Origin of the sequence: Pseudomonas sp. S37, from assembly GCF_016658545.1 — a bacterium.
In the GTDB taxonomy this organism is placed as follows: domain Bacteria; phylum Pseudomonadota; class Gammaproteobacteria; order Pseudomonadales; family Pseudomonadaceae; genus Aquipseudomonas.
Genome location: NZ_JACVZC010000007.1, coordinates 55,259 through 111,530, shown reverse-complemented (window position 1 = coordinate 111,530; position 56,272 = coordinate 55,259). Strand labels below are relative to the sequence as shown.

Below are 56,272 nucleotides of genomic sequence, written 5' to 3'. Positions count from 1 at the left end.
CAAGCGCATCGCCAAGATCGCCTTCACCGGCTCCACCCCGGTGGGCTCGCACATCATGAAATGCGCAGCCGAAAACATCATCCCGTCCACCGTCGAACTGGGCGGCAAGTCGCCGAACGTGTACTTCGAAGACATCATGCAGGCCGAGCCGAGCTTCATCGAGAAGGCCGCCGAAGGCATGGTGCTGGCGTTCTTCAACCAGGGCGAAGTGTGCACCTGCCCGTCGCGGGCGCTGGTACAGGAGTCGATCTACCCGCAGTTCATGGAAGTGGTGATGAAGAAGGTGCTGCAGATCAAGCGCGGCGACCCGCTGGACACCGACACCATGGTCGGCGCCCAGGCTTCGCAGCAGCAGTTCGAGAAGATCCTGTCGTACCTCGACATCGCCCAGAAGGAAGGCGCCGAACTGCTGACCGGCGGCAAGGTGGAGAAACTGGAAGGTTCGCTGGCCACCGGTTACTACATCCAGCCGACCCTGCTCAAGGGCAACAACCGCATGCGCGTGTTCCAGGAAGAAATCTTTGGCCCGGTGGTGAGCGTGACCACCTTCAAGGATGAAGCCGAAGCGCTGGCGATTGCCAACGACACCGAGTTCGGCCTGGGTGCCGGCGTGTGGACCCGCGACATCAACCGGGCTTACCGCATGGGCCGCGGGATCAAGGCTGGCCGCGTGTGGACCAACTGCTACCACCTGTACCCGGCGCATGCCGCGTTCGGTGGCTACAAGAAGTCTGGGGTTGGGCGTGAGACGCACAAGATGATGCTCGACCACTATCAGCAGACCAAGAACCTGCTGGTGAGCTACGACATCAATCCGTTGGGCTTCTTCTAAAACCTGGGAGGGCCTCGGGGCTGCTTTGCAGCCCATCGCGACACAAGGCCGCTCCTACAGGGACCGCACATCCTTTGTAGGAGCGGGTTCACCCGCGAAGAGGCCAGACCTGCAAACACAAATTCCAGGGCGGCAATCGTGCACCAGCCGCTCTGGCTCGCTTCCTGCAGTACCCATCACCATCGGCCCGAAACCCTTCCGGCCACCAAGAAAAACAACAGGTGAAACTATGCCAAGCGATCATTCCGCCGGCTCGCCGGCAGGCTCTTCCGTCGACTTCGAAAAGGTCGGCTCAGACTATTTCCAGCAACGTGAACTGAAAAAAGGCGCCGCCGGCTGGGTACTGCTGGTCGGCCTGGGTGTGGCCTATGTCATCTCCGGCGATTACGCCGGCTGGAACTTCGGCCTGGCACAGGGCGGCTGGGGCGGCATGTTCCTTGCCACCTTGCTGATGGCAACCATGTACCTGTGCATGTGCTTCTCGCTAGCCGAGCTATCGTCGATGATCCCTACCGCGGGCGGCGGCTACGGCTTTGCCCGCAGCGCCTTCGGCCCGTGGGGCGGTTTTCTGACCGGCACGGCAATCCTCATCGAATACGCCATCGCCCCCGCCGCCATCGCCACTTTCATCGGCGCGTATTGCCAGTCGTTGTTCGGCATCGGTGGCTGGATGATCTACCTGGCGTTCTACGTGGTGTTCATCGGCATCCACATTTTCGGCGTGGGCGAAGCACTGAAGCTGATGTTCATCATCACCGCCATCGCCGCCATTGCCCTGGGCGTGTTCCTGGTGGCGATGGTGCCCCATTTTGATGCAGCCAACCTGTTCGACATCGCCAAAACGGACGCCGCAGGCGCCAGCAGCTTCCTGCCATTCGGCTATGTCGGCGTATGGGCGGCCATCCCCTATGCCATCTGGTTCTTCCTGGCCGTCGAAGGCGTTCCGCTGGCCGCCGAAGAAACCAAGAACCCCAAACGTGACCTGCCACGCGGCCTGATCGGCGCCATGCTGGTGCTGGTGGCATTCGCCCTGCTGATCCTGGTGGTCGGCCCCGGCGGCGCCGGTTCGGAAGCGCTGAAAGCCTCCGGCAACCCGCTGGTCGAAGCGCTGGCCAAGGCCTACGGTGGCTCCACCTGGATGGGCAGCTTCGTCAACCTGGTCGGCCTGGCCGGGCTGATCGCCAGCTTCTTCTCGATCATCTACGCCTATTCCCGGCAGATCTTCGCCCTGTCCCGCGCCGGCTACCTGCCACGCAAGCTGTCGGAAACCAACAAGAGCAAGGCCCCGGTGCTGGCCCTGGTCATCCCCGGCATCATCGGTTTTGCCCTGTCGCTGACCGGCCAGGGCGACCTGCTGATTCTGGTAGCAGTGTTCGGTGCCACCCTGTCGTACGTGCTGATGATGGCCGCGCACATCACCCTGCGCATCCGCCGGCCGAAGATGGAGCGCCCGTATCGCACCCCTGGCGGCATCTTCACGTCCGGCCTGGCCCTGGTGCTGGCCTGCATCGCCGTGGTCGCCGGTTTCCTGGTCGACCCGCGCGTGGTGATTGGCGCCGCAGTGATCTATGCGGTATTAATTGCCTACTTTGCTTTCTACAGCCGCCACCACCTGGTCGCGGGCACACCGGAAGAGGAATTCGCCGCGATCCAGAAGGCCGAAGAGGCCCTGCACTGATCGCCGCCACCCGCCGCGGGGCAACCCGCGGCTCTGGAGATTCTGTATGGCAAGTTTCGTACACACGGTCGGCCACCTGGTCTACCGCTTCGACAGCCTCAAGGACGTGATGGCCAAGGCCAGCCCGGCGCGCTCCGGTGACTACCTGGCAGGCGTTGCGGCCAGCAACGACGGCGAACGGGTCGCCGCGCAAATGGCGTTGGCCAATATCCCGCTGACGCATTTTCTCAGTGAAGCCCTGATCCCCTACGAAGCCGATGAAGTGACCCGGCTGATCATCGACAGCCACGATGCCCTGGCCTTCGCCCCGGTCAGCCACCTGACCGTCGGCGGCCTGCGCGACTGGCTGCTCAGCGAAGAAGCCAACGAAGACAGCCTGCGCGCCTTGGCGCCCGGGCTGACGCCGGAAATGGCGGCGGCGGTATCGAAGATCATGCGCGTGCAGGACCTGGTGCTGGTGGCGCAGAAAATCCGCGTGGTCACGCGCTTTCGCGGCACCATGGGCCTGCGCGGGCGCCTGTCGACCCGGCTGCAGCCCAACCACCCGACCGATGAACCGGCCGGCATTGCCGCCAGCATTCTCGACGGCCTGTTGTATGGCAACGGCGACGCGATGATCGGCATCAACCCGGCCACCGACAGCATCGCTTCGATCTGCGCCCTGCTGGAAATGCTCGACGCGATCATCCAGCGCTACGACATCCCCACCCAGTCCTGCGTGCTGACCCACGTCACCACCTCGATCGAGGCGATCAACCGAGGCGTGCCGCTGGACCTGGTGTTCCAATCCATCGCCGGCACCGAGGCGGCCAACGCCGGCTTCGGCATCAACCTGAACGTACTGCAGGAAGGCTACGAAGCCGGCCTGTCGCTCAAGCGCGGCACCCTTGGGCAAAACCTGATGTACTTCGAGACCGGGCAGGGCAGCGCCCTGTCGGCCAACGCCCACCATGGTGTCGACCAGCAGACCTGCGAAACCCGCGCCTATGCCGTGGCCCGCCATTTCAAACCGTTTCTGGTCAACACCGTGGTCGGTTTCATTGGCCCGGAGTACCTGTACAACGGCAAGCAGATCATCCGCGCAGGCCTCGAGGACCACTTCTGCGGCAAGCTGCTGGGCGTGCCGATGGGCTGCGACATCTGCTACACCAACCACGCCGAAGCCGACCAGGACGACATGGACACCCTGCTGACCCTGCTGGGGGTGGCCGGGATCAACTTCATCATGGGCATCCCCGGCTCCGACGACATCATGCTCAATTACCAGACCACCTCGTTCCATGACGCGCTGTACGCGCGCCAGACCCTGGGCCTGAAGCCCGGGCCGGAATTCGAGGCATGGCTGGCCCGCACCGGCATCTTCACCCAGGCCGATGGCCGGGTGCGCTTCGGTGACAACCTGCCGCCGGCCTTCCGCCAGGCCTTGGCACAGCTTGCATAGGGATGACCATGGACCATCGCACGCCTACCCCCGACAACCCCTGGCTGGCCCTGCGCAACCTCACCCCGGCGCGCATCGCCCTGGGCCGCACCGGCACCAGCCTGCCGACCGGGGCGCAACTGGACTTCCAGTTCGCCCATGCCCAGGCCCGTGATGCCGTGCACCTGGCCTTCGACCACGCAGGCCTGGCTACCCAACTGGGTGACCGCGGGCGCGAAAGCCTGGTGCTGCACAGCGCCGCCAGCGACCGCCACCAGTACCTGCAACGGCCAGACCTGGGGCGGCGCCTGAACGAAGACTCGATCACCACCCTGCGCCAGCACGCCCAGGCCAACCCCGGCGGCGTCGACCTGGCCATCGTCGTCGCCGACGGCCTGTCGGCGCTGGCCGTACACCGCCATACCCTGCCATTCCTGAGCCGTTTCGAGGAACAGGCGGCCGCCGACGGCTGGACCAGCGCGCCGGTCGTGCTGGTGCAGCAAGGCCGTGTGGCAGTGGCCGACGAAGTTGGCGAACTGTTGGGCGCCCGCATGACCGTGATGCTGATCGGCGAACGCCCCGGGCTCAGCTCGCCAGACAGCCTGGGCCTGTATTTCACCTATGCGCCCAAGGTCGGCCTGACCGATGCCTACCGAAACTGTATTTCCAACATCCGCCTGGAGGGCTTGAGCTATGGCATGGCGGCGCACCGGCTGCTGTACTTGATGCGCGAAGCCTGCAGGCGCCAGCTGTCCGGGGTGAATCTGAAGGACGAAGCCGAGGTCCATAGCCTGGAGAGTGAAGGCAGTGCCGGCCAGAAAGGTAACTTTCTGCTCGGCAAAGGTTAAAGAACATGTCACGGAAGGCGGATTGCACTTGCCCTGCGCATTGGGGCAGCATGCCCTTGAAAGCTGCTGGCATTCCGCTGTTTCCCCAAATGGACTCTGAGGGCCGCACATGCGCATCATCAAGGCAACCCTGGAACACCTCGACCTGCTCACGCCGTTGTTCGTCAAATACCGTGAGTTTTATGGGCAGCTGCCCTACCCCGACAGTTCGCGCAGCTTTCTGGAAAAGCGCCTGAAGCGGGATGAATCGGTGATCTACCTGGCGCTGCCGGATGATGACGATTCCAAGTTGATGGGCTTCTGCCAGCTGTACCCGAGCTATTCGTCGCTGTCGCTGAAGCGGGTATGGATTCTCAACGATATCTACGTGGCCGAAGACTCGCGGCGCATGCTGGTGGCCGACCACCTGATGCGCGAAGCGAAGAAGATGGCCAAGGAAACCAACGCCGTGCGTATGCGGGTTTCGACCAGTGCCGGTAATGACGTGGCTCGCAAAACTTATGAGTCCATTGGCTTTCACAAGGATACCGAGTTCGAGAACTACATCCTGCCCATCAGCCAGGATTGACCTGTACTGGCCTCTTCGCGGCGGTTCGACGCCTCGATGAACCCGCTCCCACAGGGTCACCACATGCCTGGAGGTCATGGTTTCCTGTGGGAGCGGTTTACCCGCGAAGAGGCCAGCACAGGAATACACCCGCATCGTAACCCCCCGCTACAAACTCCCCGGGCATGTTCTTCACTTAGCCGTATAATGCCCCTCCTGTCATGTGTGAAAATTTACCCATCCCCCGGTAACCGAGCCTACGCCCCAGAACACAGGTGCTGTACATGGATTTCAACCCGCTGGACCTTATCCTGCATCTCGATGCCTATCTCGATCTGCTGGTCACCAATTACGGTCCCTGGATCTACGCCATCCTGTTCACCGTGATTTTCTGTGAAACCGGGCTGGTGGTGATGCCGTTCCTGCCGGGCGATTCGCTGCTGTTCATCGCCGGTGCCGTGGCCGCTGGCGGCGGCATGGACCCGGTATTGCTGGCCGGCCTGCTGATGGCCGCCGCCATCCTCGGCGACAGCACCAATTACGTGATCGGGCGAACGGCCGGCGAGCGCCTGTTCAACAACCCCAATTCAAAAATCTTCCGCCGCGACTACTTGCAGCGCACCCACGAGTTCTATGAACGCCACGGCGGCAAGACCGTGACCCTGGCCCGTTTCCTGCCCATCCTGCGTACCTTCGCGCCGTTCGTCGCCGGTATCGCGCATATGCATTACCCGCGTTTCCTCGGCTTCAGCGTCGCCGGTTCGCTGCTGTGGGTCGGTGGCCTGGTCACCCTCGGCTACTTCTTCGGCAACGTGCCCTTCATCAAGCAGCACCTGTCGCTGATGGTGGTGGGTATCATCGTGCTGTCGCTGGTACCGATGATCCTCGGCCTGCTGCGTGGCCGCCTGGGCCGTGCGGCCAAGGCTCACTGAACGCCCCCATGTGGTCGTTCAGCGCCTGGCGGCGCAAGCGCACCCTGGCGCGTTACCCGATCACGCCACAGCAATGGCAGGCCGTACGCGAGCGCCTGCCAATGCTGGACGGCATCACTGACGAAGAAGACCACTGGCTGCGCGAAGCCTGCATCCTGTTCCTGCTCGACAAGCACCTCACCTGCCTGCCCGGCGTCGAGCCGGACGACGAGCAGCGGCTGTTGCTCGCTGCCCAGGCGCAGCTACCCCTGCTGCATTTGGGTGAGCTGAACTGGTACCAGGGCTTCCACGAAATCATCCTGTACCCCGACGACTTCAAGAGCCCGCAGCGCCACCGCGATGCCAGTGGCGTGGAGCATGTGTGGGACGGCGAACACAGCGGTGAAGCCTGGCAGCAAGGGCCGATCATCCTGGCCTGGAACGGCGTGCTGGCCAGTGGCGGCTGGGAAGCCTACAACCTGGTCATCCATGAGCTGGCACACAAGCTCGACATGCTCAATGGCGATGCCAACGGCCTGCCGCCGCTGCACAGCGGCATGCCGGTGGACGCGTGGGCAACCGCCATGCAGCAGGCCTACGACGACCTCAACCGCCAGCTGGACGCCAACCCCGACGCTGAAACCGCCATCGACCCTTACGCAGCGGAAAACCCGGCGGAGTTCTTTGCCGTTACCAGCGAATACTTCTTTAGTGCCCCCGACCTGCTGCAACAGGCTTATCCGTTGGTCTACCGCCAGTTGTCGCTGTTCTACCGGCAAGACCCGCTGGCGCGCCTGTGCCGGCTGCAGGCCGAACACCCCGAATACCGCGAAAGCCACGCCTGACGGGGCCGCACATCAGGCCAGGCGTGGCATGCCCCGGCAGAATGTGCCTATAATCGCCGCCACTTTTTTGGTCAAACACGGGGGCACTGCCCAATGAGCTACAGCAAGATTCCGGCGGGCAAAGACCTGCCGAACGACATCTACGTCGCCATCGAGATCCCGGCCAACCACGCGCCGATCAAATACGAGATCGACAAGGACAGCGACACCCTGTTCGTCGACCGTTTCATGGCTACCCCAATGTTCTACCCAGCCAACTACGGCTTCATCCCGAACACCCTGGCTGACGACGGTGATCCGCTGGACGTGCTGGTCGTTACCCCTTACCCGGTAGCCCCAGGCTCGGTTATCCGCGCCCGTCCGGTTGGCGTACTGAACATGACCGACGACGGCGGCGGCGACGCCAAGGTCATCGCTGTTCCTCACGACAAGCTGTCGCAGCTGTACGTCGACGTGAAGGAATACACCGACCTGCCAGCCCTGCTGATCCAGCAGATCGAGCACTTCTTTGCCAACTACAAAGATCTCGAGAAGGGCAAGTGGGTCAAGATCGAAGGCTGGGAAGGCGCTGACGCCGCCCGTGCCGCGATCACCAAATCGGTCGCTGCCTACAAAGGCTGATACCGGTTGCAGAAAAACCCCGCTCTGCGGGGTTTTTTTATGCCTGAATAAATGACCTGGCGTGATCCCTATAGGAAATCACCCAGCCCTTTGGGCTGCGCTGTCGCGCAGAAAACTGAGTTCGCAAGCGGTCCGCATACTCTGTGGGAGCAACTGTCTTGCATATTCCTCCTGGCCAGCACTGGCACTTGTAGGAGCGGCCTTGTGTCGCGATGGGCTGCGCAGCCGCCCCAGGATTTCCGCACAGATGCACAAATTGCCGGGGCTGCTGCGCAGCCCATCCGACCGGTCCGGCGCCCCGGCAAGGCCGCTCCTACAGGTACTGTGCCTGCCTTGAAGGCGATGCAGGCTATGTGGGAGCGGCTTTAGCCGCGAAGAATCCAATGCGGTGCATGGCACCGGCTGCGCCGGTGTTCGCGGCTAAAGCCGCTCCCACAGTGTCCCCGCCAATTCAATGAGTTATGCGCAGTTCCATGAGAGCGCGTTGATGTTAATGGCGGTAATTAATCCTACGCATTCCTACACCAGCGCCCTACAAACAGCCTGTTTTCCCACAAACCTCGTCAACACCCGGTTCATATCCTTGCTGGCACCGCGCCGCTACACTCGCCGGCATGAACACTTCCGGTGACCGCCTAAAGGCCCTGCTCCACGAATGTGGCCTGACCCCTTCCGATTTCGCCGCCCAGCGCGGCGTCACAGCGCAGCACGTGAACAATTGGTTCAAACGCGGGGTGCCGCTGGCGCGGCTGGACGAACTGGCCGACCTGTTCTGTGTACACCGCCGCTGGCTGCGCAGCGGTGAGGGGCCCAAGCACCCCAACCCGATCCTGCGCAACGGCCCGCCGCGGCCAACCCCCGCCAACCCGCTTACTCCGCTGTCGGTAGACCACGGTCGGCTCGTGAATGTGCCGTACTACGAACTGAACAGGGGCCTGTTGTCCCCAGTGACCAGCAAGCACCTGCGGCTGCCGGCCAAAGCCCTGAAGCGCTTGGGTGTACAGGCTGCCAATGCGATCAGTGTGGCGATGCCGGACAGCAACATGCTCCCACTGATACCGCTGGAGGCCACCCTGGTCATCGACCTGGGCATGACCCAGGTGGTCGACGGTGAAACCTATGCCTTGCTGCACAACGGCTCACTCAGGGTGAACAACCTCAGCGTTGGCCAGCACGGCACGCTGTACCTGCACAGCCATGATCGACACAACTACGCGGTCGAACGCTACACCCTTGCGCAGCGTCAGGCGCAGGGCCTGGAAATACTGGGCTGGGTGTTCCATTGGTCGCATTTCCGTCAGCAGCGGCCCGGCTGAAACACCCTGTGCCATTTTTTGCTGGGCATCCTGCGCTCGCCCTTGTATGCTACGCGGCACATTCAGCCCCGACCGGCGCAAGCCGCAGTCCAGAGGGCTCGGCGATATCCCACACGGGTATCTGCCATCTCTTTCAGGCCCTTGCTGGCCACACAGTTAAGGCGGTTGCGGCTTACCATAAATTAGTCGGAAGCGTCCCCGAGAAGCCGGCCACAAGCCGGCTTTTTAATGCCCGCAGAAATGTCGGAGCGCTGGTGAAACCTCTACACCAGCGCCCTCCCAGGGGCTTCAGAACCGCGTCACTACCCCCACCCGCAGCGTCCGCCCCGGTGCCGGCATGAAGCTTTGCGCCAACGGGTCCAGGTAGTAGCGATCGGTCAGGTTCTGCAGCGACGCATTCACCTCGGTGTTTTCGAGCAACTTGTACTTGAGGAACAGATCGAACAGCGCAACCGAGCGGTATTCGATCTGCGGCGTCGTGGCGCCAGACTGCCACGGCTTGTCGAGGGTATTGGTAGGCCCGGAGGTGTAGGTCACCCGCCCACCCACGGTCAATGCCTCGTCAAAGAAACGCATGCCGCTGGTCAGGTTGGCTGAAAACCGTGGCGGGTTCTGGGTGTTGGTGTAAGAGCCCATGAAACTGCCCGGCGTACAGTTCGGTGTGTTCTCGGTCTTTTGATACGGGTTGGCCGTGGCGCGCAGTTTGCCGGCAAATTCCGCATCGCAGGTCTCGGTCTTGAGGTAGTAGGTGGCCGACAGGTCGGCGAACACACGGCCGGCGTCGTAGTGCGATTGCAACTCAAGGCCGCGGGTGCTGAAACTGTCAGTGTTGCTGAAGGTCATCAGGCCCCAAAGCCCGGGGCTTGGGTCGTAGTAACGGGTGATGTAGTTCTTGATCACGTTGTCGAAATAGGCAAGCTTGATTGCGGCCGAATCGTGCTCGGTAAACAGGTTGTCGCGCAGCGCACTGACGCCGATCTCCCAGCTTTGCGAGCGTTCGGGCTTCAGGCTTTTGCCGGGGGCGACTTGCTGGGTGCCCTGGCTGGTCTCGAACAAAGACGGCAGGCGCAAGCCTTGGGTGTAGGTGACATAGAAGAACGTGTCGGGCATCAGCTCGACGTTGATGCCGAATGCCGGCGAAAAGCCGCCGCCACTGCTGCTGCCCTGCGGGCTGTGGTCGTAGCCTGTGACCACGCTACTGATGCCTTCTGGGTTGACCTCCACGCTTGTCGCGCCGAAGTCGTTGAAGCGCACGCCATTGAACGGTTCATTGCTATTGCCGAAGACGATGCCGTTGTTGAGCCTGGGGTCGGTGGCGTCGGTGTACTGACCGTTCTGATCGGGGAACCAGGTCATGCTGCCCCAGCCTTTCGGGCCACTCGCCGATATGTACCGCACCTCACGGTCCTCTCGCCGGGCGGTGGCCACCACGGTGTTGTCCTTGGTGCGGAAGTGGCTGTAACGGCCACCGCCCCACAAAGTCAGTTGCTCGACAGGCTGGTACTCGAGCTTGCCGTTGAAGCTGAACTCCTGCCTGGAGGCATCGCGCAGGGTACGGTTGGCATCGATGTCATGCTGGGTGATAAGCACACTTTTCTGCGGTTGCAGGTCTTCGAGCTGAAAGGCACCGCCCAGGTCGAGCTTGAAATCGCCATGGGCGGTCTCGAACCGGGAGACATTGTTCAGGTCGCCACCAATACGGCGGTTGTCCTGGCGGGTCCAGCTGCGGTCAGAGCGAAACAGTTGTGAAGCAGGTGCCGTCCAGGCCGAACTCAACAAGCTGGTCCTGGCATCGGTCATCCACAGGTTGCTGGTCAGGTCGACCCACGGGTTGCCGGCGGGCAGGTAGTGGTAGCGCGCCGTGTAGGTATCGATCTCCACCTCGCCCAGGGGGTACTGGTAGATACCGGCAGTGCCGAAACGGTAGATATCGGAAGGCATGATCTCGGCAGTGCGACCGTCGTAGCGGCGATAGCCCAGCTCCAGGGTATGGTCGTCGGCGATCCGCCAGCTTGCCTTCAGCAGGTACGAGTCGGTTTTCGATGAAGAGTTGAGCACTTCTTCGCCGGCGTTGTAGGTCATCGCCACGCTCGGCTGCTCACGGCCGTATTCGTCATGGATGCGGTAGCGGCCCTGGCCATTCTTGCCGGAAAAGTAGTTGCCCTGGTTGCGGTGTGCATACGCCGCCACCACGTCCAGCCGCTCGGTGGTGAAGGCAAAGGCCGCGCTGCCAGATTCGGCCTCGGAGCCAAACAGGCTGCCGCGGCTGTGGCGTGGTGGCGCAGACAGGCTTTCATCTTTGGAACTGGCGCTGCGGTGAACGGGGGCTACGCCGTTGTTCCAGAAATCGCCTTTGAGGCGTACGCCGACCTGGTTACCGTCCACCAGAATGTCCTGCACACCGATCGTCTGCATCTCCACGCTGCCACCGATTGCCCCGGACTTGGTCGACGGCCCTTTGTTTACGGTCACACTGCTGATCAGGTCGGGATCGATGTAGCTGCGTTGCTGGGTACCGCCATAGCCTCGATAAACATCCAGGGCCTGCTCCGAGCCATCGACCTTGACCGCTACCCGGCTCTGCCCCTGGATGCCGCGGATGTTGACGTCCAGCGCACCGCCATTACGGGTGTCGCCGACCTGCACACCGGGCACACCGTTGAGCAAGTCGCCCGCAGACACCCGGCCGAAGCGGTCGATCTGCTCGCTGTTCAGGTGCACCGACGAACGTGGTGCCCTGTAGGTATCCAGCTGCGGCCCCTGCGCGGCGGCCTCGACCATTGTCGGCGACAGCTCAGCCGCAGCATTGGCAGGAGCGCCCTGCGCCATCAGCACGTAGCTGCCTGTGGCGCTTGGCACCAGCCGCAACCCGGAGTTCGCCAGCAGCCGTTGCATGCCCTCGTTGACCGTATACCGCCCTTTCAAGGCGGGCACCGTTCGCCCGCGGGTCAGCTCAGGCTCGTACGACAGCAGTAGCCCCGACTGGCTGCTGAAGCTGCCGAGGGCCGCGCCCAAGGGGCCTTGGGCAATGTCGTAATCACGCAGCGTGGCATCGTCCAGGCGGGTAGCCGTGAGCGCAGGCGTGGCGGTGTCCTGGGCCAATGCCAGGCTGGTGTTCAGCAGGCCTGCCCCGCAGCAGCTGATCATCGTGCAGCGCAGGGCAAAGGTGATAGGCGACAGGCAAGGCCGAGGGCGCGGAGCAGGTGAAGGACAACGTACTGGGAGCATGTTTTTCTCGTTGGCAGGGTTGGCGCCCACTCCTTACGCGGGCTGTTACCTCCTCTGTCGCACGAGACCGAAAAAAGGATATGAATGAGTGGGCAGCATCCGAATTTACCGAACTGGCCTTGTGACTTGAGCAATTCTAGTGATAATGGTTTGCATTTGCGACAGTCCTTGTATCAGTTCAATCGACGATGAATGCCCCTTTCTCCCCGCCGAACAGTACCGACCCGTGCAGCATCGAAACGCTGTACATCGAGAACCACGCCTGGCTGCGCAACTGGCTTGCTTACAGATTGCGCTCGTGGGGGCGTGGGGTCGCCGACGATCTCGCCCATGACACGTTTCTGCGGGTGCTTGCCAGCCGGCAAGGCGCAAGGGCCGAGCCAATTCTTCAACCGCGGGCGTTCCTGACCCGCATCGCCAATTGCGTGCTGGTAAGTTGGCGGCGCCGCCAGTCGCTGGAGCAGGCCTGGCTTGAAGCATTGCTTTTGCTGCCAGAGCCTGAGCAGCCTTCGCCTGAGCTACACAGCGTGATCCTTGAAACCTTGCACGAAATCGACGAGGTACTCGACAGGCTGCGCCCGCGAGTAAGGCAGGCGTTTCTGCTGGCAACACTGGACGGGATGAAACAGAAGGACATCGCGGTTGCCCTGAACATTGCACTGCCAACGGTCAAGAAATACATCCACGAAGCTTACGTGGCCTGCCTGGCGCAGATGCCTGATGAATAACGGCACTGCAACGCCGGACGGTGCCATCGCGCAGCCTGTGCTTGCCCAGGCAGCATCATGGCTGATGCTGATGCAGGAAGGGCCACTGCTGCCTGCCCAACAGCTGGAACTGGAGCGCTGGCGGCTTGCCAGTGAAGAGCACGAACGTGCCTGGAAAAGGGCGCAGCGCCTGCTTTCACGCCTGGGCAGCCTGCCGCCAACGCTGGCCAGTCAGGCCCTGCAACGCCCCTCGGGCAGGCGTGCGGTTCTGCGCGGCCTGGTTCTGCTGCTGGGTAGCGCCCCGCTTGGGTGGTGGGGCTGGCACTCGCAGGCCGGGCGTTTTGCCGGTGATTACCAAACGGCTGTGGGTGAGCGTAAACACGCACGGCTCGCCGACGGCACGCAGATCACCCTCAATACCGACAGTGCCCTGAACCTGCTTTTCGACAGCGCGCAACGGCTGCTGCACCTGCGCCGTGGCGAGGTATACATCGTGACCGCTGCCGACCCACGGCCGCTGAGGGTGCAGACCTCGCATGGCCAGCTGCTCGCGTTGGGTACGCGGTTCAGCGTGCGCCAGCTGGCCGGGGATACCTTGCTTGAGGTGTATGAAGGCGCCGTGCAGGTACGCCCCGAAGGCACCAAGGTGGCGGCCGGCGAGAACATTATCCGCGCCGGGCAGCAGGTTCGATTCAGCCGGGAGCGTCTGGGGCGTATCGAGGAGGTGCATGACACCGGCCTGGCTTGGCAACGCGGCCTGCTGGTGGCCGATGACATGCCATTGCGCCAGTGGACGCAGGCGTTGATGCGCTACACCGACCAACGCCTGGCGTGCGACCCTGTATTGGGCGAGCTGCGGGTATCAGGCACCTTTCCGGTCGATGACCTGCCGCTGGCGTTGGCCATGCTGGCGCAAACCTACGGGCTGCAGGTTCAGCAAGAGGGTGGTCGGGTGCTTATCAGCCGCTGATCAGGCAGCCCTTCGTCAGTCATGCCCGGCGCGCAGGCTGGCAGAGGGCGTCAAACTCTCCTTCAGGAATGCCGCGCGCACCTGATGCATCTGCAAGTGTGTTTTCCCCGTCGCATACTCCAGCCCGGCGAGCCCCATTTCCAGCGCCAGCTCGGGGTGCCGGGCAACATGACGAATACGCTCCGCCAGGCTGGACGGGTTGCCGGTTTCAAAGGTCAGGGCGTTGTGCTGGCTGGTAATGTCCAGCACCCCGCTGGTGTCGGAGCCTATGACCGGAACGCCCTGGCTGAATGCGTCGAAGATGATCCGCGGCTGTTCCTGCTTCAAGGTCGGAACCAGCAGCCAGTCATGCCGGGCAATGATTGCAAAGAAGTCCCTGCCGTAATCGACTGCGTTGATGAACTTCACCGCGACGGCGCCCTGGTGCTCGGTTGCAAAGCGCAGGCAGTGCGCTTTCAGATCGCCCTCTCCCATGATGGTGAGCGTGATGTCGACGCCTTCAACCGCCAGTTGCTCAATGGCTTCCAGGACGACCAGAACACCTTTATCCATGACCAGGCGTGAGGGGTAAATCAGGTTGAGCGTGCCGTTTTGCTTGCCCTCGAATCTTTTTCTGACGGCTTGCGGGGTGACCATGAATTTTTTATCGAGCCAGCTGGCCGGGTTGATCAATGTGTGCCGGTTATCACCGCCTAGGAAGTAGTCCTTGTAGAAGGATTGAGTGAAGATCCTGGCATTCGCCAACCTCAGGCAGCGCTTCAGTACCCAGGTATGCACATGGTGCTCGAGGACTTTTCTGAGGGTCCGCGCATCCCCCCGCCCGAGCATCCAGAATGAAGACTCAATGACGATAACCCACTGAAAGCGGAACAAGGGCTTTAGGGGCAACAGGTAGAAGGATAACGGGAATGCCCAGCCGGCACCGTCAGAATGAACGATCCTGGCGAGCTTGCAGGCCCGGATGACCGTTATGAAATTCGGCAGGAAATTCTTTAATACAGAAGCAAACCCATGGTCTTTTCTTAATGCATGACACCCTCTGAAGTTCAGATGGCTGATGCTCTGCAGCCCCTCCACATTCTGGCTTTTATCGACAGGGCAGCAGATTGCGAAGTTTTCTATATAGGTCAGGTGGAGCTCGATGTCCTTGACCCACAAAGGGTCGGTGAAGTGTTCACCTTGCTCATTGACCACAATGGGAATGCGGGTAAAGAGGATGTAGGAGTCGTCAATCATGTTCCCCTCGCAGGGATGCCTGGACACTCGCCATTGGATTGTTTACATGGGGCTTACTCCTGAACAACAGCCGTCCATCTCAACAACGTTCCAGCGTCCTTGCAGGCCTGCTGCACATCCAGCAAGCGCTCCGTTGGGCATTTACTGTAGTGCGCGTTCGTCGATCGCACACGCCATGCGGCAAAAAATTGTCACGATTTGAGCCATGAATAATCAGATCATTTACAAGCCTCTGTTTCTACGTGTGTATTTGCTGAAAATCGACGAACCCTGGGCGGGCCCTTTCGCGGGTAAACCCGCTCCTACACAGTACGCGCATGCCGTGTAGGAGCGGGTTTACCCGCGAAAGGGCCCGCCCCGGCACCCCATCAATCAGGGCTTACACAAGGGTAAGTGCCGTCATCAGAGCCAATGCTCAGAAGTCATACCGCGCCCCCACCGTCATGCTGCGCGACGGCCCATAGAAGTTGAACGTCGAAGTCGACCCCACCCGCGACAGGTAGTCCCGGTCGAACAGGTTGTTGACATTGAAGGTGGCGGTCAGCTTCGAGGTCACCGGGTACGACAGCATCGCATCCACGGTTGCATACCCCGGGGATGCGCACGCCGCCGTTCTCGGCGTAGAAGTTGCTCATCGCCGAAATGCCGCCGCCAATGGCCAGGCCGGTCAGCGGGTCTTGGCTGATGGTGTACTTGCTCCACTGCTCACCTTCGCGCGGTTTCAGCACCCGGCCATTGCTGTCGGTGTCGGACTGCGGCTTGAACACCTGCGAGTAACTGGCGTACAGCGCGTACAGGTGTTTCCACCGATTCATTTAAGCCACCCGGCTTCATTTACCTAGAGCGAGTTCTCGCTCGATATCCTCGATACTAGGCAAACTAGTTTGCAGTTCAGGTGGTAACGATTCAATCAATTGGTACTCAGCCACACCCATGGGTCTTCGACTGTCGCGCAACGCATACTCCGCAACAACCTTGTTTTTGCTTTTGCACAGAAGCAGACCTATTGTCGGTCCGTCCTGTTGATGCTTGACCTGAGCGTCAACAGCGGTCAGATAGAAGCTCAACTGCCCTAGATGCTCTGGCTTAAACTTTCCTGCCTTCAACTCAATCACCACGTAGCAACGCAGCTTGAGGTGATAGAAGAGCAGGTCGATGAAGAACTCGTCCCCGCCAACATCCAGCAAGACCTGACGCCCTACAAAGGCAAATCCGGAACCGAGCTCGAGTAGAAAGTCCGTCACATGCTTGACCAGAGCCTGCTCAATTTCTCTCTCTTGAGAATCAGCCGTCAAAGTAAGGAAGTCGAAGCGATATGGATCTTTGAGCGACTCGCGTGCGAGGTCAGACTCGACCTTGGGAAGGCTCTGCTCAAAATTACTCAGGGCCTGCCCTTTACGCTCCATCAGCTGGCTTTCAATCTGAATGACAAGAATATTTCGCGACCAGTTGTGTTCGATCGCCTGGGCCGCGTACCAACGACGTGACTGTGCATTGGACAATTTCTCCAGCAGCGTCAACTGGTGATACCAAGGCAATTGTGCAAGCGTCTCTTGCACAAACTGCGAATCTGGCCAGGCTGCAGCAAATGCCCGCATGTATTTCAGATTGCGTGGTGAGAAGCCCTTCATCTCTGGAAATGCAACACGCAAATCCACGGCTAACCGATCAATCACCTTGGCGCCCCAACCTTGCAGGCTCTGACGAACCAGAATGTCATGGCCGATCTGCCAGTAGAGCAGAACCAGTTCTCGGTTGACCGCCAAAGCTGCGCGCTGCTGTGCGCTTTGAATGCGAACCTTGAGTTCGGACAACCAGTCGCCATAGCCTTCGGGTGGTGCTGTCAGGTTTGTAAACAGGTCGGTCATGGTTTCTCCTCTTCAATTGCCGCCTGCGGGGCATAGCGTTGGCCTGAGTGAATAGGTTACTCCAGAGATGAACGGCGTCCCTTGTTACAAGCTTTTCAGGACATATCCAGCGCTCAATGCCTCATGCCGAGCTCATTGCGGGTTTACCCACGAAAGGCCCGACACAGCCGAAAGATCAACTTGGCCTTGGTGCAAAGCCCGAGGCCTGAGTGAGGTTGTATTCGAGGGAGTGAACGGCGTGGGGTGGATCGGGAACAATATTTAGCATGATGACACTCTCTATAGATTGGCTAGAGCTGCCACCCATGACTTGCAGTGTGATGGGTGGCGGCCACGTACGGGTCTGCAAGACCGGCAGAGAGCAAAACCCGGCAGGTTCGAAAACCTCCCATACGTAGCCACCATCAAGCGCGCGCAATGGCCTGCCATTGGCTATCGATAGTGGACATTTTTTGCTCTCTACGGGCTTGCAGGCCCGGTCGCTGATTTGGCAACGACAGGGCCAGACTAGGCCGCCGAGAACACCACCGCAATGGCGCAAAGGCGATAGGAAGCTAATTTCAGAAACGACCTACACGCAACGGGAAAAAACTGATTTTTAGAAGTCATACCGCGCCCCAACCATCATGCTGCGCGACGGCCCATAGAAGTTGAACGTCGAAGTCGACCCCACCCGCGACAGGTAGTCCCGGTCGAACAGGTTGTTGACGTTGAAGGTGGCGGTCAGCTTCGAGGTCACCGGGTACGACAGCATCGCATCCACGGTGGCATAGCCGGGCGCATCAATGCGCACGCCGCCGTTCTCGGCGTAGAAGTTGCTCATCGCCGAAATGCCGCCGCCAATGGCCAGGCCGGTCAGCGGGCCTTGGCTGATGGTGTACTTGCTCCACAGCGAAGCCTGGTTGCGCGGCATGATGAAGAACGTGGTCTCGGCATCGCCCTTGACGGTCTCGGTCTCCATCCAGGTGTAACCGGCCAGCAACTCCCAGTTCGGCGTCAGCTTGCCGCTCACTTCCACTTCGGCACCCTTCACGCGTGTCTTGCCAGCGGCAACCGAGTCGGTGGTCGCCACACCGTCAGCGTCGTACAGGGTGGTGGCGCGGTTCTTGTCGGTCAGGCGGAACACCGACAAGCGGGTGTTCAGGTCACCGCCGAAGTAGCTGCTCTTCAGGCCGAACTCGTACTGCTCACCTTCGCGCGGTTTCAGCACCCGGCCATTGCTGTCGGTGTCGGACTGCGGTTTGAACACCTGCGAGTAGCTGGCGTACAGCGCGTGGTTGTCGGTCAGGTCGTAGACCACGCCGCCATACGGGGTGAAGTGGCCATCGACGCGTTTGCTGTCGTTGCTGGTGGCGCCGCTGCTGAGGGTGGTGGTGTAGAAGTCGCCGCGGTACCAGCTGAAGCGCCCACCGGCGATCAGCGCCAGGCGCTCGACCGGGCGGAAGGTGACCTTGGAGTACAGGCCGTATTCCTCTTCCTGCATGCCGGTCTCGGTGCTGTAGTTGGGCGACGGCTTGGCGAACTGTTTGGGCGAGTAGGTGTTGACGTTGATGGCGCCCAGGTTGGTGGTGCCATTGAGGTACTCGGTGTCGTAGTTCTTGTAATCGCTGCCGACCACGAACTCGCTGACCTGGCCGAAGGTTTCGAACGGCTGGCTGTAGCTGGCATCCAGCGAATAGGTGTCCTGGGTGAAATCACGCGCGCTGGCGCGCTCGGAGTTGGCGCCAGTAGTAGCGTTGGTTGCGGTGAAGGCGTACAGGTAATTGGTGTCGCGGTGCGAACCCCGCGCCGCAACGCGGCCGTAGCCGCCGTTGTCGAAGCGGTGGGTCAGCTCGGCAACCAGGTCGGTGGTCTTGCCGTCGAAGTAGTTCCAGTCGGCACCCAGGAAGCGCGAATGGCTGAAGTCGGGCACCTCGCCGGACAACGTAGCCGGGTAGCCGTTGTGCGGGGTGATGTTCTTCACTTCATGCATCAGGCCGAACGACAGCGTGGTGGCGTCGTCCAGGTCGATGTCCAGCGCACCGTAGTAGCTGTTGCTGGTATTGGCGTTGTAGTCGACCTCGCCATTGGTGTCGTCACGCGAGGCGATGAAACGCCCGCGCACGCGGCCGGCATCGTCCAGCGGCCCGCTCAGGTCGATTTCTTCGTGGTTGGTGTCCCAGGTGCCGTAGCTGCCTTCGATATGCCCCTGGAACTCGGCGGTCGGGCGCTTGCGCACCATGTTGACGATACCGCCCAGCTCACTGGTGCTACTGAACAGCCCGGCCGGGCCGCGCATGATTTCGACGCGGTCGAACGCAGCCAGCGACGGCACGGTGCCGAAGATGCTGGCCATGGGCGCCGGCAAACCATCGATGTTGAACTCGCTGTACTCATAGCCCCGGGCGTAGATCGACGAACGGCCGCTGTCGTTGGTCAGGGTACGCAGGCCGGCGGTGTACTTGGCCAGGTCGTCCAGGTGCACGAACTGGCGATCCTTGACGTAGTCCTGGGTGTACACGGTGATCGACTGCGGGATGTCCTTGAGCGCTGCCGGTGTCTTGGTGCCTACGGTGGCCGCATCGACGCTGTAGCCACCGGTTTGTTCCGAGGGCAGCATGTCGTACAGCCGGTTGCCTTCGATGGTGAGTGCCGGCAGGTCGAGTGCGCCGTCCTCGGCAGCCGCCTGGGTGGCCACCGTTTCAGCCAGTGCCGACAACGAAAATGGCGCCAGCAACCCGAGTACCAACCAGCCCCGCGCCCGTCGCGAGCGCCCCACACCTTTGAAACCGTTCATGACACACCTTTCGCCCAAGTGATAATAATTCGCAAACGAAACAAGTTGCTTTTTGCGAACGATACCGGAGCGAAAACGGGGGTGCAGCATCATTAACCTTCTTAACACATTGGGGCGTTGCCCTCGCCCCACCGGCAATGGGATGATTCGTAACTGATAGAAATTCTCATTCAAGGCTCACCGTGCCCACTTCACTTCTGCTTGCCGAAGACGACCCACGCCTGCGTCAGGACCTGGAACGCCATTTCCTCAATCGCGGTTTTCAGGTGCAGGCGTGCGCCAGCGGCACCCAGGCTCTGAGCGCCATCCAGCACGCGCGCTTCGAACTGGTATTGCTGGACATCATGTTGCCGGGCATCGACGGCCTCAGCCTGCTCGACGAACTGCGCCGCCAGCAGGCGGTACCGGTCATGCTGATGTCGGCGCTGGGCGCCGAGCAGGACCGCATCAGTGGTTTTACACGTGGCGCCGACGATTACCTGCCCAAGCCGTTCAGCCTGGCCGAACTGGACGCCCGGGTCGATGCCTTGCTGCGGCGCGTGGCGTTCGATCGTCGCCCGGCTGCGCGTGCCGACGTTGGCGAGGTGATGCTGGACCATGACCGCCAGGATGTTATCCACAACGGCCAGGCTGCCGGCCTTACCGCCTCCGAGTTCCGTTTGCTGGCGACCCTGCGTGCTCACCCCGGGGAGGCCTTGAGCAAGCCATTCCTCTACCAGACCGTGCTGCACCGCGCCTACACCCGCCTGGACCGCGGCCTGGATGTGCATGTGTGCAACTTGCGCCGCAAGCTGGCCGACATCGCGGCCCAGCATTTGCAGATCCAGGCGGTGCGCGGCCAGGGTTACATCCTGGTCGACACGGAGCAGCCCTGATGCGACGTCACCCTTTGCTATGGAAACTGGCCATTCTGCAGGTCGGTTTCTGTCTGCTGCTGACCTGGCTGATCTGGACCTGGGGCCTGTCGGTGGAGCGCAGCACCTACTTCCTGTCCCAGGCCGACCAGGACTACCTGGCGCGTTACGCACAACAGGCCGAACACACCTGGAACCAGGGCGGCGCGGAGGGCGTCGAGGCATGGCGCAAGCAGCTGGCGCGCGCTGAAGATACCTGGGTGGCGGTGATCGGCCCGCACCTGCAAAGCCTTGGCACCACACCGCTGAGTGCCGAGGAGGCCAGCCACCTGACCTTCATGCGCAAACTCGACTGGCCGATGAGCCGACGCCTGCAGGACGAGCTGCCTTACGTCAGCATGGCGTTCCCGCAACACCCGGAAAACGGCCGCCTGGTCATGCAGTTGCCCGAACACCTGCTGCCCACCGGCCTGACGCCCTGGACCCATGTGATCACCCACGGCGTCGCCCCCACCTTGCTCGCCCTGCTGCTGGGCCTGGCGCTGTACCGTCATCTTGTCGTGCCGCTGAACCGCCTGCGCGACCGCGCCGACGCCTTGCGTGCCGATGACCTCGACAGCCCCGCCCTGCCCTTGCAGAAACGCCGCGATGAACTGGGTGAACTGGCGCAAGCCTTCGAGCACATGGCCGTGCGCCTGCGCCAGAGCTTGGAGCAACAGCGCCTGCTGCTGCGCACGCTGTCTCACGAACTGCGTACGCCGCTGGCGCGTTTGCGCATCGCCCATGACAGCGACTTGCCGCCGCCGCAGCTGCGCGAGCGCCTGGACCGAGAAGTCGCCGACATGCAAAAGCTGCTGGAAGACACGCTGGACCTGGCCTGGATGGACACTGAGCAGCCTTGCTTGCCGACCGAGCCGGTGATGCTGGTGTCCGTGTGGGAAGCCCTGTGCCAGGACATCTGCTTCGAAAGCGGCTGGGAGCGCACCCGCCTGCCCTGCTCGCTAGGCACCGAGTGCCTGGTGCAGGCCCACCTCGACAGCCTGGCCCAAGCCCTGGAAAACCTGATGCGCAATGCCATTCGCCACTCGCCGGACGAAGGCCGGGTCAGCCTGGATGGCTGGCGTGAGGACGACTGCTGGCACCTGCGCCTGAGCGACCAGGGCCCCGGCGTACCGCACGCCGACCTTGAGCGTATCTTCCAGCCTTACCAGCGCCTGGCCGACAGCGGCGCAGGCTTCGGCCTGGGCCTGGCCATCGCCCGCCGTGCCATCGAACTGCAGGGTGGCCGCCTGTGGGCCAGCAATGCTCACCCGGGCCTGTGCCTGCACATGACCCTGCCACTGGCCCGGGACTGTTTAGAAAGTTAATGGGCTTTACGCTCAATCAGGACTGATTATCATCTGAGCGCTCCAGCCAGGTATTTCTGGCCATGTCCTGATGAGACGCCTGATGAACAAGACAACCCTGGCCCTGACGCTGGCCCTGATCCTGGCGCAGCCCCTTTGGGCCCCTGTCGCGCAGGCACAGCCCGACCATGAACAGAAGATGGACGCGTCGCTGCTGGTCCGTCAGGACCTGGCCTACCGTTTCAGCCAAGTGGACCTGGACTCGGCCGATGGCCGACGTCATTACCGCTTGTGGATCGGCAAGCCGAACCGCCCGGCGCCAGCATCGGGCTACCCGGTGCTGTGGATGCTCGATGGCAATGCCGCGCTGGGCGCACTGGATAGCCAACAGCTGGGCACGCTTGCCGCCGGCCAGGCGCCGTTGCTGGTGGCAGTGGGTTACCAGACCGAACAGCGCATCGAGCGCGCCGGGCGCACTTATGACTACACCCCGGCCTTGCCTGGGCAGGCTGAGCAGCTGGACCCGCTGACCGGGCAACCCAGTGGTGGCGTGGATGCATTTCTCGACCTGCTGACCGGGCGCATGCGCACCCTGGTGGCGGGCGTGGCACCGATCGACCTGCAGCGGCAGACGCTATGGGGGCACTCCTATGGCGGGTTGGCCGTGCTGCATGCGCTGTTCACCCGGCCCGGGGCTTTCAGTGACTATGCAGCAGCCAGCCCGTCGCTGTGGTGGCATGACGGCGCGATCGTGGGTGAGGCGCAGGGGCTCGAGCAGCGCTTGGGAAGCAGCCGGCCGCGGCTGTTGCTGATGCGCGGCAGTGAAGAGCCGGCGAACCCGCGCACGCAGGTGCAAGGCGACGTCGAGCGGCCGGCGCGTGAGCTGGTGGCAGGCCTGGCCAGGGTGCCAGGCTTGCAGGTGCGGTTCGAGCGGTTTGCAGGGTTGGGGCATGGGCCTATGTTGCCGGCTTCGCTGAAGCAGGTGATTGAAGGGATGTCGCGGTAAGACTGTGCCGGCCTCTTCGCGGGTGAACCCGCTCCCACAGGGTTTCCACTGCCCTTGAGGCAGTGTGGTCCTGTGGGAGCGGGTTCACCCGCGAAAAGGCCGGAACAGGCAACACACTTGTCAGCCCTTAACACACGGTGTAGCGGCACGATTGCGCCAAAGGTCGTAGAACCGCGGCTTGCCAGCAGGGTGGCCATGTGCTGTATGCTTGCCTGGTCTTCAGGGCGGGGTGCAAGTCCCCACCGGCGGTAAATCGAAAGATGAGCCCGCGAGCGCCCCGGCCATGCCGGGGGTCAGCAGATCTGGTGCGACTCCAGAGCCGACGGTCATAGTCCGGATGAAAGAAGGCGTCAGGCAGGGGCCATCCGGGCGCCCTTGCGCGCGCATTTTGTTCGCCCCGAGACGTTCATCGATCATTCACGAGGAGCGTTTCATGTCCACCCAGCACCACTCGCAATTCCCCAATGTTTCCGCCGCCATCGCCGCCTTCAAGGCCGGGCGCCCTGTGCTGTTGCTCGACGATGACGACCGCGAGGACGAAGCGGACATCATTGCCGCCGCCGAAAACATTTCGCTGCAGACCATGGCCATGATGATTCGCGATTGCAGCGGCATCGTCTGCCTGTGCCTGGACGAAGCCACCGTCGACGCGCTGCAGCTGGCACCCATGGTGCAGAACAACCAGGCCCGCCATGGCACCGGCTTCACCGTTACCATCGAGGCGGCGGAAGGGATCACTACCGGGGTATCCGCCCAGGACCGCATCACCACCATTGCTGCGGCACTGCGTTCCAGCGCCGAACAACGTCATATCGTCAGCCCGGGGCATGTGTTCCCGCTGCGCGCGCGCAATGGCGGTGTGCTGACCCGTCGTGGCCACACCGAAGGCTCGGTGGACCTGGCGCGCCTGGCCGGCCTGCGCCCGGCGGCGGTACTGTGCGAACTGATGAACCCCGACGGCACCATGGCCCGGGGCGAACAGGTGGCGGTGTATGCGCGGCAGTACAATCTGCCGGTGCTGACCATCGAGGAGCTGGCGCGGTACCGGGAGGCGATGGTGGAGCTGCAAGCCGAGCCTGCCTGACGGGCCACCTCTGGGCAATTCGCGGGTAAACCCGCTCCCACAGGTACTGCACAAGGCTCAAAGTCTGTGAGTTCTCTGTGGGAGCGGGTTTACCCGCGAAAGGGCCCTTGAAACCCACCTCAATGCCCCTGATGTTTGCTCCCCCCGCCCCGCTCTGCTAGTGTCGCGCCGTTCTGAATGCCACCGAGACAGTCGCCATGGCCCGCAAAAAAGCCTCCCTCGATTTCGAGCAATCCCTCGCAGACCTGCAAGCACTGGTCGAGCGCCTGGAGAACGGCGAGTTGTCGCTGGAAGAGTCGCTGGCCGCCTTCGAGCAAGGCATCGCCCTGACCCGTGATTGCCAGGGCGCGTTGGCCCAGGCCGAACAGAAAGTGCAAATCCTGCTGGAGCGCGATGGTGAGCTGGCTGCCCAGCCCTTCGACGCGGAGCCGGAAGCATGATCGGCACCTACCAGGCCAGTTGCCAGGCGCGGGTCGACGCCGCCCTCGAACCGCTGTTCATCGCCCCGACCAAAGAGCTCGAACGCCTTTACGCCGCCATGCGCTACAGCGTGATGAACGGCGGCAAGCGCGTGCGCCCGCTGCTGGCCTATGCGGCCTGTGAAGCCCTGGGTGCCCCGGCCGAACAGGCCAATGGTGCCGCCTGCGCGGTAGAGCTGATCCATGCCTATTCGCTGGTGCATGACGACCTGCCGGCCATGGACGACGACGACCTGCGCCGCGGCCAGCCAACCACCCACAAAGCGTTCGACGAAGCCTGCGCCATCCTCGCAGGCGACGGCTTGCAGAGCCTGGCCTTCGGCGCCCTGCTCGACCCGCGCCTGAGCCCGCAGGCCGACAGCATCCGCCTGGCGATGGTCCAGGCCCTGGCTAAAGCTGCCGGCCCGGCCGGTATGGTTGGCGGCCAGGCGATCGACCTGGGCTCGGTAGGCGTGAAGCTGGACCAGCAGGCGCTGGAGTTCATGCACCGGCACAAGACTGGCGCGTTGATCGAAGCCAGCGTGCGCCTCGGCGCCCTGGCCAGCGCCCGTGCCGAACAGGCGCAGCTGGATGCCCTGCAGACTTATGCACAAGCCATCGGCCTGGCATTTCAGGTGCAGGACGATATCCTCGATGTGGAAAGCGACACCGCCACCCTGGGCAAACGCCAGGGTGCTGACATAGCCCGTGACAAACCGACCTACCCGGCCTTGCTGGGCCTGGAAGCCGCCAAGGCCTATGCGAACGAACTGCGCGACCAGGCGCTGGTCGCACTGGAAGGGTTCGGCGAAAAAGCCGAGCCACTGCGGGCGTTGGCGCGTTACATCGTCGAACGCCGCAACTAAACACTGATACCACGCCCAATGTAGGAGCGGGTTTACCCGCGAATGCGGCGGTGAATGCACCACCGTATTCGCGGGTAAACCCGCTCCTACACTGGCTGTCGCAAACAGTGGTTGAATGGGCACTTTTCCCACAATGGGGTAAACTGCCGCGTCTTCACACACCTATAACGACTCGCCTGATGCCCACGACGTTTCAAGAGATCCCCCGCGAACGCCCGGTCACGCCGTTGCTCGACCGCGCTGACACGCCTGCCGGCCTGCGCCGGCTGGCCGAAGCCGACCTGGAGACCCTGGCCGACGAGCTGCGCCAGGAACTGCTCTATACCGTGGGGCAGACCGGTGGGCATTTTGGTGCCGGCCTGGGCGTGATCGAGCTGACCATCGCCCTGCACTACGTGTTCGACACCCCGGATGACCGGCTGGTGTGGGACGTGGGCCATCAGGCCTACCCGCACAAGATCCTCACCGGGCGCCGCAACCGCATGCTCAGCCTGCGTCAGAAGGACGGCATCGCCGCCTTCCCGCGCCGCAGCGAAAGCGAGTACGACACCTTTGGCGTCGGCCACTCCAGCACCTCGATCAGCGCCGCGCTGGGCATGGCCATTGCCGCCCGCCTGCAAAACAGCGCGCGCAAGTCGATTGCGGTGATCGGTGACGGCGCGCTGACTGCCGGCATGGCTTTCGAGGCGTTGAACCACGCCCAGGAAGTCAACGCCGACATGCTGGTGATCCTCAACGACAACGACATGTCGATTTCGCGCAATGTCGGCGGCCTGTCCAACTACCTGGCCAAGATCCTTTCCAGCCGCACCTACGCGAGCATGCGCGAAGGCAGCAAAAAAGTGCTGTCGCGCCTGCCGGGCGCCTGGGAAATCGCCCGTCGCACCGAGGAGTACGCCAAGGGCATGCTGGTGCCGGGTACGCTGTTCGAGGAGCTGGGCTGGAACTACATCGGCCCGATCGACGGCCACGACCTGCCGACCATGATCGCCACCCTGCGCAACATGCGTGACCTCAAAGGCCCGCAGTTCCTGCACGTGGTGACCAAGAAGGGCAAGGGCTTCGCCCCGGCCGAGATCGACCCGATCGGCTACCACGCCATCACCAAGCTGGAGCCGGCCGACAAGCCTGCCGCGCCGAAGAAAGCCAGCGGCCCGAAATACTCCGCGGTGTTCGGCCAGTGGCTGTGCGACATGGCCGCTGCCGACAACCGCCTGGTGGGCATTACCCCGGCGATGAAGGAAGGCTCCGACCTGGTCGACTTCAGCGAGCGTTACCCGGAGCGCTACTTCGATGTGGCGATTGCCGAGCAGCACGCAGTCACCCTGGCGGCCGGCATGGCCTGCGAGGGCAGCAAGCCGGTGGTGGCGATCTACTCCACCTTCCTGCAGCGTGCCTACGACCAACTGATCCACGACGTGGCGGTGCAGAACCTCGATGTGCTGTTCGCCATCGACCGCGCCGGCCTGGTCGGCGAAGACGGCCCGACCCACGCGGGCAGCTACGACCTGTCTTACCTGCGCTGCATCCCGGGCATGCTGGTGATGACCCCGAGCGACGAGAACGAGCTGCGCAAGATGCTCAGCACCGGCCACCTGTACAACGGCCCGGCTGCGGTGCGCTACCCGCGTGGCACCGGCCCGAATGCCCCGATCAGCGGTGACCTTGAGCCGCTGGAGATCGGCAAGGGTGTGGTCCGCCGCCAGGGCGAAAAAGTCGCCCTGCTGGTGTTCGGTGTGCAACTGGCCGAGGCCCTGCAGGTTGCCGAGCAGATCAACGCCACGGTGGTCGACATGCGCTTCGTCAAGCCGCTGGACGAGGCCCTGGTGCTGGAACTGGCTGGCAACCATGAGTTGCTGGTGACCATCGAAGAAAACGCCATCATGGGTGGCGCCGGTGCTGCGGTGGGTGAGTTCCTGGCCAATGAAGCCGTGCTCAAGCCGCTGCTGCACCTGGGGCTGCCTGATATTTATGTCGAGCATGCCAAGCCGGCGCAGATGCTGGCCGAGTGCGGGCTGGATGCGGCTGGCATCGAGGCTTCTGTCAAAGCCCGCATGGCCAAGCTCGGCCTGTAGGGCCTTTTCGCGGGTAAACCCGCTCCCACAGGGATTGCGCAGTATTCAAGTACTGTTAAAACCCTGTGGGAGCGGGTTTACCCGCGAATGCTTTGGAATTGCTGATGAAGAAATCTGCCTGTGCCGCGCTACTCTGCGCCCCTACATTGCTGATCGCCGCCGAACGCGACGACGCGCTCAAGCTCCCCGACGTGCTGATCAGCGCCAGCCGCCAGGTCGAATCGCGCACCGCCACCAGCGCCGCCAACACGGTCTTCACCCGCGCCGACATCGACCGCCTGCAACCCTCAAGCGTCACCGACCTGCTCACTCGCGTGCCTGGCGTACAGGTGGCACCTACGGGAGGCCGTGGCAGCCTGCCGGGCATCTTCATCCGTGGTACCAAGGCCGCGCAGAGCCTGGTGCTGCTCGATGGCGTGCGTATCGCCAACGCCACCTCCGGCGACAGCGGCCTGCAGTTTCTCGACGTCGACCAGATCGAACGGGTGGAAGTGCTGCGCGGCTCGCGCTCGGCGGTGTATGGCAGCGACGCCATTGGCGGGGTGATCCAGATCTTCACCCGGCGCAACAACGGCCCCGGCCTGCAGCCACGCCTGCGCATGGCGGCCGGCAGCAACCAGACCTTCCAGCGCAGCCTGGGGCTGTCTGGCGGCAATGGTGCGACCCGCTTCAACCTCGGGGCCAGCCTGGATGAAACGGCCGGTATCGATTCCACCGGGCCGTCCTTCGCCAGCGACGGCGACCATGACGCCTACCGCAACAAGTCATTCAACCTGAGCCTGAGCCACACCTTCGGCGAGCGCTTCGAAGCCGGCCTGAACCTGCTCGACAGCCGCGGCCGCAGCGAATACGACAACCCGTTCGGTGGCTTCGACCCGGTCACCTTCGAGAGCTTCGGCCAGCAGCCCTACACCGACTTCAGTGTCAGCAGCCTGGGCAGCTACTTTGACGCCCAACTGACCGATGCCTGGCACTCTCGCCTGGAGCTGGCGCACAGCGAGAACCGCGACGACAAGCGCGACAAGCTCAGTGCCGAGCGCTTCGTGTTCAACACCTACCGCGATCAGGCCACCTGGCAGAACGACCTGTCCTTGGGCGAACACAACAGCGTGCTGATCGGCGGCGACTGGTATGAAGACCGTGTCCACGGCAGTACCGACTTCACCGAGGACAGCCGCTGGAACCGCGCCGTGTTCATGCAGCACCGCTACCAGGGCGAGCAGTTCTCTACCGAACTGGGCGTGCGTCATGACCGCAACCAGCAGTTTGGCGGCCAGACCACCTGGAGCGGCAGCCTGACCGTACCGTTGAACGCGAACAACGATGTACTGCTGTCCTACAGCGAAGGTTTCCGCGCCCCCACCTTCAACGACTTGTATTACCCCCAGTTCAGCAACCCGAACCTGGACCCCGAGCATTCGAAAAGCTATGAGCTGCAATGGCGTAGCCAGCTGTCGGCCGACACCCGTCTGGAAACCTCGCTGTACCGTACCGACCTGCGCGACGCGATCATCTTTGGCCAGGACTCGATCCCCCGCAACGTCGCCTCGGCGCAAATCAACGGCCTGGAAATGGCGCTGACCCAGCAATGGGGCGCTTGGCATAGCCAATTGGGCCTGGCACTGATCGACCCTCGCGACCGCGACACCGGCCACACCCTGGCCCGCCGTGCCCGGCGCACCCTGAGCCTGGACCTGGACCGTGATTTCGGGCGTTTCAGTGCGGGCGCCAGCTGGCAGGCTGTCAGCAGCAGCTATGACGATGAGGCCAACCGCAATCGTATCGGTGGCTATGGCCTGCTCGGGTTGCGCGGAAGCTGGGCGGCTACCGGTGAAGTGAAACTGGAAGCCAGGCTGGATAACCTGCTGGACCGCCGCTACGGCCGCGCCCTTTACAGCTACGAGGGCGCTTACCACCCTTACCGCGAAGAAGGCCGCACGCTGCTGTTCAGCGTCACCTGGACGCCGGCGCTTTAGCCGCCAGCAGCGCACACAGGCGTGCGGTGGCTTCGATCATTTGCCCGCTGGGGCGCTCCAGGCCCTTGTCTGGTACCACCAGCAAGCGATCATCGGCTACCGCTCGCAGCTGCGGCCAGGCCTTCCAGCTGGCCAATTGCGCCTGGTCACCGGCCAGGATGACCTGCGGGTTGCGCAGCAGCACAGACTCCACATTCACCTGTGGCGCCGGCTGACTGAGGTCGGCGAACACGTTGCGCGCACCGCACACTGCCAATGCGTCGCTGACCACCTGGCGGCCACCGAGGGTGTATAACGGCCGATCCCAGACCTGATAGAACACCTGCAAGGGCTCGTTGCGCCGATACTGCTGGCGAAGCTGCTGCAACCGCTCACGCAGGGCGTGAGCGTACTGCCGGCCCTGCTGGGCCCGCCCTACGCGCCCGGCAATGGCTTCGATGTGCTCGATCAGTTGGTCGATGTCATGGGGTTCGGCGCTGAAAGTGGCAATGCCAAGGCGCTTGAGCTGGTCGCGCTGGGCTGCTGGCACGCTGCCCGGCCACAGCAGCAACAGGTCGGGGCGCAGGCTGAGCAGGCGCTCCATGTCCAATTGCCCCTGGCGCCCGACCGAGGGCAAGTCGTGCAGGGCAGCCGGTCGATCACCACCGTCGAGCACGCCCACCAGCAGGTCATCGGCCTGAAGTTCGAGCATGATTTCCGTCATCGACGGGGCCAGGCTGACGACGCGCAGGGGCTCGCCAGCCATTACCGTGCAGGCAAACAGCGCCAGCAGGCCAGGCAGCAGGCGCATCAGCCGAGCTGGCGCGGAATGCGATAGAGGTACAACACCACCACGGTGGACAACGCCAGGAGGATCTGCGGCACCGCCTCGAGGCCGACCAGTACCGACAGCGCGGCGACCCAAGCCGGGAAGCACGCATACAGCATGGCCAAGCGCCTGACCCGCGCCAGTTCGATCCAGGCAGCAGGCTCTTCACCGGTGCCAAGCACCTTGGAAGTCGCAATGAGTGCGCGCTTGTAGCCACCGAAACGCGGCAGGCTGAGGAACATGGTGGCCGCGCCGGCAATGAACAGCGGCATGGCCAGCACCGGGATCAGCGCATCGCCGCCACCAAAAGCCCAGGCCATGACAGGCAGCGGCACCAGGCCTACCGCCAGGTACTGCCACCAGGCCAGGGCCAGGCGCCGCTTGACCTCGGCGCGGGTCACGCCTGGGGCGCCTCGCCCTGGTGTTCGTTACCCAGCATGTGGCCCAGTTTGCCGGCCTTGGTCGCCAGGTAGTAGCGGTTGTGCGGGTTGTGCCCGGTGTGCAGCGGCACACGCTCGGCGACGACAATGTTCATGTCGGTCAGGGCTTTGACCTTGCGCGGGTTGTTGGTCATCAGGCGCAGCGACTTCACCCCCAGGTGCTCGAGCATCGGCAGGCACATGGCGTAGTCACGCTGGTCGGCAGCAAAGCCCAGGCGTTCGTTGGCTTCGACGGTGTCGGCGCCGCCATCCTGCAGCTCGTAGGCGCGGATCTTGTTCAACAGGCCGATGCCGCGGCCTTCCTGACGCAGGTACAGCAGCACGCCGCGGCCTTCGCGGGCGATGGCCTGCAGCGCGGCTTCCAGCTGCGAGCCGCAGTCACAGCGCTGGCTGAACAGGGCATCGCCGGTCAGGCACTCGGAGTGCAGGCGCCCCAATACCGGCTGGCCATCCGCAATATCACCCAGGCTGAGCACCACGTGCTCACGGCCAGTGGCTTCGTCGAGAAAGCCATGCATGGTGAAAGTCGCGAAGGGAGTCGGGAGTTTAGAGGCGGCAACAAAGACGACGGGCACGTTGTGCTCCTGGCATAAGTAGGAAATTTCTCGTGAACCGATTGTATCAGCAGGTTGAGCAGTGTGGGCTGGCTGAATACCGTGGGGTAAGATCGAAAAGTTCGATGCTTAGGTGAGACCGACACCCCGTCACCGGGTTTGCACAATCACTGTGGGAGCGGGTTCACCCGCGAACACGGGCGAAGCCCGTGCCAGGCACCGCGTCGCGTCCTTCGCGGGTGAACCCGCTCCCACAGGGAACAGAGTCCGGTCAGATAATCGCTGTTTCAGTGCGGTTTGCTGTCCGCGCTGAACGGATACGGCTGCCGCCAGTGTTCGAAAATCGGCTTCAGCTCTCCACTACGCACCAACTCGGCCATGCGCTTGTCGAACAGGTCACACAGAGCCTTGGCCTGGTCGTTGCGGGCGAAGGCCAGGTACAGCGGCAGTTCGGCGACATGGGTGCGGCGGAAGCGCTCGGGCTGCGATGACTGGCCCAGGACATAATCGACTTCGGTCTGGGCATCGATGTAGAAGTCCACACGGTCATGCTCGAGCATCGGCAAGATGCCTTCGCGGCGCTGAATCTCCCGAAACTCGTGCACATTCGGCAGGTAGCTACCGTAGTCGTAGCCACGCACCCAGGCCAAGCGGTACTTACCTACATTCTGCGGCGTGGGCACAGGCTTGCTGGCCAGCCCCAGGGCGTAGATGTGGTCCATGTCGAAGTGCCAGCGCGGGTACAGGTTGTCGTCGTTCTCCTCCTTGTACGAGCCCACCCAGGCATCCGCCTCACCACGTTTCACCAGCCCGACCGCGCGGCTGTAGGGCGCACTCTGGGTAACCACCTTGACCCCGGCCGGCTCGAACACCTTGCGCAGTACGTCCCAGGCCACCCCGGTACCGTCGGCGTTGGTGTAGTCGAGCCATTCCTCGCTGACCAGGTGGATCTGCTTCGGCACGCCTTCGGCAGCCGCCACCCACGGCGCAACACTCAGCAGCATTGCCAGCAGCACAGTCCTTATGGCCATTCACGCGCTCCCTGTTTCAGGCAACCGCCCACACCAGAACCTGCATGCCCAGCCAGGCGAACACGCCGGCCAGGATATCATCGAGCATGATGCCGACGCCCCCGTGCACATGGCGGTCGATCCAGCGTATCGGCCACGGCTTGAGGATGTCGAAGAAGCGGAACATCAGGAACCCTGCCAGCAGCCACTGCCAGCCTTCCGGCACCAGCCAGAGGGTGATCCACATGCCGACAATCTCGTCCCAGACAATGCCTTCATGGTCGTGCACGCGCAAGTCATTGGCGACTTTACCGCACAGCCAGAAGCCGAACAGCATGCTCACGCCGAGCAGCAGCCAGTAGCCCCAGTCGGGCAGCATCTGCCACAGCGGAATGAACGGTATGGCCACCAGCGAGCCCCAGGTACCCGGCGCCTTGGGCAAGGTGCCAGAGCCGAAGCCGAACGCGATGAAGTGCCACGGGTTGCGCCAGACCGAAGGCGGAACAAACTCCGCAGGCACCTGGTTGGGGTGATCGGTCACGGTGTCTCCCTAAAGTGTTGATAGCCCCGCTGCACGGGGGTGATGTCCTGGCCTTGTGCGTCGCGCAGCGTCACGCCCTGCCCTTCGCGCACACGACCAATGATATGCACCTCGATAAAACCGAGGTCAGCCAAAGGCGCCACTGCTTCGGGCGGCAAGGTGAAGGCCAATACGTAATCGTCGCCACCCGTGAGTGCTGCCTTCATCGCCGCTTCGCGGCCGAGGAACGCCTCTAGAGCAGGAGACACTGGTACCTGCGCCAGGTTCACCTCCAGCGCCACGCCAGACGCCTTGGCGATATGCCCGCAATCTGCGAGCAGGCCATCGGAGATGTCCAGCGCCGCCGTGGCTTTGCCTCGCAGCAAGGCGCCAAGGGTAAGCTGCGGCATCGGCGACCAGTAATGGGCCAGCAGCGGCTCGGCCTGCTCGGCAGGCGCCTCGCGCTCACCCAACACCAGCGGCAAGGCACCGGCGGCCTTGCCCAGCGAACCGCCGACACACAGCAGGTCGCCCGGCCGTGCGCCGCTGCGGCGTAACGCCTGGCCTGCCGGCACGCGGCCGAACACGGTCACGGTGATGCTCAGCGGACCACGGGTAGTATCCCCGCCAATCAGGCTCATGCGGCAACGGTGGGCCATGCGGCTGAGGCCGTCGGCATAGGCCGCCAGCCAGTCCGGGCCAACGTCAGGCAGGGTAATGGCGAGGGTAAAGCCGATAGCCGTTGCACCCATGGCCGCCAGGTCGCTGGCCGCCACGGCCAACGAACGCTGGCCCAGCAGCAGTGGGTCGCAAACAGCAGGAAAGTGCACCCCGGCGACCAGCGTGTCGGTCGACACGGCCAGTTGCTCACCGGGGGGAAGCTGCAGCAGGGCACAGTCGTCGCCGATACCCAGGGCCACGCCCTCGCCGCCCTGCGCACAGGGCGCGGCGGCGAAGTAATGGTTGATCAGCTCGAACTCACCCATGGCCAGGCAGCGCCAGGATCAGCGCTTGTTCGCCTTGACTTCTGCTTCACGCAGGGCCGGGGCGAGCTTGTCCAGCACGCCGTTGACGAACTTGTGGCCGTCGGTGGCACCGAAGACCTTGGCCAGTTCCACACCTTCGTTGATCACCACGCGGTACGGCACGTCAACGCGCTTGATCAGCTCCCAGGTGGACAGGCGCAGCACGGCCAGCTCGACCGGGTCGAGTTCGTCCAGCGCGATGGTCATGCACGGCACCAGCGCCTTGTCGATTTCGCCCTTGATCGCCGGGACCCCGTGGAGGATCTCGCGGAAATAGGCACCGTCGACATCGGTGAAATCGTTATCGACCCGGAACTGCGCTTCGATCTCGTTCAGCGAATGCTGGGCCATGTGCCACTGGTAGAGGGCCTGGGTCGCGAGCTTGCGGGCTTCGCGGCGCTTGGCGCTCTTCGAGGGCTTGCCGGCATCCGCAGGTTTTGGATCGCGCGGGTTGAAACGATCGCTTTCGTCGCTAATCACTTGGCCTCCAACTGCGCCAGCAGGCTGACCATTTCCAGAGCGGACAGGGCAGCTTCACCGCCTTTGTTGCCAGCCTTGGTGCCGGAACGCTCGATGGCTTGCTCGATGGAGTCGACGGTCAGTACGCCGAAGGCCACCGGAACACCGAACTCCATGGACACCTGGGCCAGGCCCTTGGTGCATTCGCCTGCCACGTATTCAAAGTGCGGGGTACCACCACGGATCACGGCGCCCAGGGCGATGATCGCGTCGTAGGCGCCTTGCCGGGCGACCTTCTGTGCTACCAGCGGGATCTCGAACGCACCCGGGGCACGGATGATGGTGATGTCGCTTTCGCTGACACCGTGGCGAACCAGGGTATCAACGGCACCGCTTACCAGGCTTTCGACAACGAAGCTGTTGAAGCGGCCAACCACCAAAGCATAGCGACCTTTGGGGGCGATGAAGGTACCTTCGATGGTCTTCAGGGTCATTCCGATATTCTCATCTTCAAGAGCGAGGCCGCATACAAGCGGCCTCGACAGGGGTCTGGACTCGAGCAGAGGGCGTCATTGCCGCCTCAAGTCACTCGGAGGGCACGTATTCTACAACTTCCAGATCGAATCCGGATATCGCGTTGAACTTCATCGGCGAACTCATCAGGCGCATCTTGCGCACACCGAGGTCGCGCAGGATCTGCGAACCGGCGCCGACGGTGCTGTAGGTGGTCGGTGCCTTGGTCGGTGCATCGCCCGCGCTTTCGCGGATGTGTGCCAGCAGCACGTCGCCGTCCAGCGGGTGGCCCAGCAGCAACACCACGCCGCTACCGGCCTCGGCCACGGCAGCCATGGCTGCGCGCAGGCTCCAGCGGCCCGGTTGCTTGACCAGCAGCAGGTCGCGCAGCGGGTCCATGTTGTGTACACGCACCAGGGTCGGCTCTTCGGCGCAGATCTTGCCCAGGGTCAGGGCCATGTGCACGTCGCCTTCCACCGCGTCGCGGTAGGTGACCAGGTTGAACTCACCCAGCTCGCTCTCTACCGGTTGCTCGGACACACGCTGCACGGTGCGCTCGTGGATCATGCGGTAGTGGATCAGGTCGGCGATGGTGCCGATCTTCAGGCCGTGTTCGGCGGCGAACACTTCCAGCTCGGCGCGGCGCGACATGGTGCCGTCGTCGTTCATCACTTCGCAGATCACGCCGCTTGGCTCGAAACCGGCCATGCGCGCCAGGTCGCAGGCAGCTTCGGTGTGGCCGGCGCGAGCCAGGGTACCGCCAGGCTGGGCCATCAGCGGGAAGATGTGGCCAGGGCTGACGATGTCTTCGGCCTTGGCATCCTTGGCAGCAGCGGCCTGCACGGTACGGGCGCGGTCGGCGGCGGAGATGCCGGTGGTGACGCCTTCGGCGGCTTCGATCGACACGGTGAACTTGGTGCCGAAGCCAGAGCCGTTGCGCGGCGCCATCAGTGGCAGCTTCAGCGTTTCGCAACGCTCGCGGGTCATCGGCATGCAGATCAGGCCACGGGCGTGCTTGGCCATGAAGTTGATGTGTTCGGGCAGGCAGCATTCGGCTGCCATGATGATGTCGCCTTCGTTCTCGCGGTCTTCGTCATCCATGAGGATGACCATTTTGCCCTGGCGGATGTCTTCGACCAGTTCTTCGATGCTGTTGAGCGCCACGCGGCACCCCCTTCTCAATCAGGATTTCAAGAAGCCGTTGGCGGCCAGGAAGCTTTCGGTAATGCCACTGCCCTTGCTCGGTTCGGCGGCCTTGTCACCCAGCAGCAAACGCTCCAGGTAACGGGCCAGCAGGTCGACCTCAAGGTTTACCCGACGCCCTGCGCGGTAGTCGGCCATGATGGTTTCGGACAGGGTGTGCGGGACAATGGTCAGCTCGAACTCGGCGCCATTGACCTCATTGACCGTCAGGCTGGTGCCGTCGACGGTGATCGAACCCTTGTGGGCGATGTACTTGGCCAGCTCCTTGGGTGCACGCACACGGAACTGGATGGCGCGGGCGTTATCGCTGCGCGAAATGATTTCGCCGACCCCGTCGACATGGCCGCTGACCAGGTGCCCGCCCAGGCGGGTGGTTGGGGTCAGGGCCTTTTCCAGGTTGACCTTGCTGCCGCTCTTGAGGTCGATGAACGCGGTGCGTTTGAGGGTTTCGACGCTGACGTCGGCCCAGAAGCCGTTACCCGGCAGTTCCACGGCGGTCAGGCATACGCCGTTGACGGCGATGCTGTCGCCAAGCTTGACGTCAGCCAGGTCGAGCTTGCCGGTTTCGACGTAGACGCGCACGTCGCCACCCTTGGGGGTCAGGCTGCGGATGGTGCCGATGGATTCGATGATGCCGGTGAACATGGGGTCTTCCTCAAAAACGGTTTGCGCGGGGCAAGCCCGGCATTATACGCCGGGTGCCGGCAGGGGGATGGCCGTGACCCGCCAGTCATCGCCCACTGCACGCATTTCGGTAATTTTCAGCCGCGGTGCTTCGCTCATCTTCTCCAGCGGCCAGTCCAGCAGCGGGCGGGCCTGGGAGCCGAGGAAGGTGCCGGCGACGAACAGCTGGTACTCGTCGACCAGGCCTTGGCGGGCAAAGGCACCGACCAGGCCGGCACCGGCTTCCAGCAGGATTTCGTTGACGCCACGGGCGGCCAGGGCCTGCAGCAGCGCCGCCAGGTCGACCTGGCCATTGTCGCCCGGCAGGCAGAGCAGTTCCTGGCCGGCAGCGGCATAGCGCAGGTCATCTGCGACAGCGGTCACCACCAGTGCCGGGCCGGCCTGGAAGAATGGCGCATCCAGTGGCAGGCGCAGGCGGCCATCGACCAGCACACGCAGCGGAGTACGGCTGAGTGCCAGGGCGGTGGTTTCGGCATCCAGGCCCAGCTCGGTGCCGCGCACGGTCATGCGGGCGTTATCGGCTAGCACGCTAGCGGCGCTGGTGAGCACCACGCTGGAGCGAGCGCGCAGGCGCTGCACTGCCGAGCGGGCAGCCGGCCCGGTGATCCACTGGCTTTCACCACTGGCCATGGCGGTGCGGCCGTCCAGGCTCATGGCCAGCTTGGCGCGGACGAACGGCAGGCCGTGCTCCATGCGCTTGAGGAAGCCCGGGTTGAGGGCACGGGCCTCGGCCTCGAGCACGCCGCTGGCCACTTCGATACCGGCCTCGGCCAGGCGCCGCAGGCCCTGCCCCGCCACTTGCGGGTTCGGGTCCTCCATGGCCGCAACCACCCGCGCCACACCGGCATTGACCAGCGCTTCGGCACATGGCGGCGTGCGGCCATGGTGGCTGCACGGCTCCAGGGTGACGTAGGCACAGGCGCCGCGGGCTCGCTCACCAGCCTGGCGCAGGGCATGCACCTCGGCATGCGGTTCGCCGGCGCGCACGTGCCAGCCTTCGCCGACCACTTCGCCATCGCGCACGATCACACAACCTACGCGCGGGTTCGGGTGGGTGGTGTACAGGCCCTTGCGCGCCAGCTCCAGCGCGCGGGCCATGTAGTGGGCGTCAAGGATGGCGGCTTGGCTGGGCATGTTCACTCTTTAGCCGGCTCACGGGCCAGGCGGTCGATTTCTTCGCGGAACTCGTCGAGGTCCTGGAAGCGCCGGTACACCGAGGCAAAGCGGATATAGGCGACTTCATCCAGCTTGCGCAGCTCGGCCATGACCATTTCACCCACCACCAGCGATTTGACTTCGCGCTCACCGGTGGCACGCAGGCGGCTCTTGATGTGCGCCAGCGCCGCTTCCAGGCGCTCGACGCTGACCGGGCGTTTTTCCAGCGCCCGCTGCATGCCGGCACGCAGCTTGTCTTCGTCGAAGGGCTGGCGCGTGCCGTCCTGCTTGATCAGCCGGGGCAGCACCAGCTCGGCGGTTTCGAAGGTGGTGAAGCGCTCGCCACAGGCCACGCATTCGCGGCGGCGGCGCACCTGCTCGCCCTCGGCGACGAGGCGAGAGTCGATGACCTTGGTGTCGTTGGCACCGCAAAAGGGACAGTGCATGGTGGCAGGCAACAAAAAAAGGGAGGGCCATGGTAGCGCATTGCACTGGCAAGACAAGCCAAAGGGGTTAACATCCATGGGAAATCTGCCCGTGAAGGACTACTCCATGCACTACCGAGCGCTCGTCGTGCTGTGCTGCGCCGCCCTGCTCGCCGCCTGCGGCAGCGACAGGCCGAAGACCGATACACCCCTGGCACCCGCGCCGGCCCGCGCGGCCAAGCCGGCCGAAGTACTCGGCCCGCTGCCGGCCTACCAGCGCGAACTCAGCGGCACCTTGCTGGAGATCCCGGCCGGTGCCGACGTAGAGCTGGCCTTGCTGGTCATCGACGAACGCGACCGCCCGCAACGGCTGTTGGCCAGCAGCAACCTGACGGGTACCGGCCAGGCCCTGCCCTATCACCTGCGCTTCAACCCCGAGGCCTTCCCGGCCGGCGCGCGGGTCGAGCTGCGCGGCCGCGCCAGCAGCTCCGGCCAGCTGATCATGCACCTGCCGCCGGTGCGCATTACCCAGGCCCAGACCCAGGCCACCGGCCCGCTGCGTTTCGAGAAGGCGCCGTAAGTGGTGCCAGGCTCCCTACAAAAGGCCCTCAGCGACCTGATCGGCGAAGCGCGGCTGACCGTCAGCGAGCTGCCCGGCTGCGACCTGAAGCTGTGGCTGATCGACGAGCAGAACATGGACCGCGCCTTCAGCAGCGAAGAGACCCGGCGCATTCTTGAAGAGCCACCCTACTGGAGCTTCTGCTGGGCCAGCGGCCTGGCCATGGCCCGCTACCTGGCCGAGCGCCCGGAATGGGTGGCCGGCAAGCGCGTGCTGGACTTTGGCGCCGGCTCCGGCATCGCCGGCATTGCAGCAGCGCGTGCGGGTGCCCTTGAGGTAGTGGCCTGCGACCTCGACCCATTGGCCCTCGATGCCTGCCGCGCCAATGCCGCGCTCAATGGGGTGGAGCTGAGCTACAGCAGCGATTTCTTCGCCGAAGACGACCGCTTCGACCTGATCCTGGTGGCCGACGTGCTGTACGACCGCGCCAACTTGCCACTACTGGATGCCTTCCTCGGCCGTGGTCGCCAGGCACTGGTGGCCGATTCGCGGGTACGCAACTTCAGCCACCCGCTCTACCAGCAACTGGGCGTGCTCGAAGCGCTGACCCTGCCAGACCTGGCCGAGCCGCACGAATTCCGCCGGGTCAGCCTGTACCACGCCAGCCGCGACACTTTATAGTGGTGTTATTCACGAGTTTGCGAGAGTCGCAATGAGCCAAGACACGCCTTACATTTTCGACGCCACCGATGCCACCTTCCAGCAACTGGTGATCGAGAACTCCTTCCACAAGCCGGTGCTGGTGGACTTCTGGGCCGAGTGGTGCGCGCCGTGCAAGGCACTGATGCCATTGCTGGCGAAGATCGCCGAGGGTTACCAGGGCGAGCTACTGCTGGCCAAGATCAACTGCGACGTCGAGCAGCAGGTGGTTGCCCAGTTCGGCATCCGCAGCCTGCCGACCGTGGTGCTTTTCAAGGACGGCCAGCCGGTGGACGGTTTTGCCGGTGCGCAGCCGGAGTCGGCGATCCGCGCCATGCTTGAACCGCACGTGCAAATGCCTGCCCCACCCACCGCTTCGCCGCTGGAGCAGGCCAAGGCGCTGTTTGCCGAAAGCCGTTTTGCCGAGGCCGAAGCGCTGTTGCAGGCGCTACTGGGCGAGGACAACAGCAATGCCGAGGCGTTGATTCTGTACGCCCGTTGCCTGGCCGAGCGCGGTGAACTGGGTGAAGCCCAGGTGGTGCTGGATGCAGTCAAGACCGACGAACACAAGGCCGCGCTGGCTGGCGCCAAGGCCCAGCTGACGTTCCTGCGCCAGGCTGCCAGCCTGCCGGAAGTGGCGGACCTGAAAACCCGCCTGGCGCAGAACCCGCTGGATGACGAGGCGGCTTACCAGCTGAGTATCCAGCAGCTGGCGCGCCAGCAGTACGAGGCGGCACTGGAAGGGTTGCTGAAGCTGTTCCAGCGTAACCGTGGCTATGAGAATGGGCTGCCGCAGAAGGCGATGCTGCAGGTCTTTGAACTGCTGGGTGGCGATCACCCGCTGGTTGGGGTTTATCGTCGCAAGCTGTCGGCGGCGATGTTCTGACCTGAAGCTCATGGCGAGGGCTTCGCCCTCGTTCGCGGGTAAACCCGCTCCCACAAGAGCGCACGGCTCTATGGTCTGTGCAATACCTGTGGGAGCGGGTTCACCCGCGAAGAGGCCAGCACAGGCAACACAGGTTTATCCAACCCAGTGATAAACCGGCGCATCCACGCCGCTTTCCACCTTCACCTCACTGCTGTGGCGCAAACGCACCAGTAGCCGCTTGCCCGCCGCCGTACTCCCGGCCAGCCCTTCCAGCCGGTCGAGCAATTCCGGCCCGCTCATCTGCCCCGCCAGGCGCAGCACCTCGCGCGCCGCCGTCCATTGCCCGTCATCCTGCCGTGGCGCAGCCACCGGGGCCGCCGCAACTGCATGCGCCGCCGCCGGCACCTCGATCTGCCGCCCCAACTGCGCCCATTCTTCAGGCTCAAGCTCGATGGTCAGGTCCACCGGCCAATCACCAATCTGCCCACGAATTCTCACGATGCATTCCTTGAATCCAGGTCAATGCCCCCATCCTACCTCAAGATGAAACCTGCACCACACAGGCTGGCGGCACGCAGAAAAGTTGTTATAACATAACCAGATCATTCAGCCCGTCCCGGAGTCGTCCATGCGTCGCCTGCTGCTCGCCCTGCCCTTCGCCTTGCTGCCACTGGCCGTGGCCCATGCCCACGATGACCATGATCACGACCACGCCCATGGCACCCTCGGCGCCCACGAGCATGGCGTGGCCAAGCTCAACGTCGTGCTCGACGGCAACACCCTGGAGCTTGAGCTGGACAGCCCGGCGATGAACCTGGTCGGTTTTGAACACGCCGCCAGCAGCGACGCCGACAAAGCCAAGGTTGCCGCCGTGCGCCAGCAACTCGAGCAACCGCTGAAGCTGTTCGGCCTAGCCTCGGCAGCAGGCTGCAAGGAAGACCAGCAAGAGCTGGAAAGCCCGCTGTTCGGTGACGCAGCCAAGGCTGACGACGACGGTGACGAGCACGAGAAAGGCCACGTGCACAGCGACATCAACGCCCACTACCAGTTGAACTGCGCCACCCCGGGCAAACTCGCCCAGATCGACCTTGCCCCGCTGTACAAGGCCTTCCCGGCCACGCAGAAGATCAACGTGCAACTGATCGGCCCGAACGGCCAGAAAGGCGTCGAGACCTCGCCCGCCAAGGCTGTGGTCGCGTTCTGAGATGAGCCAGGCGCTGATTGAACTGCAGGACCTGGTGTTCGCCTGGCCCAAACAGGCGCCGCTGCTGGATATTCCGGCATTCCGCCTGGAAGCCGGCGAAGCGTTGTTCTTGAAAGGCCCCAGCGGCAGTGGCAAGACCACGCTGCTGGGTTTGTTGGGTGGCGTCACCGTTCCGGGCAAGGGCCGCATCCATTTGCTCGGCCAGGACCTTGGCAGCCTTGGCCAAGGCGCCCGCGACCGCTTCCGGGTCGATCACACCGGCTACATCTTCCAGCAGTTCAACCTGCTGCCGTTCCTGTCGGTACGTGAGAACGTCGAGCTTCCCTGCCGCTTCTCGCGCAGCCGCAAAGCCCGCGCCGAGCAGCGCCATGGCAGTGTCGACCAGGCCGCCAGCACGTTGCTGGCCCACCTGGGCCTGGACGACCCGGCCCTGCTCGCGCGCCGCGCCGACAGCCTGTCGATCGGCCAGCAGCAGCGGGTTGCCGCCGCCCGTGCGCTGATCGGCCAGCCTGAACTGGTGATTGCCGACGAACCGACCTCGGCCCTGGACGCCGACACCCGCGAAGCATTCATCCGCCTACTGTTCGAAGAATGCCGCGCCGCCGGCGCCAGCCTGCTGTTCGTCAGCCACGACCAGAGCCTGGCGCCGCTGTTCGACCGCCACCTGTCGCTGGCTGAACTCAACCGCGCCGCCAAGCCCCGGGAGGCCTGATGTACCTGCTCCGCCTTGCCCTGGCCAGCCTGGCCAACCGCCGTTTCACAGCGTTTCTCACCGCCTTCGCCATCGCTCTATCGGTGTGCCTGCTGCTGGCCGTGGAACGGGTGCGTACCGAGGCTCGCGCCAGCTTCGCCAGCACCATCAGCGGCACCGACCTGATCGTCGGTGCCCGCTCTGGCTCGGTGAACCTGCTGCTGTATTCAGTGTTCCGCATCGGCAACGCCACCAACAACATTCGCTGGGACAGCTATGAGCAGTACGCCAAAGACCCACGGGTAAAATGGGCCATCCCGATCTCGCTGGGCGATTCGCACCGCGGTTATCGGGTGATGGGCACCACCACGGATTATTTCAGCCATTACCAGTACGGCCGCCGCCAGCATCTGGAACTGAGCCAGGGCCGTGAGTTCGCCAGCGACCCGTTCGAAGTGGTGCTCGGCGCCGAAGTCGCCGAGGCGCTGCACTACACGCTCGGTGACAAGCTGGTGCTGGCCCATGGCGTAGCCGCCATCAGCCTGGTCAAGCATGACGACAAGCCGTTTACCGTGGTTGGTGTGCTCAAGCGCACCGGCACTCCCGTCGACCGCACCTTGCACATCAGCCTGGGCGGCATGGAGGCGATCCATATCGACTGGCACAACGGCGTGCCGGCCCGTGGCGCCGGGCGCATCAGCGCTGACCAGGCGCGTACGATGGACCTGCAACCGGCTGCCATCACCGCGTTCATGCTGGGCCTGAACAACAAAATCGCCACGTTCAGCCTGCAACGGGAGATCAACGAGTACCGCAGCGAACCGTTGCTGGCGATTCTGCCTGGGGTAGCCCTGCAAGAGCTGTGGAGCCTGATGGGCACTGCCGAACAGGCATTGTTCGTGGTCTCGCTGTTCGTGGTGCTGACTGGCCTGATCGGCATGCTCACGGCGATTCTCACCAGCCTCAACGAGCGCCGGCGGGAGATGGCGATCCTGCGCTCGGTCGGCGCCAGGCCGTGGCATATCGCCGGGCTGCTGGTGCTGGAGGCGCTGTCGCTGGCGGCGGTCGGCATTGTCGCCGGGTTGGGCTTGCTGTATGCGGGGATTGCCCTGGCGCAGGGGTATGTGCAGGCCAACTATGGTTTGTACTTGCCGCTGGCGTTGCCGAGCGCTCACGAGTGGACCTTGCTGGCTATCATTCTTGGCGCAGCCTTGCTGATGGGCAGCGTGCCGGCGTGGCGGGCTTATCGGCAGTCGCTGGCCGATGGCCTGTCCATACATCTCTGAGTGCCAGTAATGATCCAGTACCTCACTGCCTTCTTCGCGGGTAAACCCGCTCCTACATTGGGTTGCGTTCCCCTTGTAGGAGCGGGTTCATCGAGGCGTCGAACCGCCGCGAAGAGGCCAGCACTGCACATATTACTGATCCTGCTGATGACGGTAGCAATGCCCCTGTGGGCCTCGGAACCCAAGGAGCTCGACTGGCCCGCCCTGATACCCGAGGGCGCCCCGGTCATCCCGCCACAGCTCGCCCCACTGCATGACCTGTCGCAACTCAGCAATGCCCTGTCTGCCGAATCCGCTCCGGCAGCACGCCAGCAAGCCCCCGACGCGCCAGTGGTGAAAAGCCTCGACGGCCAGCAGATCAAGCTGCCCGGCTACATCGTGCCACTGGAGGTCAGCGAAGAAGGCCGCACCACCGAATTCCTGCTGGTCCCTTATTACGGCGCATGCATCCATGTGCCACCGCCACCGTCGAACCAGATCGTGCACATTTTCAGCGAGATGGGCGTACGCGTCGAAGACCTCTACCAACCCTACTGGATCGAGGGAAAGATGCAGGTTAGAGCCTCCAGCAGCGAACTGGCCGATGCCGGTTACCAGATGGAAGCCGAGAAAATATACGCTTATGAGCTGAAGTGAGAACTGTTACCAATTCATGAAGACGCTTCTTTGAGCTGGGTCAAACATTCTGTTTAGACGCATCCGTACCATTGGACTACTTGATTACTCACGTCCTTTGGGAGCTTCCATGAACAAGTCCTTGCTCGGTGCCGCACTTGCGGCCCTGGCGCTCGCCGCCCCTGTTGCCCATGCCCACCAGGCGGGTGATGTCATCGTCCGCGCTGGCGCCATTACCACTGCGCCGAACGAGAGCAGCGGCGACCTGAAATTCGATGGCAACAAAGTTTCGGGCACCAAGGCGACCCTGGACAGCGACACCCAGCTAGGCTTGACATTCGCCTACATGCTCACCGACCACATCGGCCTGGAACTGCTGGCCGCCACACCGTTCAAGCACACCGTCGGCGTAAAAGGCCTGGGCGGCGGCCTGGACGGCAAGCTGGCCGACATCAAGCAACTGCCACCGACCCTGTCGCTGCAGTACTACCCGATGGAGCCCAACTCCAAATTCCAGCCGTATGCCGGTGTGGGCATCAACTACACCCTGTTCTTTGATGAAGACCTCAGCAGCACCCGCAAGCAGCAGGGCTTCAGCAACCTGAAACTTCAGGACTCGATCGGCATTGCCGGCCAGCTGGGCATGGACTACATGATCACTGACAACCTGCTGGTCAACGCCTCGGTCTGGTACGTCGACATCGACACCAAGGCCAGCGTCAACGGCCCGACCGCGCTGGGCTACAGCAAGACCAAGGTCGACGTCGAAGTCGACCCGTGGGTGTACATGGTCGGCCTTGGCTACAAGTTCTGACCGGAACACTGCAGGGCGGCTTTGGCCGCCCTGGTTTTGTGCAGCCCTAGCCAGTAACACAGAGCAGCCGCGCTGATAGCCATGCCAAGGCCGCACACCGCAGCCCAACCCCAATGGGCATAGACCCAGCTTGCCAGCACCGCCCCCACACCGCTACCCAGCGAATAGCAACACATGTAGGCACCCATCAAGCGGCTGGCCATCTCGCCACGCCCGGCCAGCAACAGGCTCTGGTTGGTGACATGCACCGCCTGCACGGCAAAGTCCAGCATCAGCACACCCAGCACAAAGGCCGTCAGCGATTGCCCGACAAAGGCTGTGGGCAGCCATGACAGCGTCAGCAACACCAGCGCCAGCCCGGTGGTGCGCTCTCCCAGCCCTTGGTCGGCCAGGCGGCCAGCGCGGGACGCAGCCAATGTGCCTGCAATACCCGCCAGGCCGAACAGGCCGATCTCTGCGTGGCTCAGTGACAGCGGTGCAGCGCTGAGGGGCATGACCATGGCACTCCACAGCACGCTGAACGCGGCGAAGATCAACACACCGAACACCCCGCGCTGGCGCAGCAAACTGTCGTGCCGGTACAGGCTGAACTGGGCCACGATCAGCGCCCGGTAGCTGGAGCGGTACTTGGCTGCTGGCACCGTGGGCAAGCTGCGCCACATTACCAGTGCCAGCAGTACCAACACACCCGCGGCTACCCAGTACACGCTGCGCCAACCCGCCAGATCGGCCAGCCCACCCGAGACCAGCCGTGCGAGCAGAATGCCCAGCACCACGCCACTGGTGACCGTACCCACCGCCTGCCCTTGCCGCCCAGCTGAAGCCAGGCTCGCGGCATGCGCAACCATGAGCTGCACCATGACGGCCATCAAACCGGTAATGGCCAACGCCAGCAGCAGTAGCGCCCAGTTCAGCGCCATGCCGACGCCAACCAGCGCCAGCGCCGAGAACAGCAACTGGCCAAGCAACAAGCGTTTGCGGTCAAGCAGGTCACCCAGCGGCACGATCAACAACAGGCCCAGGGCGTAGCCCGCCTGCGTCGCGCCCACCACCCAGCCAATCTGCTGCTGCGCCACCCCCAGGTCGGCGGCCATCGATTCGAGCAAAGGCTGGGCGAAATAGACCGTCGCCACGGCCATTGCGCTGGTAATGGCAAGCAGCAGGGTTATCCCGCGTGTCAGCGTGAGCGTCATCGGACTGATCTCTCAATTCTGGTTTCGAATTGAAACCACATGCTGGCTATTTAGCAAATGTGGTTTTAATCTGCAACCAGATACTCAAGACAGGTTTGCAGCATGCTCGATGAAAACAACGCACAGTGCCCCGTCGCCCGGGCCCTGGAAGTGCTGGGTGACCGTTGGGCGCTGATGATCCTGCGTGATGCCTTCGACGGCCTGCGACGCTTCAGCGAGTTTCAGAAGAACCTGGGGCTGGCGAAGAACATTCTTGCCTCGCGGCTCAAGCTATTGGTGGAGAGTGGGTTGCTGGCGATGCAGCCAGCTTCGGATGGCAGCGCCTACAAGGAATATGTGCTGACCGAGAAAGGGCGCTCGGTATTTCCGGTGGTGGTTGGCTTGAGGCAGTGGGGGGAGAGGTTTCTGTTCGCCCCGGGCGAGGCGCGATCGGAACTGGTGGAGGGTGCTAACGGGCAGGGGCTCGAGACGTTGCAAGTGCGGGCCGTCGATGGGCGGGTTTTGAATGCTGAGGATTGCTTGCGCAGGGTTGTGCAGCATGGGTGATTTTGGGGCTGCTGCGCAGCCCGTCGCGACACAAGGCCGCTCCTACAGGGATCGCGAATCGTCGGCATTGCGCGATCCCTGTAGGAGCGGCCTTGTGTCGCGATGGGCCGCAAAGCGGCCCCATCAGCTTCAGCGTTTACCCAACAGCCGCGCCAACCCCTCAACCATCGGCGTCACCTGAGCAAACTCGAACCGCGCCAGCAACCGCTGGTTATCCGCCCGCGAATGGCGAATATCCCCCGAGCGCGCCGGCGCATAGCTGACCGCCGGCAAGCTACCGACCACCTTCTCCAACGCCGCCAGCATCTGGTTGATCGAAGTGGCCTGGTTGAGGCCGATGTTCACCGCCCCCTCCTCGACCTGCGGCTGCTCCAGCGCCTGCACCATCACTTGCACCAGATCCCCGACATAAAGGAAATCGCGGGTCTGCTCGCCATCACCGAACACGGTAATCGGCAAGCCCTGCACTGCGCGCTCGCAAAAGATGCTGATCACCCCGGAATACGGCGAAGAAGGGTCCTGGCGTGGCCCGAAGATATTGAAGAAGCGGAACACCACCGGCTCCAGGCCATGCTGGCGGCGGTAGAAGTCCAGATATTGCTCACTGGCCAGCTTGTCCACCGCATAGGGGGTGAGCGGCGCCTTGGGCGTGTCTTCGGCAATCGACTCACCCTCGCCATTGTTGCCGTACACCGCCGCACTGGAAGCGAACAGCACCCGTCGCAGGCCGTGCACGCGCATGGCTTCACAGACGTTGAGGGTACCGATGAAGTTGCTCTGGTGGGTACGCACCGGGTCTTCGACCGAAGCCTGCACCGAAGCCACCGCAGCCAGGTGCACCACGGCACTGCAGCCGGCCGCAGCCTGCGTGACCAACCCGGCATCGGCAACATCGCCTTCGATCAGTTCCAATCGAGGGTGATCAACTTGCAGGTTGCCACGCCGGCCAGTGGAAAAATCGTCGAGAATGCGTACGGCGTAGCCTTTGTCCAACAACGCATCGCACAGGTGGGAACCAATGAAGCCGGCACCGCCGGTGATCAGGATGGGGGCATCAGCCATGGCGGTAGAACCGGTCCAGTAGGGGCGGCAAGCCGGCGCGCCAGGCGCGCGGCTTGATGCCAAAAGTATGAAGGATTTTCTTGCAGGCCAGCACCGCGTGCTGCGGCTCTTCGCTGGCATCCGGGCGCGCGGCATGCGCCTGCGGGGTCGGTGCCTGCACCGCCAGCTGGCGGTACTGGCCAGCCTCGGTGAGGATCGCCTGGCCCAGCGCCAGCGGCGTAGTCGCCTCGTTGCCAGCGTAATGGTAGGTGCCCCACAGCGGCGCGTTGCAATCGAGCTGCTTGAGCACCGACAGGATCACCCGTGCGGCATCATCGACCGGCGTCGGGTTACCGCGCCGGTCATCGGCCAGCAGCAGCTCCGCCGGTTGCTCGGCACGGGTCAGGAAGCGGCCCAACGAGCCATCGATGCTTTCGTCCAGCAGCCAGCCAAAGCGCAGCAACACATGCTGAGGGCAGGTGGCACGCACGCTCTGCTCGATGCGCCACAGCGCCTGGCCGCGCAGGCCTAGCGGCACAGGTTCGTCCTTTTCGCTGTAAGCCGTGGCCCGCGACCCATCGAATACCCGGTAGCTGGAAGGCTGCACCAGGGTGATCTGGTGGTGTTGGCACAGCTCGGCCAGCCGCTCCACCGCGCGCTCCTGTTGCGCCAGGCGCGGCTCACTGACCGACTCGGCCTGGAACCAGTCGAAGTAATAAGCCAGGTTGACCAGCGCGTCGGGGCGATGGTCGTCGAGCAGCTGAGTGAGGCTGGACGGCGTCCAGCCGTTCTCGGGCGGGCGCGGCGCCAGGAATGCGATGTCCTCCTCGGCCCCAAGACGAATCAGCGCTTGCCCGAGGGCATTGCCACCACCCAACAGCATTAGGCGCATACGCATAGAGTCAGCAGATCCGGAGAGGTTGATGAAGGAAAGGGGTCATTTTGCGGTTTCCGGGCGGGGAAGTCCAACACGGGGTCTCGAGCAAACCGTTCATCGCAATCGCTCAACGCTTTCATATCGAAATCTCAACAAGCAGAAATCTCCTACAGCGCTCAAAGATCAGGCTGATTTCCCTTCAACGGCCCAACGGCATTGAATCATTGTTTGCTGCCACTTGCTTGTTGCCGACGCAATTGTGCGAGCGGCGGTAACAAAGGCACTTCACGCTATCCACTACAAGGAACGTTTCATGCACCATTCGGAAGTTGCCTATCTGGACTTCAACAGGGAGCAAGGCCAGGCGATAGCGCTCGCAAGCCAAACCCTTACAGAACTGGGGGGGCCAGAAGCTAGAGGCGTGGCGGTTCAAGCCCGCCTATTTGCTGAACAACTCGAAACACTATTGAGTGCTGACCAACAGTCGACGCTACAGCGATTTAGTGCAGGCCAGCTATCTGCCCTGATGTTCAGGCAGATGCCTGGCGCCGACGACCCGCCCCCTGAAAAGCTGGCCGACATCATGTCGCTGGCGAACAGCAACCGCTGCCAATTCCTTGCGTCGCGTAACCACCTGCTGCTGGCACTGGCACAACATCGCAGTTTTGCCTTCGACATCGACAATGACGGCAAACAGGTGCGTTTGGTCGCTAACTTCAAAGGAGGCGGCTGCATCCCTCTCCTCGACGAAAAACCCGATACTGAAACCGAACTGACCTCACATGCAGGGATGCGCCTGGGGCCACATACCGAAGCGCCCTACAATTGTTCGACGGTTGCCAGCAATGGCCATTCGCCTGCGCCTTGCGCACTTATCCTGACAGCACGATGGAATCCTGCCCACGAAGCTACTGCGGTTTTTCCACTTCGGCACATCCTCGAACGAATGCACAGCCTGGATGTGCTCGCCCTTACTTCGCCATCATTTGACTTTACGCGTAGTGAATGCTTCGCGGATGGGCATGGCAACGCAGGCCAGGCGGTCTCGCTGCTCCAGTTCAACCCCGACGGCGGATTTGCAATTCGCTACAACAGCTATCGTTTTTCACTCAACGCCAATGCCAGTCGCGCAGCTGTGCGCGCATTCAATGCATTTCAGCAGGTACTCAGCAGCACGCCTCCCTTGCTGTTCGACCTTCAAGCAGACACCGCATTGCTGATCAACAACGGTCGAGCCTTGCACAGCCGCGACATCATTCGAGACAACCGGCGATTATTGCTACGTCAGTTCGGATACTCCCGTTGCGCAGTTCCAATTGTAATCGCTGAAGATCCACTACTGGTTCGTGCCTGAGCACAGGAAACCACTCAATGATAGAACTCGATGTAACACTTGTTCTTGTTCTCGCGCTGGTGGCGCTCATGGCCGGTTTCTTTGATGCTATTGCCGGCGGCGGTGGTTTGATTACCCTGCCGGTACTGTTCATAGCCGGAATCGAACCGTTGGCTGCGATCGCCACCAACAAGTTTCAGGCAGCATCAGCGACCGTTTCGGCTACATTCGCCTTTGCCCGCAAAGGCATGATCGACTGGAAAAGATCCCGCTTGATGGCCCTTATGGCCTTCTTCGGCGGGGCACTAGGTGCCTTGTCAGTCAGTTTCGTACCCAAAGCACTGCTGCAGGCCTGTGTACCAATCCTCCTGATCGTTGTCGCAGCCTACTTCGCTTTTAGCCCTAAACCTGATGATCAAACGCGCAAAGCGAGGATTTCAACCAGCGCGTTCTGCATGACTGCAGCGCCCATCATCGGGTTTTACGACGGTGTTTTCGGTCCAGGCGTCGGCTCATTCTTCATGCTGGCCTGCGTCATCTTGCTCGGCCAGCATCTGCTCCAGGCCGTTTGCAATAGCAAGCTTTTGAACGCTGCCTGCAACCTTGGCGCGTTGTCAGTGTTTTCCTTGAGCGGCGCGATCATCTGGCCACTGGCAATCACCATGGCGCTTGCCGCTTTTGCGGGTGCTCAGTTAGGCGCGCGTTGCGCCGTGCACTTCGGCCCTCGTCTGATCAAGCCATTGCTGGTCTGTGTTTGCTGCATCATGGCAACCAAGTTGCTGCTCGATGCAGACAACCCGTTTGCGCAGTGGCTGCATCGCCTTGTGCCCTGAATGCGAAATCACTCAATCTCGAACAGGCTGTTGCGCAACGGCCCCACGCTCAACCGCTCGCGTACATCATCATCTATACGCGGATCATCCGGCCGGTACAGCTTCACCTGCCGATAGGCATTGATGCGATTGATCTCTTCGCCCAGATACTCCCACACCACCCGGGTGCAGGCCGGGTTGCGTCGATCGCCGCTGGAGACCCCGGCCTTCAGGCCGTTCAGGCGGGTAATGCGGCTTTTGAAGCTGGGAATGAGGATGGTCTGGCTCATCTCGTTGAAGGTCAACGACTCGTAGTCGATGAGGAATACCCGATCCTGCAGCTGGAATGCCGCGCCCAGGTAACGGCAACGCACTTCGGCATGCTGGTCGGTGGCGCTGGAGCGCTCCTGGCGCTCCTGGCGCTCGAACAGGAAGCGGCCGCGTTCTTCCCACAGATGCACCAGCGACACCAGGATCGTGCCCGGTACCGACATGCAGTTGGAGTACTCGAAGTAGTAACCGCAATAGCGCGAGAGGTTGCCGGCATGCTCGTGCAGCGGGCGGAACAACTCGCTGATCGGGTCGCTGGGCTGCTCGGCCAGCGTCGACACGCGTGCGCCGATCAACCGGGCGAACTGCTCGGCCGGCAAGTTCAGTTCGTAATCCTCGACGCCGAAGAAATCACCGATGCGTTTGAGGTTGAAAGCCGTCGGACGGCTCTGCCCGCTCAGGTACTTGTTGAACTGCGCGCGGTTGATCGACAGCTGGCGGCAAACTTCGGAAATAGAGCGGTAGTGGCTGCAGGCCAGTTTGAGGTTGGTAGCGAAATGATCGCTCATGTGCGGAACCCAGGTGACGCGAATGACGCCATTGTAGCATCAAGTCGCATCAAGTCAGAGCAAGCCGCGAAATTGTAACGACTCTTGTCATGGCCAACCATGCGCCCCAACGCATAGCGGTGCGCCTGCCGTCCGCTGGTCTTTCCACACGAAGAATAAGAATCGAGGTCATTTTCCAATGCTCGAAGTACTCAACGATTTCCTTTCGGGGAAACTCCTCATCGTGCTGATCGTAGGGCTGGGTAGCTATTTCACCATCCGCTCCCGTTTCGTCCAGTTCCGCCATTTCGGCCACATGTTCGCTGTTTTCAAGGAATCGCTGCGTGGCCAGGCAGGCCAGCTGAGCTCCTTCCAGGCCCTGATGCTGAGCCTGGCCGGCCGCGTCGGCGCCGGTAACATCGCCGGTGTCGGTATTGCCGTGACCCTGGGTGGCCCAGGTGCAGTGTTCTGGATGTGGGTGACTGCCCTGGTCGGCATGGCCAGCAGCTTCTTCGAATGTACCCTGGCCCAGGTGTACAAGCGCGCTGACGGCGACGGCCTGTACCGCGGCGGCCCGGCGTACTACATCCTGCACGGCCTGAAGCTAAAGAGCATGGCCATCGTGTTCTCGATCTTGCTGCTGGTCACCTACGGCTTCGCCTTCATCGGCCTGCAGTCGTACACCGTGACCCATTCGCTGCAGAACGCCTTTGCCTTCGACCCAAGCCACACCGGCATCGTCCTGGCCGTGCTGCTGGCGATCACCTTCATCGGCGGCATCAAGCGCATCGCGGCAGTGTCCGACCTGCTGGTGCCGGTCAAGACCCTGGCCTACATCGGCGTGACCCTGTATGTGATCGGCACCCAGATCGACCACGTACCCGCCATGCTGGAAACCATCTTCAAGAGCGCCTTCGGCCTCGACCCAGCCTTTGGCGGCCTGCTCGGCAGCGCCATCGTCATGGGCGTGAAGCGTGGCGTGTTCGCCAACGAAGCAGGCCTGGGCAGTGCACCGAACGTTGCCGCCGTGGCTGCAGTGAAGCACCCGGGCGCCCAGGGCGTGGTCCAGGCCTTCAGCGTGTTCCTCGACACCTTCGTGATCTGCACCTGCACCGCACTGCTGATCCTGCTGTCGGGCTTCTACACCCCGGGCTTCGAAGGTGACGGCATTGTCCTGACCCAGAACTCGCTGGCCGCCGTGGTCGGTGACTGGGGCCGCGTGTTCGTCAGCGTTGCACTGTCGCTGTTCGTGTTCACCTGCATCCTCTACAACTACTACCTGGGCGAGAACAGCCTGCAGTTCCTCAGCCGCAACCGCGTGGTGCTGATGGTGTTCCGTGGCCTGGTGCTGGCCCTGGTGGTATGGGGTTCGATGCAAGACCTGTCGACCGTGTTCGCCTTCGCCGACATCACCATGACCTGCCTGGCCTTCGTCAACCTGATCGCCCTGGCCCTGCTGTTCAAGGTCGGCCTGCGGGTGATGCGCGACTACGACAACCAACGCAAGGCCGGTATCAAGCAGCCGGTGTTTGATTCGACCCAGTTCGCCGACCTGGACCTGGACCGCAATGCCTGGCCTGCCAACCCGCAGGTGGAAACAGCCGCTGACAAAGCAGCTGGCCAAGCTCAGCCACAGCGCTGATATCCTCCCCTGCCCAAGCCGCCCCGTCCGTGGGCGGCTTTTTTCTCCGCTCACCGCTTCGGATGCTTTCCATGCGTGCAGTCAAGAATCTTCTCGTTCTCTATACCGGTGGCACCATCGGCATGCTCGAAACCCCGGAAGGCCTGGCGCCGGCTGGCGGTTTTGAAGCACGGATGCGTGAACACTTCGCCCAGCTGGCCGATGCACCCCAGGTACACTGGACCCTGCAAGAGCTGAACCCGCTGCTGGACAGCGCCAACATGCAACAGCACAACTGGCTGGCGATGCGCGATGCCATCGTCGCGGCGGTGGATGTGGCTGGCCATGATGGTGTGTTGGTACTGCACGGTACCGACAGCCTGGCCTACAGCGCTGCGGCGTTGTCGTTCCTTCTGCTGGGCCTGCCGGTGCCGGTGCTGCTGACCGGCTCGATGCTGCCTGCCGGCGCCCCCGACAGCGACGCCTGGCCCAACCTGTGTGGTGCGCTGCGCCAGTTCGAACAAGGCCTGGAGGACGGCGTGCAGCTGTACTTCCATGGGCAATTGCTGCATGGCTGCCGGGCGTCGAAGCTGCGCAGTGAGGCGTTCGATGCGTTTGCCGCACTGCCGCGCCATCGCGAGGGTGAGCGTGCCGAGGCACTCCCCGTGGAGCTTGGCTACAAACACCCGCGCCAGCCGGTCAACCTGGCGGTAGTGCCGGTGTTCCCAGGGCTGCAGGCCGGGCACTTGCAAGGCCTGCTTGACAGCGGCGTACAAGGGTTGCTGCTGGAGTGCTATGGCAGTGGTACCGGGCCGTCGGATGACCTGGCGTTGCTGGAGGTGCTGCGCGCGGCGCGCCAGCGCGGTGTGCTGCTGGCGGCGATCAGCCAGTGCCCTGAGGGGTCGGTGGTGTTCGATACCTATGCGGCGGGTAATCGACTGCGCGGAGCCGGGCTGGTCAGTGGTGGTGGCATGACCCGTGAGGCGGCGTTGGGCAAGATGGTTGCGTTGCTGGGGGCGGGATTGGGTGTGGATGCAGCAGAACAGTGGTTTGCGCTGGATCTGTGTGGGGAGCGGGCTTAGGTTTAACCCTTCAGGGCCTATTCGCGGGTAAACCCGCTCCTACACAGGGAATGCAATCGTTGTAGGAGCGGGTTTACCCGCGAAGAGGCCCTACAGGTAGAAAATAATGGCGGAAGGCAGCGGGAGTCGAACCTGCCCGGGAACGGCTGCCGTCCCCAACCGGGTTTGAAGCCCGGCCGCGCCACCGGGCGCGATTGCCTTCCTTGTACTCAGTGCCTGGCCTGCTGCTGGGCCAGGGCGCTGTCGGCGCGGATGTGACGCTGGTCGGCCACCCTGCGGGTCAGGCCGATGCGGTCGAAATATTCCAGGATCTGCACACTGCGCTTGCGACCGATGCCCAACATATCGCGAAACGCGGCAACCTGCACTAACGGCGTCTCTCTTGTCTGCCCCAGCAGCAGCTCTGCCATGCGCTGTAGCGTCGCCTCGGGGTAGAACAGGTCGCGCACCACTTGGTGCACCAGGCCCAACCGCGCCAGCTTGCGCAGTAACAGGCGCACATCCGCCTCTGCACAGTTCTGCTCACTGGCCAAGGTCCTAACCCAGGGCGGATCGTATTGGCCTGCCAGCAGCTTGGGCTGCAACCGTGCCCACAACGCACTGTCAGCTTCACTCAACTGTACCTTGTGATCGGGCAGGTGCAGCCAGGGTCCGCTGCTGGCAATCGTTCCTTCATCAAGCAGCTCATCCAGCAGACTGACAAATGCTGGCCGCTCCAACGGCAATGCTGCAAAGCGACGCAGGCGGTCACGGTCCGGCCCAAGCTGATCGGGCTCCTGTTGGTGAAACCGCGTCAACTGCTCCAGTACCTGCTGCTTCAGTGCGTACCACTGGGTGTTGGCAAACAACAGCTGGCCCTGTCGCGTAGCCACCACCCGCACATCTTCCGGCAACTGCCAGGTTTCCCGCAGGCGGTTGAACTGCCGCTCGAGGCGCTGTGGGTCAAGACCACCCGGGGCACTCACGAGCAGTGCCGGCAGGGCCTGCTCCAGATCCTCGGCATCGCGCAGCACCTGCAACTGGCGCAGGCGCTCATCGCTGCGGCGTTGTCGGCTGGGCGCGAACGGGTCGAGCACCTTACCGCCACCCAGAGTGCGCTGGGCACGCTGGTCGCGCAGCACCAGGCGGTCGCCATGCACGGCCTGCAGCGGTGCGTTGAGCAATAACTGGGCAAACATACGCTGGCCAGCCGCCAGCGTTTCGCCTTCGAGCAAGGCGACCCGGGCCGTCACATCCTGGGTGCCGAGGTGCACATGCACAGCGCTGAAGTGTTCGAAGGTGCGGGTCTCGCCCGGCAGCAGGTTCAGCTCGATATCCACCCGCACGCTGGGTGCATGCAGCCACTCGGCTACCAGCCAGTCGCCGCGGTGTACCTGCTCCACCGCCAAGCGCTCGGCGCTAATGTTCAGCGCCACCCGCTGGCCCGCCTCTGCTACCAGTGCGGCCTGGTTCTGTGCATGCAGACCGCGAACCCGTACTGCTTTACCAGCCTTGCCCAGCAGCAAGGTATCGCCGGCACTTACCTGCCCGGCCAGTGCCGTGCCAGTGACCACCACGCCAGCACCGGTAACCGCGAAGGCGCGATCGACAGCCAGGCGAAAGCCGCCGCGCACACTGCGTTGCCGCACAGCCGTTTCGGCCTCCAGCAACGCCTGACGCAACGCATCGACGCCCTCCCCGCTCAGGCTCGACAACGGGTACTGCCGCGCCCCGGCATACGGCCCCGGCGCCAGCAGTTCACTGACTTGCGCCTGTACCTCAGCCAGACGCGTCGGCTCGACCCGGTCGCGCTTGCTGATCGCCACCAGCGCTTGAGGAATGCCCAGCAGTTCGATGATCGCCAGGTGTTCGCGAGTCTGTGGCATGACCCCGTCGTCGGCAGCCACCACCAGCAACACCAGGTCGATGCCATGGGCGCCGGCCAGCATGTTGTGGATAAAGCGTTCATG

Annotated in this window: 53 protein-coding genes, 1 tRNA gene, 3 pseudogenes and 1 riboswitch (2 of these 58 cut by a window edge); of the genes and pseudogenes, 32 read left to right on the top strand and 25 right to left on the bottom strand. The window is 63.1% G+C overall.

The genetic code is table 11. The features are described from left to right. The 9 genes from exaC to IAE39_RS04960 form a co-directional block, all read left to right on the top strand. Positions 1-832, top strand: the 3' portion of a protein-coding gene (gene exaC, locus IAE39_RS05000; RefSeq protein WP_201199891.1) for an acetaldehyde dehydrogenase ExaC. It extends 689 nt beyond the left edge of the window; 832 of the gene's 1,521 nt are visible here — the last part of the coding sequence; its start codon lies beyond the left edge, outside the window; the stop codon is at positions 830-832. Positions 833-1,061: 229 nt separating this feature from the next. Continuing rightward, the gene (gene eat / locus IAE39_RS04995; protein ID WP_201199889.1) at positions 1,062-2,510 is read left to right on the top strand and encodes an ethanolamine permease; all 1,449 of its coding nucleotides are present in this window, start codon (positions 1,062-1,064) and stop codon (positions 2,508-2,510) included. 46 nt (positions 2,511-2,556) lie between these two features. Continuing rightward, positions 2,557-3,951: an ethanolamine ammonia-lyase subunit EutB gene (locus IAE39_RS04990; RefSeq protein ID WP_201199887.1), complete on the top strand. Its 1,395-nt coding sequence runs from the start codon at positions 2,557-2,559 to the stop codon at positions 3,949-3,951. A gap of 8 nt (positions 3,952-3,959) precedes the next feature. Then, complete coding sequence (gene eutC / locus IAE39_RS04985; protein ID WP_201199885.1) at positions 3,960-4,778, top strand: ethanolamine ammonia-lyase subunit EutC; 819 nt, start codon at positions 3,960-3,962, stop codon at positions 4,776-4,778. Between the two features lie 109 nt (positions 4,779-4,887). Beyond that, the gene (locus IAE39_RS04980; protein ID WP_201199883.1) at positions 4,888-5,346 is read left to right on the top strand and encodes a GNAT family N-acetyltransferase; all 459 of its coding nucleotides are present in this window, start codon (positions 4,888-4,890) and stop codon (positions 5,344-5,346) included. Between the two features lie 263 nt (positions 5,347-5,609). Next, a complete protein-coding gene (locus tag IAE39_RS04975) occupies positions 5,610-6,257 on the top strand; it encodes a DedA family protein (RefSeq protein ID WP_019472362.1) in 648 nt (215 codons plus the stop codon). A gap of 8 nt (positions 6,258-6,265) precedes the next feature. Next, positions 6,266-7,081 carry a zinc-dependent peptidase gene (locus IAE39_RS04970; RefSeq protein WP_201199881.1) on the top strand — a complete coding sequence of 272 codons (816 nt, stop codon included), beginning with the start codon at positions 6,266-6,268 and terminating at the stop codon, positions 7,079-7,081. Between the two features lie 93 nt (positions 7,082-7,174). Continuing rightward, entirely contained in the window at positions 7,175-7,702 is a 528-nt protein-coding gene (gene ppa / locus IAE39_RS04965; protein WP_003255365.1) for an inorganic diphosphatase, read from the top strand. 614 nt (positions 7,703-8,316) lie between these two features. After that, positions 8,317-9,018: a LexA family transcriptional regulator gene (locus tag IAE39_RS04960; RefSeq protein ID WP_201199879.1), complete on the top strand. Its 702-nt coding sequence runs from the start codon at positions 8,317-8,319 to the stop codon at positions 9,016-9,018. A 288-nt stretch (positions 9,019-9,306) separates the two neighbouring features. On the opposite strand, the pseudogene IAE39_RS04955 reads toward IAE39_RS04960, so the two are convergent. Then, a pseudogene (locus tag IAE39_RS04955) lies at positions 9,307-11,823 on the bottom strand (TonB-dependent receptor domain-containing protein); the annotation flags it as partial. A gap of 59 nt (positions 11,824-11,882) precedes the next feature. Continuing rightward, a pseudogene (locus IAE39_RS30065) lies at positions 11,883-12,246 on the bottom strand (STN domain-containing protein); the annotation flags it as partial. A 188-nt stretch (positions 12,247-12,434) separates the two neighbouring features. Between IAE39_RS30065 and IAE39_RS04950 the strand changes: the two are divergent. Together IAE39_RS04950 and IAE39_RS04945 are read left to right on the top strand one after the other, a co-directional pair. Beyond that, positions 12,435-12,974, top strand: coding sequence for a sigma-70 family RNA polymerase sigma factor (locus tag IAE39_RS04950; RefSeq protein WP_201199875.1), 540 nt, complete (start codon positions 12,435-12,437; stop codon positions 12,972-12,974). Then, complete coding sequence (locus IAE39_RS04945) at positions 12,967-13,923, top strand: FecR domain-containing protein (RefSeq protein WP_201199873.1); 957 nt, start codon at positions 12,967-12,969, stop codon at positions 13,921-13,923. The genes IAE39_RS04950 and IAE39_RS04945 overlap by 8 nt, the downstream gene beginning before the upstream one ends. 15 nt (positions 13,924-13,938) lie before the next feature. On the opposite strand, the gene IAE39_RS04940 is transcribed toward IAE39_RS04945, so the two are convergent. From IAE39_RS04940 to IAE39_RS04925, 4 genes and pseudogenes are all read right to left on the bottom strand, one after another. Next, positions 13,939-15,159 carry a glycosyltransferase family 4 protein gene (locus IAE39_RS04940; RefSeq protein WP_201199871.1) on the bottom strand — a complete coding sequence of 407 codons (1,221 nt, stop codon included), beginning with the start codon at positions 15,157-15,159 and terminating at the stop codon, positions 13,939-13,941. Positions 15,160-15,574: 415 nt separating this feature from the next. Continuing rightward, a pseudogene (locus IAE39_RS04935) lies at positions 15,575-15,953 on the bottom strand (hypothetical protein); the annotation flags it as partial. 36 nt (positions 15,954-15,989) lie between these two features. Next, positions 15,990-17,027, bottom strand: coding sequence for a PDDEXK nuclease domain-containing protein (locus IAE39_RS04930; RefSeq protein WP_201199869.1), 1,038 nt, complete (start codon positions 17,025-17,027; stop codon positions 15,990-15,992). 598 nt (positions 17,028-17,625) lie between these two features. Next, positions 17,626-19,803, bottom strand: coding sequence for a TonB-dependent siderophore receptor (locus IAE39_RS04925; protein ID WP_201199860.1), 2,178 nt, complete (start codon positions 19,801-19,803; stop codon positions 17,626-17,628). A gap of 182 nt (positions 19,804-19,985) precedes the next feature. Here IAE39_RS04925 and IAE39_RS04920 point away from each other — a divergent pair, with 182 nt between their 5' ends. The 8 genes from IAE39_RS04920 to IAE39_RS04885 all read left to right on the top strand — a co-directional run bounded on the left by IAE39_RS04920 (position 19,986) and on the right by IAE39_RS04885 (position 29,468). Then, a complete protein-coding gene (locus IAE39_RS04920) occupies positions 19,986-20,678 on the top strand; it encodes a response regulator transcription factor (protein WP_201199858.1) in 693 nt (230 codons plus the stop codon). Then, positions 20,678-22,024, top strand: coding sequence for a HAMP domain-containing sensor histidine kinase (locus tag IAE39_RS04915; protein WP_201199856.1), 1,347 nt, complete (start codon positions 20,678-20,680; stop codon positions 22,022-22,024). The genes IAE39_RS04920 and IAE39_RS04915 overlap by 1 nt, the downstream gene beginning before the upstream one ends. An 82-nt stretch (positions 22,025-22,106) precedes the next feature. Beyond that, the gene (locus tag IAE39_RS04910; RefSeq protein WP_201199853.1) at positions 22,107-23,009 is read left to right on the top strand and encodes an alpha/beta hydrolase; all 903 of its coding nucleotides are present in this window, start codon (positions 22,107-22,109) and stop codon (positions 23,007-23,009) included. A 211-nt stretch (positions 23,010-23,220) separates the two neighbouring features. Beyond that, positions 23,221-23,362, top strand: a riboswitch (FMN riboswitch). 80 nt (positions 23,363-23,442) lie between these two features. Next, complete coding sequence (ribB, locus tag IAE39_RS04905) at positions 23,443-24,093, top strand: 3,4-dihydroxy-2-butanone-4-phosphate synthase (protein WP_201199851.1); 651 nt, start codon at positions 23,443-23,445, stop codon at positions 24,091-24,093. 197 nt (positions 24,094-24,290) lie between these two features. After that, positions 24,291-24,533 (top strand): exodeoxyribonuclease VII small subunit, encoded by a 243-nt coding sequence (locus IAE39_RS04900; RefSeq protein WP_003255380.1) that lies wholly within the window; start codon positions 24,291-24,293, stop codon positions 24,531-24,533. Continuing rightward, positions 24,530-25,417: a (2E,6E)-farnesyl diphosphate synthase gene (gene ispA / locus IAE39_RS04895; protein ID WP_201199849.1), complete on the top strand. Its 888-nt coding sequence runs from the start codon at positions 24,530-24,532 to the stop codon at positions 25,415-25,417. Before IAE39_RS04900 ends, ispA begins: the two co-directional genes overlap by 4 nt. Positions 25,418-25,596: 179 nt before the next feature. Then, positions 25,597-27,492, top strand: a complete 1,896-nt coding sequence (gene dxs, locus IAE39_RS04890; RefSeq protein ID WP_201199847.1) for a 1-deoxy-D-xylulose-5-phosphate synthase — start codon at positions 25,597-25,599, stop codon at positions 27,490-27,492. 104 nt (positions 27,493-27,596) lie between these two features. Then, complete coding sequence (locus IAE39_RS04885) at positions 27,597-29,468, top strand: TonB-dependent receptor domain-containing protein (protein ID WP_201199836.1); 1,872 nt, start codon at positions 27,597-27,599, stop codon at positions 29,466-29,468. Here the strand turns inward: IAE39_RS04885 and IAE39_RS04880 are convergent. The 12 genes from IAE39_RS04880 to nrdR form a co-directional block, all read right to left on the bottom strand. Next, entirely contained in the window at positions 29,446-30,258 is an 813-nt protein-coding gene (locus IAE39_RS04880; RefSeq protein WP_201199835.1) for a cobalamin-binding protein, read from the bottom strand. The genes IAE39_RS04885 and IAE39_RS04880 overlap by 23 nt on opposite strands. Next, positions 30,258-30,677, bottom strand: coding sequence for an MFS transporter (locus IAE39_RS04875; RefSeq protein ID WP_201199834.1), 420 nt, complete (start codon positions 30,675-30,677; stop codon positions 30,258-30,260). Before IAE39_RS04875 ends, IAE39_RS04880 begins: the two co-directional genes overlap by 1 nt. Then, on the bottom strand, positions 30,674-31,291 hold the full coding sequence (gene ribA, locus IAE39_RS04870; protein WP_012270291.1) for a GTP cyclohydrolase II: 618 nt from the start codon (positions 31,289-31,291) through the stop codon (positions 30,674-30,676). The genes IAE39_RS04875 and ribA overlap by 4 nt, the downstream gene beginning before the upstream one ends. Before the next feature lie 266 nt (positions 31,292-31,557). Continuing rightward, complete coding sequence (locus IAE39_RS04865; RefSeq protein WP_201199833.1) at positions 31,558-32,301, bottom strand: substrate-binding periplasmic protein; 744 nt, start codon at positions 32,299-32,301, stop codon at positions 31,558-31,560. A gap of 16 nt (positions 32,302-32,317) precedes the next feature. Further along, positions 32,318-32,821, bottom strand: a complete 504-nt coding sequence (locus IAE39_RS04860; RefSeq protein ID WP_003255391.1) for a phosphatidylglycerophosphatase A family protein — start codon at positions 32,819-32,821, stop codon at positions 32,318-32,320. Then, positions 32,818-33,786: a thiamine-phosphate kinase gene (gene thiL, locus IAE39_RS04855; RefSeq protein WP_201199832.1), complete on the bottom strand. Its 969-nt coding sequence runs from the start codon at positions 33,784-33,786 to the stop codon at positions 32,818-32,820. The genes IAE39_RS04860 and thiL overlap by 4 nt, the downstream gene beginning before the upstream one ends. Before the next feature lie 18 nt (positions 33,787-33,804). Beyond that, a complete protein-coding gene (gene nusB / locus IAE39_RS04850) occupies positions 33,805-34,305 on the bottom strand; it encodes a transcription antitermination factor NusB (protein WP_201199831.1) in 501 nt (166 codons plus the stop codon). After that, on the bottom strand, positions 34,302-34,778 hold the full coding sequence (gene ribH / locus IAE39_RS04845) for a 6,7-dimethyl-8-ribityllumazine synthase (RefSeq protein ID WP_201199829.1): 477 nt from the start codon (positions 34,776-34,778) through the stop codon (positions 34,302-34,304). Before ribH ends, nusB begins: the two co-directional genes overlap by 4 nt. 91 nt (positions 34,779-34,869) lie before the next feature. Continuing rightward, on the bottom strand, positions 34,870-35,961 hold the full coding sequence (gene ribBA / locus IAE39_RS04840) for a bifunctional 3,4-dihydroxy-2-butanone-4-phosphate synthase/GTP cyclohydrolase II (RefSeq protein ID WP_012270288.1): 1,092 nt from the start codon (positions 35,959-35,961) through the stop codon (positions 34,870-34,872). Positions 35,962-35,979: 18 nt separating this feature from the next. After that, a complete protein-coding gene (locus tag IAE39_RS04835) occupies positions 35,980-36,645 on the bottom strand; it encodes a riboflavin synthase (RefSeq protein ID WP_201199828.1) in 666 nt (221 codons plus the stop codon). A gap of 42 nt (positions 36,646-36,687) precedes the next feature. Further along, the gene (ribD, locus tag IAE39_RS04830; RefSeq protein WP_201199827.1) at positions 36,688-37,818 is read right to left on the bottom strand and encodes a bifunctional diaminohydroxyphosphoribosylaminopyrimidine deaminase/5-amino-6-(5-phosphoribosylamino)uracil reductase RibD; all 1,131 of its coding nucleotides are present in this window, start codon (positions 37,816-37,818) and stop codon (positions 36,688-36,690) included. Between the two features lie 2 nt (positions 37,819-37,820). Next, positions 37,821-38,285: a transcriptional regulator NrdR gene (gene nrdR / locus IAE39_RS04825; protein ID WP_009685710.1), complete on the bottom strand. Its 465-nt coding sequence runs from the start codon at positions 38,283-38,285 to the stop codon at positions 37,821-37,823. Between the two features lie 106 nt (positions 38,286-38,391). Between nrdR and IAE39_RS04820 the strand changes: the two genes are divergently transcribed. From IAE39_RS04820 to trxA, 3 genes are read left to right on the top strand one after another with little or no spacing between them, the layout of a single operon-like run. Next, positions 38,392-38,844 carry a YbaY family lipoprotein gene (locus IAE39_RS04820; protein WP_201199899.1) on the top strand — a complete coding sequence of 151 codons (453 nt, stop codon included), beginning with the start codon at positions 38,392-38,394 and terminating at the stop codon, positions 38,842-38,844. Next, positions 38,845-39,504 (top strand): class I SAM-dependent methyltransferase, encoded by a 660-nt coding sequence (locus tag IAE39_RS04815; protein WP_201199826.1) that lies wholly within the window; start codon positions 38,845-38,847, stop codon positions 39,502-39,504. A 31-nt stretch (positions 39,505-39,535) separates the two neighbouring features. Further along, complete coding sequence (trxA, locus tag IAE39_RS04810; protein WP_201199825.1) at positions 39,536-40,408, top strand: thioredoxin; 873 nt, start codon at positions 39,536-39,538, stop codon at positions 40,406-40,408. A 135-nt stretch (positions 40,409-40,543) separates the two neighbouring features. Here the strand turns inward: trxA and IAE39_RS04805 are convergent, their stop codons facing one another. After that, positions 40,544-40,888, bottom strand: a complete 345-nt coding sequence (locus IAE39_RS04805; RefSeq protein WP_201199824.1) for a hypothetical protein — start codon at positions 40,886-40,888, stop codon at positions 40,544-40,546. Positions 40,889-41,018: 130 nt separating this feature from the next. On the opposite strand from IAE39_RS04805, the gene IAE39_RS04800 reads away from it, so the two are divergent. The 5 genes from IAE39_RS04800 (at position 41,019) to IAE39_RS04780 (ending at position 45,000) form a co-directional block, all read left to right on the top strand. Further along, a complete protein-coding gene (locus tag IAE39_RS04800) occupies positions 41,019-41,594 on the top strand; it encodes a DUF2796 domain-containing protein (RefSeq protein WP_201199823.1) in 576 nt (191 codons plus the stop codon). 1 nt (position 41,595) lies between these two features. Beyond that, complete coding sequence (locus IAE39_RS04795) at positions 41,596-42,306, top strand: ABC transporter ATP-binding protein (RefSeq protein WP_201199822.1); 711 nt, start codon at positions 41,596-41,598, stop codon at positions 42,304-42,306. Then, entirely contained in the window at positions 42,306-43,571 is a 1,266-nt protein-coding gene (locus IAE39_RS04790; RefSeq protein WP_201199821.1) for an ABC transporter permease, read from the top strand. The genes IAE39_RS04795 and IAE39_RS04790 overlap by 1 nt, the downstream gene beginning before the upstream one ends. Positions 43,572-43,694: 123 nt before the next feature. Further along, the gene (locus IAE39_RS04785) at positions 43,695-44,207 is read left to right on the top strand and encodes a DUF3299 domain-containing protein (RefSeq protein WP_201199897.1); all 513 of its coding nucleotides are present in this window, start codon (positions 43,695-43,697) and stop codon (positions 44,205-44,207) included. Positions 44,208-44,316: 109 nt separating this feature from the next. After that, on the top strand, positions 44,317-45,000 hold the full coding sequence (locus IAE39_RS04780) for an OmpW/AlkL family protein (RefSeq protein ID WP_201199819.1): 684 nt from the start codon (positions 44,317-44,319) through the stop codon (positions 44,998-45,000). Here IAE39_RS04780 and IAE39_RS04775 read toward each other — a convergent pair. Then, on the bottom strand, positions 44,988-46,193 hold the full coding sequence (locus tag IAE39_RS04775) for an MFS transporter (RefSeq protein ID WP_201199817.1): 1,206 nt from the start codon (positions 46,191-46,193) through the stop codon (positions 44,988-44,990). The genes IAE39_RS04780 and IAE39_RS04775 overlap by 13 nt on opposite strands. Positions 46,194-46,295: 102 nt before the next feature. Between IAE39_RS04775 and IAE39_RS04770 the strand changes: the two genes are divergently transcribed. Continuing rightward, positions 46,296-46,739 (top strand): winged helix-turn-helix transcriptional regulator, encoded by a 444-nt coding sequence (locus IAE39_RS04770; protein ID WP_201199815.1) that lies wholly within the window; start codon positions 46,296-46,298, stop codon positions 46,737-46,739. Positions 46,740-46,868: 129 nt separating this feature from the next. Here the strand turns inward: IAE39_RS04770 and IAE39_RS04765 are convergent, their stop codons facing one another. Continuing rightward, positions 46,869-47,801, bottom strand: a complete 933-nt coding sequence (locus IAE39_RS04765) for an NAD-dependent epimerase/dehydratase family protein (protein WP_201199813.1) — start codon at positions 47,799-47,801, stop codon at positions 46,869-46,871. Further along, a complete protein-coding gene (locus IAE39_RS04760) occupies positions 47,794-48,678 on the bottom strand; it encodes a sugar nucleotide-binding protein (RefSeq protein ID WP_201199811.1) in 885 nt (294 codons plus the stop codon). Before IAE39_RS04760 ends, IAE39_RS04765 begins: the two co-directional genes overlap by 8 nt. Positions 48,679-48,970: 292 nt before the next feature. Here IAE39_RS04760 and IAE39_RS04755 point away from each other — a divergent pair, with 292 nt between their 5' ends. Both IAE39_RS04755 and IAE39_RS04750 read left to right on the top strand, forming a co-directional pair. Beyond that, a complete protein-coding gene (locus IAE39_RS04755) occupies positions 48,971-50,011 on the top strand; it encodes a hypothetical protein (protein ID WP_201199809.1) in 1,041 nt (346 codons plus the stop codon). Between the two features lie 17 nt (positions 50,012-50,028). After that, positions 50,029-50,823 (top strand): TSUP family transporter, encoded by a 795-nt coding sequence (locus IAE39_RS04750; protein WP_201199807.1) that lies wholly within the window; start codon positions 50,029-50,031, stop codon positions 50,821-50,823. A gap of 8 nt (positions 50,824-50,831) precedes the next feature. Here IAE39_RS04750 and IAE39_RS04745 read toward each other — a convergent pair whose 3' ends face one another. Then, entirely contained in the window at positions 50,832-51,641 is an 810-nt protein-coding gene (locus IAE39_RS04745; RefSeq protein ID WP_201199805.1) for a helix-turn-helix domain-containing protein, read from the bottom strand. Positions 51,642-51,819: 178 nt separating this feature from the next. Between IAE39_RS04745 and IAE39_RS04740 the strand changes: the two genes are divergently transcribed. Further along, complete coding sequence (locus IAE39_RS04740; RefSeq protein WP_201199803.1) at positions 51,820-53,262, top strand: alanine/glycine:cation symporter family protein; 1,443 nt, start codon at positions 51,820-51,822, stop codon at positions 53,260-53,262. A gap of 71 nt (positions 53,263-53,333) precedes the next feature. Continuing rightward, positions 53,334-54,323, top strand: a complete 990-nt coding sequence (locus IAE39_RS04735) for an asparaginase (protein ID WP_236548406.1) — start codon at positions 53,334-53,336, stop codon at positions 54,321-54,323. A gap of 107 nt (positions 54,324-54,430) precedes the next feature. Here the strand turns inward: IAE39_RS04735 and IAE39_RS04730 are convergent. Both IAE39_RS04730 and selB read right to left on the bottom strand, forming a co-directional pair. Continuing rightward, positions 54,431-54,526, bottom strand: a tRNA-Sec gene (locus IAE39_RS04730). Between the two features lie 6 nt (positions 54,527-54,532). Beyond that, a protein-coding gene (gene selB, locus IAE39_RS04725; RefSeq protein ID WP_201199800.1) for a selenocysteine-specific translation elongation factor crosses the window boundary here: on the bottom strand, positions 54,533-56,272 show its 3' portion. Its footprint extends 183 nt past the window's final position; only the last 1,740 of its 1,923 coding nucleotides appear in the window; its start codon lies beyond the right edge, outside the window — the gene reads right to left on this strand; its stop codon occupies positions 54,533-54,535.

What these genes read in the sequence shown, in the direction of transcription:
- eat (WP_201199889.1), top strand. Translation starts at nt 1,062, where the DNA reads ATGCCAAGCGATCATTCCGCCGGCTCGCCGGCAGGCTCTTCCGTCGAC.
- IAE39_RS04990 (WP_201199887.1), top strand. Translation starts at nt 2,557, where the DNA reads ATGGCAAGTTTCGTACACACGGTCGGCCACCTGGTCTACCGCTTCGAC.
- eutC (WP_201199885.1), top strand. Translation starts at nt 3,960, where the DNA reads ATGGACCATCGCACGCCTACCCCCGACAACCCCTGGCTGGCCCTGCGC.
- IAE39_RS04980 (WP_201199883.1), top strand. Translation starts at nt 4,888, where the DNA reads ATGCGCATCATCAAGGCAACCCTGGAACACCTCGACCTGCTCACGCCG.
- IAE39_RS04975 (WP_019472362.1), top strand. Translation starts at nt 5,610, where the DNA reads ATGGATTTCAACCCGCTGGACCTTATCCTGCATCTCGATGCCTATCTC.
- IAE39_RS04970 (WP_201199881.1), top strand. Translation starts at nt 6,266, where the DNA reads ATGTGGTCGTTCAGCGCCTGGCGGCGCAAGCGCACCCTGGCGCGTTAC.
- ppa (WP_003255365.1), top strand. Translation starts at nt 7,175, where the DNA reads ATGAGCTACAGCAAGATTCCGGCGGGCAAAGACCTGCCGAACGACATC.
- IAE39_RS04960 (WP_201199879.1), top strand. Translation starts at nt 8,317, where the DNA reads ATGAACACTTCCGGTGACCGCCTAAAGGCCCTGCTCCACGAATGTGGC.
- IAE39_RS04950 (WP_201199875.1), top strand. Translation starts at nt 12,435, where the DNA reads ATGAATGCCCCTTTCTCCCCGCCGAACAGTACCGACCCGTGCAGCATC.
- IAE39_RS04945 (WP_201199873.1), top strand. Translation starts at nt 12,967, where the DNA reads ATGAATAACGGCACTGCAACGCCGGACGGTGCCATCGCGCAGCCTGTG.
- IAE39_RS04940 (WP_201199871.1), bottom strand. Translation starts at nt 15,159, where the DNA reads ATGATTGACGACTCCTACATCCTCTTTACCCGCATTCCCATTGTGGTC.
- IAE39_RS04930 (WP_201199869.1), bottom strand. Translation starts at nt 17,027, where the DNA reads ATGACCGACCTGTTTACAAACCTGACAGCACCACCCGAAGGCTATGGC.
- IAE39_RS04925 (WP_201199860.1), bottom strand. Translation starts at nt 19,803, where the DNA reads ATGAACGGTTTCAAAGGTGTGGGGCGCTCGCGACGGGCGCGGGGCTGG.
- IAE39_RS04915 (WP_201199856.1), top strand. Translation starts at nt 20,678, where the DNA reads ATGCGACGTCACCCTTTGCTATGGAAACTGGCCATTCTGCAGGTCGGT.
- IAE39_RS04910 (WP_201199853.1), top strand. Translation starts at nt 22,107, where the DNA reads ATGAACAAGACAACCCTGGCCCTGACGCTGGCCCTGATCCTGGCGCAG.
- ribB (WP_201199851.1), top strand. Translation starts at nt 23,443, where the DNA reads ATGTCCACCCAGCACCACTCGCAATTCCCCAATGTTTCCGCCGCCATC.
- IAE39_RS04900 (WP_003255380.1), top strand. Translation starts at nt 24,291, where the DNA reads ATGGCCCGCAAAAAAGCCTCCCTCGATTTCGAGCAATCCCTCGCAGAC.
- ispA (WP_201199849.1), top strand. Translation starts at nt 24,530, where the DNA reads ATGATCGGCACCTACCAGGCCAGTTGCCAGGCGCGGGTCGACGCCGCC.
- dxs (WP_201199847.1), top strand. Translation starts at nt 25,597, where the DNA reads ATGCCCACGACGTTTCAAGAGATCCCCCGCGAACGCCCGGTCACGCCG.
- IAE39_RS04885 (WP_201199836.1), top strand. Translation starts at nt 27,597, where the DNA reads ATGAAGAAATCTGCCTGTGCCGCGCTACTCTGCGCCCCTACATTGCTG.
- IAE39_RS04880 (WP_201199835.1), bottom strand. Translation starts at nt 30,258, where the DNA reads ATGCGCCTGCTGCCTGGCCTGCTGGCGCTGTTTGCCTGCACGGTAATG.
- IAE39_RS04865 (WP_201199833.1), bottom strand. Translation starts at nt 32,301, where the DNA reads ATGGCCATAAGGACTGTGCTGCTGGCAATGCTGCTGAGTGTTGCGCCG.
- thiL (WP_201199832.1), bottom strand. Translation starts at nt 33,786, where the DNA reads ATGGGTGAGTTCGAGCTGATCAACCATTACTTCGCCGCCGCGCCCTGT.
- ribH (WP_201199829.1), bottom strand. Translation starts at nt 34,778, where the DNA reads ATGACCCTGAAGACCATCGAAGGTACCTTCATCGCCCCCAAAGGTCGC.
- IAE39_RS04835 (WP_201199828.1), bottom strand. Translation starts at nt 36,645, where the DNA reads ATGTTCACCGGCATCATCGAATCCATCGGCACCATCCGCAGCCTGACC.
- ribD (WP_201199827.1), bottom strand. Translation starts at nt 37,818, where the DNA reads ATGCCCAGCCAAGCCGCCATCCTTGACGCCCACTACATGGCCCGCGCG.
- nrdR (WP_009685710.1), bottom strand. Translation starts at nt 38,285, where the DNA reads ATGCACTGTCCCTTTTGCGGTGCCAACGACACCAAGGTCATCGACTCT.
- IAE39_RS04820 (WP_201199899.1), top strand. Translation starts at nt 38,392, where the DNA reads ATGCACTACCGAGCGCTCGTCGTGCTGTGCTGCGCCGCCCTGCTCGCC.
- trxA (WP_201199825.1), top strand. Translation starts at nt 39,536, where the DNA reads ATGAGCCAAGACACGCCTTACATTTTCGACGCCACCGATGCCACCTTC.
- IAE39_RS04800 (WP_201199823.1), top strand. Translation starts at nt 41,019, where the DNA reads ATGCGTCGCCTGCTGCTCGCCCTGCCCTTCGCCTTGCTGCCACTGGCC.
- IAE39_RS04795 (WP_201199822.1), top strand. Translation starts at nt 41,596, where the DNA reads ATGAGCCAGGCGCTGATTGAACTGCAGGACCTGGTGTTCGCCTGGCCC.
- IAE39_RS04790 (WP_201199821.1), top strand. Translation starts at nt 42,306, where the DNA reads ATGTACCTGCTCCGCCTTGCCCTGGCCAGCCTGGCCAACCGCCGTTTC.
- IAE39_RS04780 (WP_201199819.1), top strand. Translation starts at nt 44,317, where the DNA reads ATGAACAAGTCCTTGCTCGGTGCCGCACTTGCGGCCCTGGCGCTCGCC.
- IAE39_RS04775 (WP_201199817.1), bottom strand. Translation starts at nt 46,193, where the DNA reads ATGACGCTCACGCTGACACGCGGGATAACCCTGCTGCTTGCCATTACC.
- IAE39_RS04770 (WP_201199815.1), top strand. Translation starts at nt 46,296, where the DNA reads ATGCTCGATGAAAACAACGCACAGTGCCCCGTCGCCCGGGCCCTGGAA.
- IAE39_RS04765 (WP_201199813.1), bottom strand. Translation starts at nt 47,801, where the DNA reads ATGGCTGATGCCCCCATCCTGATCACCGGCGGTGCCGGCTTCATTGGT.
- IAE39_RS04760 (WP_201199811.1), bottom strand. Translation starts at nt 48,678, where the DNA reads ATGCGTATGCGCCTAATGCTGTTGGGTGGTGGCAATGCCCTCGGGCAA.
- IAE39_RS04755 (WP_201199809.1), top strand. Translation starts at nt 48,971, where the DNA reads ATGCACCATTCGGAAGTTGCCTATCTGGACTTCAACAGGGAGCAAGGC.
- IAE39_RS04750 (WP_201199807.1), top strand. Translation starts at nt 50,029, where the DNA reads ATGATAGAACTCGATGTAACACTTGTTCTTGTTCTCGCGCTGGTGGCG.
- IAE39_RS04745 (WP_201199805.1), bottom strand. Translation starts at nt 51,641, where the DNA reads ATGAGCGATCATTTCGCTACCAACCTCAAACTGGCCTGCAGCCACTAC.
- IAE39_RS04740 (WP_201199803.1), top strand. Translation starts at nt 51,820, where the DNA reads ATGCTCGAAGTACTCAACGATTTCCTTTCGGGGAAACTCCTCATCGTG.
- IAE39_RS04735 (WP_236548406.1), top strand. Translation starts at nt 53,334, where the DNA reads ATGCGTGCAGTCAAGAATCTTCTCGTTCTCTATACCGGTGGCACCATC.